The organism is Arthrobacter sp. SE2 (assembly GCF_058244265.1).
This window is the reverse complement of sequence record NZ_JBZAYA010000021.1, coordinates 1-56449: the sequence shown is the minus strand read 5'-3', so window position 1 is coordinate 56449 and position 56449 is coordinate 1. Positions and strand designations below refer to the sequence as shown.

Here is a 56449-nt window from a genome sequence, read left to right as displayed (position 1 = left end):
GAACATCGACGAGGTCTTGGAATGGGCGGCAGCGTCGAGGACCCGGCTTGACGAACTGCAGGATGACTCGAGCCGGATCGAAGCCCTTGACGCCGACGTAACCGCCGCGGAGTCGACGCTGCGAAAGCAAGCCGCGCGCATCTCGAAGTCGCGATCAAAGGCGGCCAAGGAGCTCTCCGCGCGCGTAAGTGCGGAGCTCACAGCGCTTGCGATGGCCGACGCAACCCTGGTGATCGAGGTGGACAGCCAAGGGCAGTTGGGGCCGCACGGCGTCGATGACATCTCCTTCCTCCTGCAACCGCACGCGGGCGCCCCTGCCCGTCCTCTCGGCAAGGGCGCGTCCGGTGGTGAATTGTCCCGCGTCATGCTTGCCATCGAAGTGGTCCTCGCCGCTGTGGACCCTGTGCCCACCTTTGTCTTTGACGAGGTAGATGCCGGAGTGGGCGGGCGTGCCGCCGTCGAGATCGGACGCCGGCTTGCCATGCTGGCCCGCCACGTCCAGGTGCTGGTGGTGACCCATCTGCCGCAGGTGGCCGCCTTCGCCGACCAACATATCCGCGTCACCAAGACCTCCGTCAGGGGAAGCGACGGCAAGACCGCCACGGGCTTCACGTCCAGCGACGTCCAACTCCTCGATGACGAGGAACGCGTGAAGGAGCTTGCCAGGATGCTGGCAGGACAGGAAGACTCCGAGTCTGCGCGTGCGCATGCCCAGGAATTGCTGGACGACGCGAAGCTTCTGCCCCAACAGGCGTAGCCGCCCGGCAGCCGTCTGGGACATCGGTCACATGAGCGCCTTCGCCTGTCCCTGAGGCTCCTTCTGCGGTACCTGAGGCCAAGTAGCGGATTCCCGGGCGGCTGAGCTGTTTTGCCGGTCCGGGTGGACTTTACTCTTGATCCTTGGCCCATGGCAGGGGACTATTGAGCATTTGGGAAAACGGCTAGCGGATCCTTTGGAGGCGCAATTGATGATAGGCTCGAATTCCGTGGTGCAGCGATCAAATTCCCGTGTAAATTCCCGGTTCCCGGGCTCGTCCAAGACGACCAAACACATCTTTGTCACTGGCGGTGTGGCGTCCTCGCTCGGTAAGGGACTGACGGCTTCGAGCCTCGGCCACCTGCTGCGGGCACGCGGTTTGTCTGTAACTATGCAGAAGCTCGATCCCTATCTCAACGTGGATCCGGGCACGATGAACCCCTTCCAGCACGGCGAAGTCTTCGTCACTGACGACGGCGCCGAAACCGACCTCGACATCGGACACTACGAGCGCTTCCTCGATGAGAACCTTGAGGGTTCGGCCAACGTCACAACCGGCCAGATCTACTCGACAGTCATCGCCAAGGAACGGCGTGGTGAGTACCTCGGCGACACCGTCCAGGTCATCCCGCACATCACGGATGAGATCAAGCGCCGCATGCGCCTCCCCGCTGAGGGCAAGAACGCTCCTGATGTCATCATCACCGAAATCGGCGGCACCGTTGGCGACATCGAGTCGCAGCCTTTCCTCGAGTCCGCACGCCAGGTCCGCCAGGACATCGGCCGGAACAACGTCTTTTTCCTGCACGTCTCCTTGGTGCCGTACATCGGCCCCTCGCAGGAACTGAAGACCAAACCAACACAGCACTCTGTTGCCGCGCTACGCTCCCTCGGCATCCAGCCGGAAGCGATTGTGATCCGCTCGGACCGCGAAGTGCCTGACGCTATGCGCGAAAAGATCGGCCGCATGTGCGACGTCGACATTGACGCAGTGATCAACGCCGCCGACGCTCCCAGCATCTACGACATCCCCAAGACGCTGCACTCCCAGGGCCTTGACTCCTACGTCGTCCGAGCCCTGGATCTCCCGTTCAAGGACGTCGACTGGACCAGCTGGGACAAGCTCCTCGAAGCTGTCCACAACCCCAAGCACCACGTAGAAGTTGCCTTGGTGGGCAAGTACATCGACCTCCCGGACGCTTACTTGTCCGTGACCGAGGCCTTGCGTGCCGGTGGTTTTGCGAACGAAACCAAGGTCATGATCCGCTGGGTCCCGTCCGACGAGTGTGAAACCCTCGAAGGCGCCACCAAGTCCTTGGCCGGCGTCGACGCCATTTGTGTTCCCGGGGGCTTCGGTATCCGTGGCCTGGAGGGCAAGCTCGGCGCACTCAAGTTCGCCCGCGAGACGAAGCTTCCGGTGCTGGGCCTGTGCCTCGGTCTTCAGTGCATGGTCATCGAGTACGCCCGCAATGTGGTCGGCCTCGAGGGCGCGTCCTCCAGCGAGTTCGAGCCTGACTCCAAGTACCCGGTCATCGCCACCATGGAAGAACAGCTCGACATCGTGGACGGCAAGGGCGACCTTGGCGGCACGATGCGCCTGGGCCTTTACGAAGCCAAGTTGAACGAAGGCTCCGTGGTCGCAGAGACGTATGGTGCAACAACTGTTAGCGAGCGTCACCGGCACCGCTACGAGGTCAACAACAAGTACCGCGAGCAGATCGCAGCCGAGGGACTCGTGTTCTCCGGAACGTCTCCCGATGGCAAGCTGGTTGAGTTCGTGGAACTGCCGCGCGAAGTACACCCGTACTACGTTGCAACTCAGGCCCACCCCGAGCTCAGCTCCCGCCCCACGCGCCCCCACCCGCTGTTTGCCGGCCTCGTGAAGGCTGCGCTTGAGCGTCAGTCAGGCGTGGATTCGCTAGCAAAGTCAGCCCGCAAGGTCGCTGCGAAGTAATCGCTCACACGAAATGAAGGACGGCGCGATGCCCGGTATTTCTGAAACCCCCAGCACTTTTCGGAGGGTTTCGGACATGCCGAGCCCGCGCCGTCTTTTGTCGTCCAACAAGGTCTATGAAGGCCGTATTTGGGACGTCGTCAGTGACGCCTTCGAGCTGGGCGAAGACACCGGCACTTTGGTCCGCGACTACATCGACCATCCTGGCGCTGTAGCGGTACTGCCGATGAATGTCGACGGCGAAATCCTGTTGCTCAAGCAATATCGCCACCCCGTAGGCATGGATCTGTGGGAGATTCCTGCCGGGCTTCTTGATGTGGCCGGCGAAGACTTCGTAGTCGGCGCAGCCCGGGAGCTCGCAGAAGAGGCAGATCTCACCGCAGCCACGTGGAATGTCCTCGCCGACTTCTTCAATTCACCGGGATCCTCGAGCGAGGCGATCCGAATCTATCTGGCGCGGGGACTGGGAGACGTGCCCGAGGCCGAACGCCACGTCCGCACGGAGGAGGAATCCGAAATCGAGCTGGTGTGGGTGCCTCTCGATGAAGCTGTTTTGGCAGTGCTGGAAGGCCGCCTGCACAACCCGTCCGCCGTCGTCGGGATCCTCGCCGTCGCAGCTGCCCGCGCCGACGGCTTCAGGAACCTGCGGCCGGCCAACGCTCCCTGGCCCGCCCACCCGAGCCAGCGCTGACCGTGCCCCAGCTCGCGGAGACCAGGGTCCAGACCGCCATTGACCGGGCCGTCACGGACTACCTGCAGCACCTCGGCGTGGAACGCGGCCTTGCAAGCAACACCTTGTCCGCCTACCGCAGGGATCTGTCCCGCTATTCGAACTTCCTGGCAGGGTCCGGTGTCGACAAGCCGGGAAATATCTCCCGCCACGATGTCACCGCCTTTGTCCAGGCCCTGGCCGACGGCTCAGACGGCGGCGCCGCACTCGGCGTCCGTTCGGCGGCACGCACCGTGGTTGCCGTCCGGGGCCTCCACAAGTTCTGGGCCCTGGAGGGAACGACGACGGCGGACCCCGCGAGCGATGTCCACCCGCCAATGCCCGGCAAGCGTCTGCCGAAGGCCATTAGCGTCGGCGAAGTGACCCGGATCCTCGAAGCCGCCGGTGCCGATACCGCCACCGGGTTGAGGGACCGGGCACTTTTGGAGTTCCTCTACTCCACGGGTGCCCGCATCAGCGAAGCGGTGGGGCTTGACGTCGACGATGTCTCCCTCGAGGCGGAGGCCGATTGGCCCGCGATCGTGCGGCTCTTCGGAAAGGGCTCCAAGGAGCGCTTGGTGCCGCTGGGGTCCTACGGTGCCCGCGCCGTCGGATCCTATGTGGTCCGCGGAAGGCCTGCGTTGGCCGCCAAAGGAAAAGGCACCCCGGCGCTGTTCCTGAATGCCCGCGGCGGCCGGATCAGCAGGCAAAGCGCCTGGACCATTCTCAAGACTGCGGCCGAGAAGGCCAACATCACCAAGGATGTCTCCCCGCACACCCTGAGGCATTCTTTCGCCACTCATCTGCTTGAGGGCGGCGCCGATGTCCGGGTGGTGCAGGAACTCCTGGGCCATGCCTCGGTGACCACCACACAGGTGTATACCTTGGTCACTGCCGACACATTGCGCGAGGTGTATGCGGCTGCGCATCCGCGGGCGCTCGGCTGACCCCTCGCGCTGCACGCTGGAGACTTACCGCGGTCCGGTTACGCCAAGACCTTGAAGGTCAGCTCCACCGCGTTCAAGAACAGCGCCAGAATGGACATCCCGAGGCCGGCCACGAGCAGAAGGCCCGGGTGCGCCAAGCCGACAACCACCCGCCTCAGATCAGGCCGGGAGCGCAGGAATTTCCTTGGCACCCGTGAGCTGGCGGGACTTTGGCTCCAGCCACGCAAACGTCGCAGGAACCACGCGCAGCGGACGATGAAAGCCATCCACAGGACCGAAATGACAAGCGGGACTGCTGCCACGAGCAAGTTGAAGCCGAGGGCCGTCACTTCGCGCTCGGAATTTCCCACTGCGGCCTGGACAGTCGTGGAGATCGAGGCGCTCATGACCACTGAGACGCCCCACACGAGGAATGCAGTCACCAAGGCAAGGAATCTCACGAAGAAGTGGCCAAGCACTGATTCGTTTTGTGGTTTCAAATGCCTGCGGGGAGTAGCGTTCAGCACCGCGAGTGTAGACAGAAGGGTCGGCAGCGCGGCCATGCCGACCAGCAGGTACCAGCTCCAGCCGGCCAGGTCCAGGAATTCATCGAGGATGATCAACACCGCCCAGAAACCGGTCCATGCCCACCCGGCGTAGAGCGGATGCCGGACCAGCCAGCCCGGCAGCCAGGCCTCGGAAGCGTCCGCTGCCTGGGCACTCGCCTCGCTCCCCGGGGCATCTGCTTCTCCCGGCGGGGCACTCGCCGTCGTGGGACCTTCACCCCCATCCACGCTCATGGGCCAACTGTAGCAAGGACACACTTGCGAAGCCCCGCAGAGTTAGGCTTGGTCAATGACTGCAGCCCACGTCACCCTGTGCTTCCTGCTCCGCGACGGCGACGCCGGACAGGAGGTGCTCCTGGGCCGGAAGAAGACCGGCTTCGGCACGGGGAAAATCGTGGGCGTCGGCGGACACGTGGAATCCGGAGAGACAGCCGCCGAGGCTGTATGCCGGGAAGTTCAGGAGGAGATCTTCGTCCACGTGGAAGAAGAGGATCTCATTCCTGCCGGGACAGTGGATTTCGTCTTCCCTGCCAAGCCCGAGTGGAACATGTTCACAACGGTGTACCTGAGCGGGAGATGGACCGGCGAACCCGCCGAAAGTGATGAAATAGCGCCGCACTGGTACCGGGTGAAAGGACTACCTGTCGAGCGGATGTGGGCCGACGCCGAACACTGGCTTCCCGCCATGATTTCCGGTCAACGCATCGCAGTTGAAGTCGTGCTTGCTGATGACAACGAAAGTGTCGCCGAAGTTCACACTGGCGAGTGGCTGGATTCGGGAGCAGCGCGCTAGCTGCGAGGAATCTTCAAGAAAGCTTGGTTGGAAATGTAACTTTGTCCGGCTTCTTGGAAATTACCCTCGTAGCCGGTAACCACAGGCTTAAAACTTCAAGGGGGGACCATGCTTTCGGAACGGGAGCTGGCGTTTATCACGCTTCACAAGGACTGTTACCCACGCGTTTTCGGCTTTGTTCGACGACGCGTTTCAGATGCGGAATTAGCGCAGGAGCTCGCGGCGGACGTGTTTCGCGTGGCATGGCAAAAATGGGATGAAGCAAGGGCGACTGAACCCGCGTGGTTGTTCGCCGTAGCTCGGAATCTGCTGGGGAACGCCTACCGTAGCCACGAACGTCAGCAGGCATTGCATTTGCGGCTTAGGGAATCCGCAGGTGCCACCGGTGCTACTGCCGAAAGCAACGAAGTTGTGGAACATGCCATGGCTGCTTTGAGGGAAAAGGACCGTGACGTCCTGCAACTCGCGTATTGGGATGAACTCTCGATCGCAGAAATCGCCGGCGTGCTGCAGTGTAGCGAATCGGCCGCCAAGGTGCGTCTACACCGAGCCCGCGAGGCATTCCGGAAGGCCATGCCGGTCCGGGCCGAAACCGCTTCACAGAAAATGGGGGCATGAAATGGATGCCATCAAGAATTTGATTTCCGCAACTGATCCGTTGAAAGCAGATCCAGCTGCGGTCCCCGACGCCGAGACGGTACTGCGGCAAATTGTCACGGACCGTTCCGAAGCCGTTGACAAGATGCCGCCGGACGTCCGGTCCTTGGCCGATGCCAAGCGGCAGCGCGCCATGCGCATTGCTGGATTGCTCACTATCGCTGCAGCTGCCGTAACGGCTGGTGTGCTGGTGGTGTCGAATCTGGGCGCGTTGACCGGGGCTCCTGCTCCGGCCAATTCCGGGCATGTGACTCCGGCTCCCTCCGCCACCCCGTCAACCTCCGCAACGCCCACTGCGACACCAACACCAACACCAACCCCAACTGTAAGCATGGCCCCCGCTGTCCGGTGGAAGACGTTTACAGACGCGACATCGCAGGCGACGTTCGAGCTGCCTGAGAGCTGGTTCGTAGTGGAGCGACCGACGATGATTGCCGGCGGATCGTACAACCAGGCTTCAATACGGGATGCAGAGAACAAGCAGGTGGCGGTGCTGAACTTGGTCTACGACGGGGCTATTGGTGGCTGTGCCAATCCCAAGCCGTACTCTCCAAAGCCGGTCACGGTCCTGGATTCGGTGGATCTGGATATCCCGCAGAAGGCAGACAAGGTCGCATGGTTTTCAGGAGCCAAGGGCTCCGCGCTTGGTCCCTCTCGTTTCACATTCACTGTGATCGAAGGCGATCGCGTCTACGGCACAGTCGCGCTCTCGGAGGAGCATGAGTTGCCCGGAACACCTGTGTGCCACCAAATCAATGGCATTACCGGACCGGACAACGTTCCCTTGGTCGAATTTGGTGACACTTGGGCGATGGCCGCAGACGGCTCGAACGCGCCTCTCGTCTTCGACACCATGGCGGAGGCACGGGCCTACATGCAGACGCAGGATTACCAGGATATGAAGCGGATGTTGAGCTCTTTGTCCCTGAAGCCCAGCAAAACTGTGGTCTCCTCTATTTACACAAGCCAAGCTGCGAAGGTCCAGTTCGATTTGCCAACGGGATGGACAGCGGCCGAGGTGCCCGCGGGGACGGCGGAATTCCCGGCCTTGGGGATTGACGTCACCAACGAGTCTGGCAAGAGGGTCGCCCAGCTGTACCGCGGCTCCGGAGGTGGCCTCGGTGGCGCCTGCGGTCCCAGTGAGCGCTACAAAGTGACGGAGCTCGATTCCTTCACCATGGGATATTCCTGGGCGGAAGCAGCAGGTGCCAGGTTCTCATACCGCGTGCTGGACCAAACCCCGGTGGGCAAAGGCTTGAGCTATGAAGTTGGTCTCGTCGACAAGTCCAGCGGGCAGCTGACGGACACGTGCCCGACCCTGATGTACGCAGTGGTCAGTGGGGCCCCCAAGGGCTCCCTGTCCTTTGCCGACAGGAGCATCCAAGGTCCCGGAGCTCCGGTCTTCGACACCATGCACGAAGCCATGGCCTACATGGGGACACCCGAGTACGCAAAGCTGAAGCTCATGATGACGAGCCTCGTACTCACCGATTAGCAAACCTGGCTACAGGACAATAACGACGGCGGGCCGGCCACGTCCCAGGCGGGTGACCGGCCCGGCGTCGTACTTGGTGAAATTACGGCAGGTGCCGTTCATCCACGCCGTTGTATTCGCTGAGCGGACGGATCAGGGAGTTCGATCCGAGCTGCTCCATGATGTGTGCGGTCCAGCCGGTGATGCGGCTCGCGACGAACAGCGGGGTGAAGGTGGGGGTGTCGAAGCCCATGAGGTGGTACGTGGGACCGGCGGGGTAGTCGAGGTTGGGTTTGATCGCCTTGGCCTCATCCATGGCCTGTTCCAGCCCGTTGTACAGGCCCAGGATCTCCGGCCGGCCGTAGTGGGCGATCATCTTGTCCAGCGCTGCCTTCATGGTGGGCACCCTGGAGTCCCCGTGCTTGTAGACGCGGTGCCCGAATCCCATGACCTTCTTCTTCTGCGCAAGGGCGTGCTCCATCCAGGTCTTCGCCCGGCCGGCGGCCTCATCGAGCGATTCCTCGGTGCGGATCCCGATTTCCTCGAAGGTGTGCATGACCGCCTCGTTGGCGCCACCGTGCAGCGGACCCTTGAGGGCACCGATCGCCGCGGTGACCGCGGAGTGCAGGTCCGAGAGCGTGGAGGTGACAACGCGGGCCGTGAAGGTGGACGCGTTGAAGGAGTGCTCGGCGTAAAGGATCATCGAGACGTTGAAGGCCTTCACGACCTCGTCCACCGGGTCCTCACCGAACGTCATCCACAGGAAATTCGCGGAATATCCGAGGTCGTCCCGCGGTGCCACGGGTTCGATGGACTGGCCCTCCGCGCGCCGGCGGCGCTGGTCGTAGGCGACCACTGCCGGCATGGCGGCGAACAGGTCAATTGCCTTGGTCATGTTGGCTTCGGGGGTGGATACCTCGGCCAGCGGGTGCCGTGCTCCCAGCACTGAAGCGGCCGTTCGGCAGACATCCATGGGGTGGGCAGTCGTCGGCAGAGTATCGATGACCTGCTTCACTACAGGGTCAAGGGCGCGGCCCGCGCGCTCGCGGGCTGTGAACTCTGCAAGTTCCTCCGGCGTGGGCAGTTCACCGTTCCACAGCAGGAAGGCAACTTCCTCGAAGCTGCACTTGGCGGCGAGTTCCTGCACGGGGTAGCCGCGGTAGAGCAGCGAGTTGGTGTCCGGGTTGACCTTGGAGATTGCGGTGTAGTCAACCACGACGCCGGCCAGGCCCTTCTTGATCTCAACAGCTACCATGCTGTTCTCCTTCGTTCATCGGCAAACACTCCGGAATAGCCCGGAGCGCCTGCATCCCTTGGTTGATCCAGTTACCGGCTGAGCCCAGGAACCTGGAAGTTGAAAACGCTCGTGTCGAATTGGTTGTAGGCCTCGTAGTCCACGAGGTCATAGAGGCGTGCACGGGTGAGCATGTTCTCCACCTGCGCCTCCTGCGTTCCTGTGGCCTTGATCGTTTCCAGCGTACGCTCTGCAGCCCCCATGGCAATGCGGAGCAAGGTGACCGGGTAGATCACCATGTTCACGCCGACGCCCTGGAGCTGTTCCACGGTGAATAGCTCGCTCTTGCCGAACTCGGTCATGTTGGCCAGGATCGGCACATCCACTGCATCACGGATGGCTTGGAACTCGCTGAGATCCTTCATGGCTTCCGGGAAGATCGCGTCCGCGCCGGCGTCGACCAGTGCCCGGGCACGTTCCTGCGCGGCCTCTATGCCCTCGACGGCGCGGATGTCGGTCCGGGCCATGATGAGGAAGTTCGGGTCGCGACGGGCATCGGCCGCCGCACGGATGCGCTTGGCGGCGGTGTCGACGTCGACCACGTTCTTGCCGTCCAGGTGCCCGCAGCGCTTGGGGTTGAACTGGTCCTCGATATGGCAACCGGCCAGCCCGGCGTTTTCCAGTTCCTGGATGGAGCGGGCCACGTTCATCGGCTCGCCGAATCCGGTGTCCGCGTCCACGAGGCACGGGAGTTCGGTCATGCGGGCGATCTGGCCTGCCCGTGTGGCCACTTCGGTGAGGGTGGTGAGACCGATGTCCGGAAGGCCGAGGTCGTTGGCGAGGACGGCGCCGGAGATGTAGACCCCGGGGAAGCCCTTCTCCTCGATCAGTCGTGCCGAGAGCGGGTTGAACGCTCCGGGGAACTGCTGGATGGTCCCGGAAGCGAGCATCCCGCGCAGGGCGAGGCGCTTCTGCTCCGGGGTGGTCTTGGAGTAGAGCATCTAGAAGAGTCCCTTCGGTGCGGCGGCAAGGTCGATGACGCCGGGTGCCGCGGTGATGTTCAGCTGGTCCAGTTCGCCCGGTCCCAGGTCCGGGAGGGCCTCGGCGGCGGCGAGGAACCTCTCGATCTCGGACGCCTCGACGAGGCCCGCGGCGAGTGTGCGGAACTTGTTCACGTACTGCTCGCGGGCAAAGGGCCGGGCGCCGAGCGGGTGGGCGTCGGCCACGGCGATCTCATCCGTGATCACCGTTCCATCCGTGAGTGTGATGACAACGGTGCCGCCGAAGGCCTTTTCCGCGATGTCCAGGGAGTGGTAGCGGCGGGTCCATTCGGGGTCTTCCACGGTGGTGACCTTGTGCCAGAGTTCCACGGTGTCGGGGCGGCCGGCGCGTTCGGGGCTGTAGGAGTGGACGTGGTGCCAGGTGCCGTCCTGCAGCGCGACGGTGAAGATGTACGGGATCGAGTGGTCCAGGGTTTCCCGGCTCGCGCTGGGCGAGTACTTCTGGGGGTCGTTGGCGCCGGAACCGATCACGTAGTGCGTGTGGTGGCTGGTCTTGATCAGAACGGACTTCACGTTGGCCGGATCCGTGGCTTCGGGGTGCTCGCCGTGCAGTTTCCGGGCGAGGTCGATCCAGGCCTGGGCCTGGTATTCGGCGGAGTGTTCCTTGGTGTAGGTGTCCAGGATGGCCCGCTTGGGCTCTCCGGCTTCGGGCAGCGGGACCTCGTAGGAGGCGTCCGGGCCGTCCAGCATCCAAGCGATGACGCCGTCTTCGCCTTCGTAGATGGGCACGGGGGAGGTCTGGCCGCGCATCGAGCGGTCAACGGCCTCGACTGCCATCTTGCCCGCGAACGCGGGGGCGTGGGCCTTCCAGGTGGAGATTTCGCCCTTGCGGGACTGCCGTGTGGCCGTGGTGGTGTGCAGGGCCTGGCCGACGGACTGGAAGATCGTCTCGACGTCCAGGCCCAGGAGGGTGCCGATGCCGGCGGCGGCGGACGGGCCGAGGTGCGCTACGTGGTCGATCTTGTGCTTGTGCAGGCAGATGGCCTTGACCAGGTTCACCTGGATTTCATAGCCGGTGGCAATGCCGCGGATCAGGTCCTTGCCGCTCGATCCGACATGCTGGGCCACGGCGAGGATCGGCGGGATGTTGTCCCCCGGGTGGGAGTAGTCCGCGGCCAGGAACGTGTCGTGGTAGTCGAGTTCGCGGACGGCGACGCCGTTTGCCCAGGCGGCCCACTCGGGGGAGACCTTGTCGCTGATTCCGAAGACCGACGAACCTTTGCCGTTGGTGGTCGGCGCGTGGGTCAGGGCCTGCGCCCGGGCAGCGATGATCGGGGCACGGTTCAATGACGCGACAGCAACCGAGGCATTGTCGATGATCCGGTTGATGATCATGTCCGTGACCTCGGGAGTCACCTCGACGGGGTCAGCGGCAACAGTGGCGAGCTTGTGCGCCAGCTGCTCCTCACGGGCAAGGTTCTCTTCGCTCTTGTAGACGCGGACGTGGTTGTTCTTCACCATGGTGCTCCTTCTAGTGAGGGGTGTGGGTGGCTTTGACGTGGGAAAGACTGCGGTGCAGATGGACTGTGGTGGCGGCTTCGGCGAGCCGGGGGTTGCCTGCCGCGATGGCTTCGGCGATCGCGGCGTGCTCGGCCGCGGCGGCATGGAGGCGTTCGTCGTCGTCGGCCGCGAGGCGGCGGACCCGCACGAGGTGGACGCGTAGACTGCGCATGGCCTGGGCGAGGTAGGAATTGGAGATGGCCTCGTCGATCGCTTCGTCGAGCCTTCCCACCAGGGCGTAATAGTCGTGCCGGGAGGGGTCGCTGTCGTTGAGCATCTCCGGTGCCCGGAGGAGCTTGGCGTGGAGTTGCTCGAACACCGGGCGTTCACCGCGTTCCGCGGCGAGGGCAGCGGCTTTGCCTTCCAGGGTTTCGCGCAGCTCGAACAGTTCGTCGATGTCGTCCAGCGAGATATCGGTGACGACGACGCCGCGGCCGCCTGCCGCCGTCGTCAGGCCTTCCGCGCTGAGCCGGCTCAGTGCCTCCCGGACCGGTGTGCGGGACACGCCCAGGCGTTCGGATTGTTCCACTTCTGCGAGGACCGTTCCGGGTGCCAAGCGCCACTCAATGATGTCTTCGCGCAGGGCCGCATAGGCTTTGTCGCTGGCACGCATGGACCCTCCTTCGCTGGGTGGACGTCCTCAGTGTATACACAAATGGTGATCAAGCCTAGCTTTTGACAAGGAAAAGGCGATATTTTTCGTCCCGTGTATACATGGCACCTGTGAATGGGTCTTCGTTGCGAGGCGGCCGAGTACCTCGGCTGGTGCGAGGTGGAGTTAGTGCTTGAACGGTTGGTGTTTGGCGGCGATGGGGTCGGCCGATCGCCCTACTGTGGCCCTTGTCCTGCGGGACGTTGACTTCGCCGATCTGGGAACTGGATCCCGATGAGCTCACCCATTGACTCCAAGGAACATTACATTACACACTAGGCTGTATCGACGAGGCCGTACATCGATACGGCTGAGGCGAATCATTACTCCACAAGGGCCAACTCCGGCCGCTAGAAGAATGGGGATGTCATGAAAGTTAAGCGTCTGCTGGCCGGGGGAGCCCTGGTCGGTGTGTTGACGATCGGCGCAGCAGCTCCCGCACTTGCAGGAACGATCACCAACGTCGGTGGCGGCCCTTGGAGTTACGGGACCTCGTTCCAAGCACCGTGGTTCAAGAACGTCTGGTCTCACTACGTTCATCCAACCGCGTACCACTCCGCTACGGCTATTGGCGGCACGAACAATGTCAAGATCTATGCCAATGCCAATAACTGGGCCAACGCTGATACCCAGTGCGGTGCCGGCGAGAATGCCGCCCAATATTGGGCTACCTACTGAGCAGCAGCCATCCCCGATGTGCAGATGCCGTCACAGCGGTTGTCGGTCGGCGGGTCCTCTTCGGGCCCGCCGACCCCTTTGTTTGTGGGCGGCGAACCGAAATGTCGAAGAGTTGAAGGTGTGGTACGCCGATGAAACATGTCCTGCTGGGACTGGTGATCGCAGTGTGCGCTGCAACATTTGGTGTGAGCTTCGTGAACGGAATCAATGAGGAACGCACGGCTATCGCGCGCGCGGCAGCCGATGCCGGACAGGCGTTTTCAGTCCCGAGCGACGCAGCAGATCCCGATGCTGTGCTGTCCGCGTTGAGAAGCGCAGCTGTAGCCACCAGCAGCAACGTTTTCAGGACGGTGGTCGGGGTGGATGAAAACGACCACGCGTTCGTGACTCAGTACGTGCTTTTGACCCAGCCGGATACTCGCGTCTTCGACGGTGCCGCCCTCTCATCTGGGAGATTCCTTACCGTCCTAGAGTCGCAGGAAGGCGTCGCTTCGGTCGCGTCATCGGACAACAACGCGAACACGGTTGGTGTCCTGCGTGTCCTGGGGGAGGGAGAGCGTTTCTCATTCCGTCCACTACGGACAGCGTTCGACACGATGCCTGCGCCGGGAACCTACTATGCCGAGTGTGGGCCAGCCGGGTGCGCGGCCTTTATGGACGCAGCAGCTGCCGCGCTCACCACTCACATTGCCGGACGGACCTTCGTGGCCTCGGATTTGAACGCACCGAATCAGCAATTGATTGTCCCGACAAACGTCCCACCGGTCTACTTGCAACTCGCGGTTCTCGCCGGGCTTCTCCTCACCGCGGTGCTTGCTGTCTACCGACAGTTATATGAGGCAAAGAGAGCTGGCGCGATGCGCTTGCTTGGCTATGGTGCGACCAGGGTGTGGTGGACGATAACGGGTCGCCCGGTAATTATTGTCGGCACTGCCTCCGGCGTCGCTCTCGGTTCCATCTCGGCCCTTCTGCCTGGCGCGGACAGAGGATTCGTTGCAGTTGTGGTCTTCGACCAGATAATTGCCGTGGGCTTGCTCGCTGCGGCCAGCTTGCTGACCATACCTTACGTGGCAAGGATGCGAGTCTCAGATGCGTTGAAGAACCGACGTGACACCAGAGCATTGTTTGGTGCAGGAATCGCACTGTCCGTTGTGACTTCGTCGGCCCTTGTAGTGGTAGCTGCGGGTGCCTGGTCGAACGTGGATGTAATCAACAATGAACGCGACTCGCTGCAACATTGGACCTCGACAACTGGGTACGGTGTTTTCGCTCCGGTGAGCAACGGCAACGATGCCGTGGACCTGCAGACCGGCCAGCCCGGTTCATCTATCGTTCAAGCGACAGACCTCTACGACGCACTCAGCACCCTGGGGGCCCTGTATGTCTACGCCGGCGCATACTCAAAGACGGCGCTCCAGCAAGATCAACAGGCCGGCCAATACCGATCGATGCAGGTAAATCCTGCCTACCTCCACACATACCCGATCCGTGACACAAACGGTCAGCCGATCACGGTCGATGAGAGTGAATCGTCGTGGATGTTGCTCGTGCCCGAGCAATTCCGCTCCCAGGAACAAGAGATCACTGCATATTTCCGGGCCCAACGCGATAGCGCACTCTTCGCCGAGAAGACGATCTTCCACCGCGACATAAGCGCGGCTGCGCAAGATCACCGCGTGCGGATCATCTGGACGGACAACGGTCAGCGAATTTTCACGTTAAACCCCGACGTCGCTGCCTCCTCCGGTGGCTCGGTGGAGGACCCCATCGTTGAAGTCATCACGCGGGCCAACAGTCTGGGCGTGGACCGGCTCAACGCCGTCACGGGTGACGCCAGCGCCGGACTGAAGGTTCCGTTGGTAGGAGGGAGCTCCCAGGCCACGATCACCGCCCTCCAGCCACTCCTCAAAAGGCTGGGCCTGGACGACAACCTGCGCCATCTGGTGACCATCAACGAATATCAGCTCGCCAGGATCGGCCACCTGCAGGAGAGCCCCGCAACACGACGATCGTGCTGGCCGCTCTGGTGGTATTGCTCATCATTGTCACCGCACAGACATTGACGATCGCTTTTGAGCGGTTCGCGCGCAAGATCGTCGTCCGTGGCCTGTTCGGCCTGTCAACATGGAGGCGCTACCGCGAGTTCATCAAGCTTGGAGCAATTGTGTGGGCCGTCCAGGCCGTGCTCGGTTCCGGGCTGGTGTTGGCCGGTTTCCGGCCGTTCTCCTATGCCGACACCGGGCCGCGCTCCACGCTCACCGCGGCTGTTGCCGTCAGCGCCGTTCAGGGCTTGGTCGCTGTAGGCGTCCTGTGGCTCACGGAACGGCGGCGCACTCCGAACATCCTGAAAGGGGAAATCTAATGTCCGACGTCGTATGCGAACTCCTGAAAGTCCACAAAGGCTTCCGCGGCCATGAAATCATCTCGGACCTGGGTCTGAAGGTCCACCCAGGCGAGATCGTCGCCATTACAGGTCCAAGCGGAAGTGGGAAGACAACCGTCCTTAACATGCTTGGCCTGCTTGATCACCCTGACAAGGGCGAGATCAAGTTATTCGGCCGCCGCGCCCCTCGTCCGGGTAGCCGCAGCGCTCGCTTACTCCTGAGGCTGCGCCTTGGATATCTCTTTCAGAACTACGCCCTGATCGACAACGCGACCCTGACTGAAAACCTCAAGATCGCACAAACCTACACCCCGGGCACGCGCAAGGAAAAAAGCCAATCCCGGGCAAACGCGATGGAACTGGTAGGCCTCGACCTTGACCCGGATCGCAAAGTCTATGAACTTTCAGGCGGAGAACAACAACGTCTCGCCATCGCCCGACTCATCCTCAAACCCTGCCAGATGATCCTCGCCGACGAACCAACAGGTTCCCTCGACAACCTCAACCGAGACCATGTCCTGGCCCTCACCAGAACCCTGGCCGAGGCCGGAAAAGCCGTCATCGTCGTGACACATGACGGCTCTGTATCCGGACGAAGCGATCGAGAGATCACCCTCGGCGCCGCAAGCCGCGTGTGAGTGTGTTCAACATCAGGCTGAACGCCTGCCTCCCAGAACGGTCCTACTTCGGTCCGGACGCAACCCCGCAGCGGTTGCCCTCGGCTGTTAGCTGGATTCCGTCATGTCCGCTGTGGTTGTCGATTGGAGGTAGCCCACTACAAATTGTGCGGTTTGGCGGGCGAGCCGGTCATCGGCGGACACCGCCACGGGCAGCAAGGTGCGGGCCAGGATAGGGCCAACAAGAAGGTCACACACCAAATCGACATCGACGTTCCGATCGGCCAGCTCCCCGCGTTCGTCTGCCGCAGCCATCACTCTGGCCACGTTCGCGCGCCGCGGGCCCACGAAATCGTCACGGTACCTGTCGCGCACCCTCGGGTCCGTGCGAACCGATTCTAGAAGTCCTGGCAGATTGTTTCGGACAAGCGGTGAAGCGAACATGGCGATATCCTCGCGCTGAAGCTTTAGGAGATCTCCGTAAAGTGAACCGGTATCGACCGGCATGCCCGTTCCGAAGCGGGCCTCAATGACCTCGAAGGCGAGATGGGCGATGCTGGGGTACCGGCGGTAGAACGTAGGCCTCGTCGTGCCCACCTCGGTGACGAGCCCGTCAATGGAGAGTCCTGAGAAACCATCGGTTACCATGATGCGCTCAGCGGCCCGGATCAGGGCTTCCGTAATGCCCGGGACGAAAGGCCGCCCTGTTTGATGATTCGTCACTACGTAACCCTATCAAGCGCCCTTGGCGCACAACCGGGAAAATGCTTCTAAAAATACAGATAGCTCTGTAACGTAGAAGCATGATTGGGGTTTTGATCGAGGAGGCTCTTGGCCCGGCGAACGGCCGCTACTTCGCTGCGGGTTACCGCCGGGTGTCCCACCTGGTGGGAGCCTCCGGCCGTAATAGACCAGGGCACCCACTCGAAGCCGTAGGTTCGGTTCTGTATCCGCGGGACTGGTCGACCAACCCCGACGGTAGTGCCCGCGTGGCACACCTGAGTTCGGTCGACGCGATCGTTCTTCCGTTGGTGCTCCTTGAACAATCGGACCCGGTCGACTTCCCAGGGGTGCTGGGAAACTGCTGGGTTCAGAGTGTTGATTTGAGACTGGTCGCCGCCCGCTGGCAGCACTGTATATGGCGGGCTCTATAGGAACACAGTTTCGCGAACACTCCTCACCGCCTACAAAGCAACCCACCAAACTCTTAGCGCAGAGCATGAGTTTTCCAGCCCGGCCTCAGACGCGCGGACACCGGGAGGGCTGGAGTCAGCCTTCTGGCCCGCACTGACGGCCGTCGATTACCTGGTGACCATGGGACAGCTCACTCAGGTTGCCATCTACGAGTCAGCGCAGACGAGCAGATCAGCCGCGGGCAATCTGTGGATGCGCACCATGCAGCTCAGACTCCCTTCTCCCCCGACACGGGTGCCCGCATCTCTTCATACATCCACGCGTCTCGTTCGAGACCGCCCCCTCGCCCGAACCGGCCGGCAACTCCACGATGTGCTGGTCGACGCAAAGGCACCATCCGGGGTAACGGCGAGGGCAGCGTTGGCCTACGAGGAAGGCCCTCAGCCGTGAGCAGATCGAATAGCGTGCCGGGTCAGCGCTCCGACGATTGTCCGGGCGGCGCCGGGGCCTTCGGGCGCGACGCATCATCGAGCGGCGTTGCTCTCCAGGCCGCCGCCGAGATGCTCGCCGCGGAACCGTACATCACCGTCACTCTTGAGCGGATCGCGTCGATCGTTCACGTGCAGGTCGGAGACATCAAGAAATGGTTCCCCACGATGCACACAGTGGGAGCAGCTGTCCTGGATTACGAACGTGAATGCATGCGACGAACTCAACGGGAAGCAGTCCGACGAACCAGCGATCCTATTGAACGGCTGCTTTTCGTCTTTCGTTCCATCGGCGATGACCTGGCCAACGATGTTGTCGTCAGGGCTGGAGTCCGGCTGGCGGGCGAGTCCCGGCAACACTTTCCGGAACGGCGACTCGATCCGTTCGCCGTCTGGCGCGACTTCGTGTTCAGACAACTCGATGAAGCCAAGAACAAAGGGCTGCTTCATGACAAAGTCAATCTCGCCGAGACCGTCTGGCTCATCGTCGCTGCGGGCATGGGAACGAAGGACCTCTTGGCGTCCCGCAACGCCTGGACCGAGGCACCGCGAGTACCTGTCCACCTTCGCCGTGCTCGGCGGAATCAGTGACCCCGAGACCGTTGCCGAAGCCGTCGCATTCCTGCTCTCCGCTCGCGCATCTCGGACCACGGGCGCCACCCTTGACGTCAGCGGGGGAAGCACATTGGGAGCCCGCCCGGCGCCACCTCTCAGCCTGCGTGCAATGGCTGTAACCGGGAACATAGACCAACCAGGAATGGGCGGGAACCAGGGCGCTGAACGATCGGATGAAGGCGGCATCGTGTGCGAATAGGACGCGGGCTCTGCGCTCTCTAGGGGACTTGGGTCGCAGAGCGGGCCTCGCAACGCGAACGACCGCGGGGGGCTAACTCCGGTTCCAGCGGTACTCGTTCTCCGGCCGTCCCGGGGTACCGTAGCGGGCATTCCTCGTGGCCATTCCGGCGTCGGCCAGATACTCGAGATAGCGGCGCACGGTGACCCGGGACATCCCAAGGGCGACAGTTGCCTCGCTTGCCGACACGGCCCGGCCAAGGCTGGCCAGGAGGTCTTTGACGGACTCCAGGCTATGGGCCGAAAGGCCCTTGGGCAGTGGGACTTCGGTGGGCGCGCGGAGACTGGCAAACGCCTGGTCAACATCGCTTTGCGAGGCTCCACTCGCCCGAGCGCCCGACGCCGGTGCGGCGAGTTGCTCGCGGAAGGTGCGGTAGCTGGCGAGTTTGTCTGCGAACGTTGCGAACGTGAAGGGCTTGATGAGGTACTGCACCACGCCGATCGACACCGCGCTGCGGACAATGTTCACTTCCCTGACGGCGGTGATGGCGATGATGTCCGCAAGGAGTCCCGAAGCGCGCATTCGGCGGGCAACATCCAGTCCGTGCAGATCCGGCAGGTTCATGTCCAGCAGGACGAGGTCCACCGGCTGTCCCGCAACGGCGAATTCGTTGAGTAGCCGCAGGGCCGACTGTCCGTCCGGGGCCGTTCCCGCAACAGTGAAGCCGTCGATTCGGCCGACGTAGACGCCATGGGCATCGGCGGCGATAGGTTCGTCCTCGACAACGAGGACGCGGATTTCGGTCATTCGGCTTCCTTCCTGGAGTCCGGCGCGGGGAGCGCCACGCGGAAGAACGCACCGCCCAAGGCGCTCGTGGATTCGCTGATGGACAGCGTACCGCCAAGCCGCTGAACTGCTTGCCGGACCAAGGCCAAGCCCACTCCGCGGGAAGCAGCTCCGGGTTGACCCGCCTGGCCGATGCCGGCGGCCTTGGTGCTGAATCCGTATTGCCAGACGTCGTCCACGATGCCGGGATCGATGCCGTGGCCGGAATCGGCCACCGTGAATGTGGTTCCTCCAGGTCCGGATTCGATGCCCAGTTCCACTTTGCGCGGCGGGGGAGCGGCAGTGGCGGCGTCGAGTGCGTTGTCCAGCAGGTTTCCCAAAATGGTCACGAGGTCCTGGACGGCGAGTCCCTGGAGGCCGTCCCCGCCGGTCACCGTGACAGTCAGTTCCGCCCCGCGTTCGTGCGCCTCGGCGGACTTCCCCATGATGAGCGCACTCAGGACAGGCTCGTCCACTGATGCCACGAGGTGGTCGGTCAGCTGCTGGCTCAGTTCAAGGTCCTTGGTAGCAAAGTCCAAGGCGTCAGTGGTCCGCCCGAGCTCCATGAGCGACACGATGGTGTGCAGCCGGTTGGCGTGTTCGTGGGTCTGGGCCCGCAAGGCGTCGGACAGGGTCTTCATTGTTTCGAGTTCACTGCCGAGGGACTCGATTTCCGTCCTGTCCCGGAGCGTGGCCACGGTCCCGAACACGGCAGGCCGCTGCCGGCCCCTCATTCCGGGCGGCCCCACTGCCGGCGCCTGGTTCACCACCAGGATCCGGGACCCCGTGAGGTGGATTTCGTCGTGCGCCGTCCGGCCGGACTCGAAGAGGCGGTGGAGGCTGGGATCGAGGGGCAGATCAGAAAGGCGCGGGGCGGCTTCTGCGGCGGGATCGACGTCGGACCGTTCCAGTCCCAGCAGTTCCGCAGCCTGGTCGTTGTACATGACCACCCTGCCGCCGGTGTCGATCAACACTACTCCTTCGCGGACCGAATGGAGGACGGACTCGTAGTACGCGAACAATTGTGCCAATTGTTCAGGTCCCCAGCCCCGGGTCACCGAGCGCAGATACCGGCCCAATAGCCACGAGGCGAGGGAGCCGCCTGCGAGCATGGCCAGGGAGATGCCGATGATCGCCGTGAGTCGCGCTGACACGGCGACGTCCACCGTCCGCACGGTGACACCCGCCGCCACGAGGGCCCGGACTTTGCCCGAGGAATCCTCCACGGGAACGATGGTTCTGACGGATGGGCCCAAGGTACCGGCGGTGACTTCGGTGAAGGTCTGACCGCGGAGGGCAGGATCGATGGTGCCGATGTAGGGTTTGCCGATTTCGTCGGGGTTCGGATGGGTCCAGCGGGTCCGGTCCGGAGCCATGATGGTGATGAAATCGGCATGGGCATTGGCCGTCACCACCTGGGCATATGGCTGCAGGGTAGCGGACGGGTTCGGCGTAGCGGCTGCTTGAAGCACGAGCGGATTGGCTGCGATCGCGGCGGCCACCGCCTGCATGCGCTGGCCGGCGTCGTTGTAGGCCCGGTCCCTCGCGTCCAGGAAGGCTGCCGTGCCCACGATGGCGGTGAGCGCCAGCACGAACAGTAGATTCGCCACAAAGAGTCTGCGGGCGATGCTCCAGCGTCGGATCACGTGCTCCTTTCTGCGGGCCATCCTGTGACCAATATGAACGCAACAGTGATACATGTCACGCCACGCCTAATGATGGGTATCACAGCAGAGCGACGCAGGGACATTTTGCAGGGACCACGGCGCTTTCCAGAGTATCTATAAGGAGCAAAGCCATGACCTCTCAAAGAGGAGAGATTGCACCCGCGAAGGCCGGGCGCAAGGGGCTGGACAAGTCGCATTACCTCTACATCGCCGTGATCGCCGCAGTTGTGCTGGGCGCCGTCGTCGGCTTGCTTTTCCCGGAAGTGGGTAAATCCCTCAAGCCTTTGGGTGACGGCTTCATCAAGCTCATCAAAATGATGATCGCCCCGGTCATTTTCTGCACCATCGTCCTGGGCATCGGATCGATCGCCAAGGCAGCCACTGTTGGCAAGGTCGGCGGCCTCGCACTCATCTACTTCCTGGTGATGTCAACGTTCGCGCTCGCCATCGGTTTGGTAGTTGGCAACATCATCCACCCGGGTGAAGGCCTGAAGCTGATCCCGTACAACCCGAACGCGCCTGCTTCCGCGAACAGTACCGCTGACTTCCTGCTGGGCATCATCCCGGGAGACATTCCCGTGCTGCCCACGCTCTTGGTAGCCATCCTGGTGGGCTTCGCGCTGCAGCGCATGGGCTCGCAGGGCCAGCCGGTACTCAAGGCCATCCAGCACGGGCAGGCACTCGTCTTCCGCATCCTCATCATGATCATGTGGCTGGCTCCCGTCGGTGCTTTCGGCGCCATCGCCGCAGTGGTCGGTGCCACCGGTGTGAAGGCCATCTTCGGCATGCTCACCCTGATGGTTGCGTTCTACATCACCTGCGCGCTGTTCATCGTCGTGGTGCTCGGAACCTTGCTGCGGGTGGTTGCGGGCGTCAGCATCTTCCAGCTGATGAAGTACCTGGCCCGCGAGTACCTGCTCATCTTCTCCACCTCATCCTCCGAAGCGGCGCTGCCGAGGCTCATCGCCAAGATGGAGCACCTCGGCGTTTCCAAGCCGGTTGTCGGTGTCACGGTGCCTACTGGCTACTCCTTCAACCTGGATGGAACTGCCATCTACCTGACCATGGCCTCGCTGTTCGTCGCCAACGCCATGGGTATCCCGCTGGACCTGGGTGCCCAGGTATCGCTGCTGGTGTTCATGATCATTGCGTCCAAGGGAGCGGCCGGCGTTTCCGGTGCAGGCCTTGCTACCCTGGCCGCAGGCCTGCAGGCACACCGGCCCGAATTGCTGGGCGGCGTCGGCATGATCGTTGGCATCGACCGTTTCATGTCGGAAGCCCGCGCCCTGACCAACTTCACGGGCAACGCCGTCGCAACGGTGTTGATCGGTACCTGGGTCAAGGAAATCGACCGCAACCAGGTCACCAACGTCCTCTCCGGTGCAACGCCGTTCGACGAGCTGACCATGATCAGCCACCACGCTGAACCCGAAGTGAAAGAGGCCGTGGCCGCTTAGTCCGGCACACTGTTTCGAAGCATCCACGCTGGCAAGGCAGGAACCCGTCATGGGGACCTGCCTTGCCTGCATTTTATTGGCACCGTGGACCAACCTTCTACCTCAGCTAGAAGGTAAAGGCTCAAACTGCGGGCAATGTCAAGTTCCGCAGAATGCCGTGTCGGGCGCTGTAGCCTAGGTGGGGAGCAGTGCTGGTGCTGGAGACAGCCGCAGGAAATGACCGTCGTGGAGAGAGTGGATAGATACGTGAGCAGCGAACGGGGAACGACTACGCTGGAGGGCACGGATTTCGATCTGGAAGACGCCGTCATGGGGCCCACGGGCCGCCCGCACCGCGACTTCCCCGAGCCCGCGCCGCTGGCCTCCCATGGCCCGGCCCGCGTCATCGCCATGGTCAACCAGAAGGGCGGCGTCGGCAAGACCACGTCAACCATCAACCTCGCCGCTGCGCTCGCAGAATACGGCCGGCGCGTCCTGCTTGTTGACTTCGATCCCCAAGGGGCCCTTTCCGCGGGGCTGGGAACGAACCCGCACGAGCTCGACCTCACCGTGTACAACGTTCTGATGGACCGCAAAGTGGACATCCGCGACGCCATCCAGAAGACCGGCGTCGAAGGCATCGACCTCCTGCCGGCGAACATCGACCTCTCCGCCGCGGAGGTCCAGCTGGTCAACGAGGTAGCCCGCGAGCAAGTGTTGGACCGCGCGCTCAAGAGCGTCGAGGACGACTACGACGTGGTGCTCATCGACTGCCAGCCGTCCCTTGGCCTCCTGACGGTCAATGCCTTGACGGCTGCGCACGGCGTCATCATCCCGCTGATCTGCGAGTTCTTCGCCCTCCGCGCGGTGGCACTGCTCGTCGAAACGATCGAAAAGGTCCAGGACCGGTTGAACCCGCGCCTGCAGGTGGACGGCGTGCTCGCCACGATGTACGACGCCCGCACCCTGCACAGCCGCGAAGTCATTTCGAGGCTCGTGGAGGCGTTCGGGGACAAAGTCTTCGAGACCGTCATCAAGCGTTCCATCAAGTTCGCCGACGCCACGGTTGCCGCGGAGCCCATCACCAGCTACGCCGGAAACCACATCGGTGCCGACGCATACCGCCGCCTGGCCAAGGAACTGATTTCGCGCGGCGGCGCACCCTAGCCCGCGTGGCAGAGCCACTCACCGCTGGAGGCGCGCCCGCGGGACGGAAGGCCGGCTTTGAGGTCAGGCTGGCGAACTTCACCGGACCGTTCGATCTCCTGCTCGGTCTGATCTCCAAACATAAGCTGGACATCACGGAAGTTGCGCTTGCTACCGTGACGGATGAGTTCATCAAGTACATCCGGCGCCTGCAGGAACTGGGCGAGGACTGGGCTCTGGACGAAGCCAGCGAATTCCTGGTCATCGCGGCAACGCTCCTGGACCTCAAAGCCGCAAGGCTCCTGCCGGCCGGCGAAGTCGAAGATGCCGAGGACATTGCCTTGCTGGAAGCCCGGGATCTCCTCTTCGCCCGGCTCCTGCAGTACAAGGCTTTCAAGCAAGTGGCCGCGATCATGTCCGGCACCCTGGAGTCCGAAGCCCGGCGCTTCCCGCGGCAAGTCGCGTTGGAGGGGCATTTCGCGGCAATGCTGCCCGAACTGATTTGGCGCCACACCCCGGAGCAATTCGCCGCGCTTGCGGCCAAGACCCTGGCGCCGAAGGACAACACGCCCGAGGAAGTCGGGGTCGACCACCTTCACGGATCACCCGTCAGCGTCAAGGAACAAGCCGAGATCATCGGGTACCGCCTGCAGCGCGGCCAGCCACAATCCTTCAGGGCCCTTATTGCCGACGCCGAGTCCACGCTTGTCGTCGTAGCCCGGTTCCTGGCACTACTCGAGTTGTTCCGCGACCGGGTGGTGGCGTTTGAGCAGCAGGGTCCGCTCGCCGAACTGACCGTCCGCTGGACAGGGCGCCCAGAAGGCTGGAGCAGCGACAGCTTGAGCGATGAGTATGAGCAGATCGACAAGGGAGAGGAACCGCTGTGAGCGAGCAGGAAACGGACGGGGACGGCCTCGCCGAGCTTGAAGCCCTACCCGGTGGCGCCCGCGCGGCACTGGAAGCCGTCCTGATGGTGATCGACCAACCGGCCACCGCGGAAGAGCTCGCTGCCGGGCTCAACGTGACGGTCGCCGTCGTCGAGGATTTGCTGGAGGGACTGCGGCAGGAGTATAGCGGCTATACTGTTAAAGCCCCGGGCAGGGACGCTGATGACTTGCACACTGATGCAAGTGCCAGCGCTGCACCCCGGGGTTTTGAGTTGCGGAACGTTGCCGGAGGGTGGCGGATCTATTCACGCGCGGATTTTGCCGACGTCGTGGGCAGGTTCGTTCTCGAAGGCCAGACCGCGCGGCTGACGCAGGCAGCCCTTGAAACAATGGCGGTCATCGCGTACCGGCAGCCGGTTTCCAGGGCCAGGGTGTCGGCCATCCGCGGCGTCAATGTCGATTCAGTCGTTCGGACCCTTGTCCAACGCGGGCTGATCGAGGACTCGGGTACCGATCCTGAATCGGGGGCGATCCTTTACCGGACCACCTCGTACTTCCTCGAACGGATGGGCATTGGCTCGGTGGCGGAACTGCCTCAATTGTCCCCCCACCTTCCGGGGCTGGAGGGCATCGAGGAGTTCTTCGACGCCGAACGCATGTAGTCGCGGGAAACCCGGCGCAGGCAAGCTAAACAACTCAATATTGCAAGGATCTACAAACGCCCGGCTAGTAGCGGGCAGACACACAGGACAGATATTCTCTGTCCGGCTGGCTTACGTTGAGAAAGAACAAGCCAGCCACCATAACAAAAGGACGGGTCATGACACAGGCGGGACGCCAGGGTTCACCACGTAATAGTTCGGGACGAAACAATTCCGGACGCAACGAGTCGCAAGACTCAGGCCGCAACAACGCAGGCCGCAGCAATGCCGGCCGCGCAGGAGGCAGCAGCTTTGGTGCCGGCCGGGGTGGCGCAAGCCGTGCCGGTGGCGCCTCTGGAGGCAGCAAGCGCAGCTTCTCCCCGGGCGGAGAACGCCCCTTCAAGCCCACGCGTCCGCGTGAAGAACGCCCCTTCGATCCGGACAACCCCACCTCGGCCGGAGGCTACGAGCGCCGTGAAGAGGCGAGGCCGGCCAAGGCCCCCCGCAAGCCAGGCTCCAACAAGCCCGGCTTCGGCAAGGCGCCGGGTACGCCGGGCGCATTGAAGCCCAAGACAAGCACCAAGAAACAGTACGCTTCCCGCGCCTTCGGCAGCGAGCGCTTCGGCCAGAACCTTGGACCGATCCGCAAGCCCCGCGGCCGCCGCGGCGAGGTGGCCCAGTCCGAGCAGCACGACGCCGATGGCGTCCGCCTTCAGAAGGTCATGGCCCAGGCCGGCGTGGCTTCCCGCCGCGTGTGCGAGGAAATGATCGAGGAAGGCCGCGTCGAGGTCAACGGCCAGCTCACCACCGAGCTCGGCATGCGCGTCGACCCCGCCAGCGCCGTGATCCACGTCGACGGCATTCGCATCCAGCTCGATGACACCATGCTCTACATGGTGTTCAACAAGCCCAAGGGTGTCGTTTCCACGATGGAAGACCCCGAGGGCCGTCCCTGCATCAGCGATTTCCTCAAGTCCGCCAAGAACAAGGGCGAGCGTCTCTTCCACGTCGGCCGTCTTGACGTCGCCACCGAGGGCCTGCTGCTCCTGACCAACGACGGCGAACTCGCCAACCGTTTGACGCACCCTTCCTATGAGGTGCCCAAGACGTATCTGGTACAAGTCCGTGGTCCGTTCCCGCAGGGCGTCGGTGCCCAGCTGAAGGCCGGCATCGAGCTCGAAGACGGCATCGCGTCCGTCGACTCCTTCAAGCTCGTGGATTCCACTCCGGGCCACGTGCTGATCGAGGTTGTGCTGCACTCCGGCAAGAACCGTATTGTCCGCCGCTTGTTCGAAGCCGTGGGTTTCCCCGTGCTTCGCCTCGTGCGCGTCAAGATCGGTCCCATCGGCCTGGGCGACCAGCGCCAGGGCAGCATCCGCAACCTCGGCAAGCAGGAAGTCGGACACCTCCTGGCCTCCGTAGGACTGTAAGGCATGTCGGCATTCCACTCGCACGGCCGGGGCCACCTTGACGGCCCGGTGGTCGTTTTCGGCACCGGCCTGCTCGGAGCCAGCATCGGTCTCGGCCTGCGTGGCCGGGGTGTCTCCGTGTTCCTGTCGGACCCTTCGCCGACCAACCAGGCCGTGGCCGTGGATATCGGTGCGGGCCGGCCACTGTCCGAGCTTGGGAACCCACCCCAGCTGGTTGTTGTCGCGGCGCCACCGGATGTGACGGCCGACGTCGTCGAGCGTGCCCTGGGTGAATACCCGGAGGCCGTTGTGGTGGACATTGCCAGCGTCAAGCTGGCAATCCAGGCCGAGCTCCGGGGCCGTGGAGTGGACATGTCCCGCTACGTCGGGACGCACCCGATGGCGGGGCGCGAGAAATCCGGGCCCGTCGCGGCCCGCGGCGAGCTCTTCACGTCCATGCCTTGGGTCCTTTGTCCGTCCGACGAGACCAGCGCCGACGCGCTTCAGACCGCGCGTTCCCTTGCCGGGGACCTGGGGGCAATAGTCTCCCAGTTCACGGCGGAGGAACACGATGAAGCCGTTGCTTTGGTGTCGCATTTGCCCCAGGTGATGTCTTCGCTTCTCGCCAGCCGCTTGCAGGGAACACCGCTTCACGCGCTGTCCCTGGCCGGCAACGGGCTGCGGGACACCACGAGGATTGCTGCCAGCGATCCCACCCTTTGGGTGCAGATCCTTGGGAACAACGCGGCCAAGGTGGTGGATATCCTCCATGGTGTCCGTGAAGACCTCAACCGTTTGATCGGTACCCTGGAGGATCCCACGGCTCCCGGCGCCCGCCTGGACCTTGCCCAGCTCATCAGTGAGGGCAACGCCGGGCAGGCCAGGATCCCAGGAAAGCATGGTGGACCTCCGCAGGCATATTCATGGCTTACAGTTCTGGTAGACGACCGGCCCGGGCAGATCGCCAGGCTGTTGACGGAGATCGGTGAGATCGGCGTCAACGTTGAAGACCTCCGCCTGGATCACTCGTCCGGGCAGAACGTTGGCATGGTGGAACTTTCCGTTATGCCCAACAAGCACGACCTCCTTGTTGAAGCCTTGACCGACCGTGGATGGCGGGTACTCCAGTAATGAAACGTGAACTTTTCGGCCCGGAGACCGTCGTACGTCCGGGAAAGCCGCTCGTTGTCGCCATCGACGGCCCGTCCGGCTCAGGCAAGTCCAGTGTCAGCAAGGAAGTTGCCCGGCGCTTGAAGCTCGCCTATCTGGACACGGGTGCGATGTACCGTGCGTTGACCTGGTACTGCCTCAAGACCGGCATCGACCTCGCCGACGGTGCCGCCGTCGAGCAGGCCTCAAAGGATCTGCCGCTGGAACTCAGCACGAGCGCCAACGCCGAATATGTCAGTGTTGCCGGAGTGGACATCACGGAGGAAATCCGTGAGCCGAGGATCTCCTCGTCGGTCAGCGCGGTGGCAACCACCCTGGGTGCCCGCAACGAATTGATTCGTCGCCAGCGCCAGCTGATCGAACAGCACCACCGCCGCATGGTGGTGGAAGGACGGGATATTACTACCGTCGTCGCGCCCAATGCGGAGGTCCGCATGTTGCTGACCGCCAGCGAGGAAGCCCGGCTGCGGCGCCGCGGCATCCAGTTGGGCGGAACGCAGAGCCAGGAGCAGCTCGCCGCCCAAGTGATCCACCGCGACGCCAAGGACTCCACTGTGGTGAACTTCACTCAAGCGGCCGACGGCGTCGTGACCCTGGATTCCTCGGACCTGGACTTCGAAGAAACGGTCGAAACGGCGCTGAGCATTGTGGGTAAGGTCATCTACGGTGACTGAAGCCCGGCTCCCGGCACGCTGGACCATGATGTGGAGCCGGCCTGTTGGCTGGCTGTTGGATCATGCCTTGTACCGGACCGCGATCACGGGGCGCTCCAATGTTCCCAAGTCCGGCCCGGTCATTTTCGCGGGCAACCACATCAGCTTCCTGGATGGGCCGGTGATGTTCGGCGCGGCTCCACGGCCCATGCACATCCTGGTCAAGAAAGAGATGTTCAAGGGTTTCCTGGGAAAAATTCTTCGTGCCTCGGGGCAGATTTCCATCGACCGTTCGGGCGATCGCGCGGCGCTCCAGCTCGGAAAGCAAGTGCTCGACGCCGGCCGATGCATGGGGATTCTCCCCGAAGGAACGAGGGGGAGCGGCACCGCCGGCAACATCAGCAATGGCGTCGCATGGCTCGCGTTGATGTCCGGGGCCACAGTGATTCCCGTGGCCATCCTCGGAACGCGGATCGGAGACGAACATCGCGATTCCATTCCGAGGCTGCGCCGCCGCCTGCACGTCAGTTTCGGAGCCCCCTTGAATGTGACCCGCAGAAATGGCGAGTCGGGGCGTGTTTCAATGGACAGGGCGGCTGCGGAGATCCGCGCTGCGCTGGCTGGACACGTCCAGGATGCCGTCAAGACCACCGGTCAGTCCCTTCCGGGGGACTAAATGAACCGGCCCACAGCCAATGCAGCACCGCCAAGAAGAAGTAGCCGGGACGCCGGCAGATCACCACTAAGGAAAGTGCAATGAGCGATACGACTCACAAATCCGGCAATATCGGAGCCGGCGACGACGAATACACGCCCACCGGCACCGACCAGGTGGCTGAAAACCTCGCCGCCCTGGACGACGACGAAGCCGAACTCCGCGCAGCCTCCCTCCGGGCAGGCCTGGAAGACTATGACCTCGATGAGGACGACGCCGCCCTGCTGAGCGGACTCTACGACGATGAAGGCGAAGACGGTCCCCTCAAGCTGGACCCGGTCCTGGCCATCATTGGCCGCCCCAACGTCGGCAAGTCCACGCTGGTGAACCGTATCCTCGGCCGCCGCGAGGCCGTCGTCGAGGACACCCCGGGCGTTACGCGTGACCGTGTTATGTACTCGGCACACTGGAACGGCCGCAACTTCACGCTCGTGGACACCGGTGGCTGGGAGCACGACGCGAGGGGCATCCACGCCCGTGTCGCCGAGCAGGCCGAGATGGCCGTGGAACTGGCTGACGCCGTGCTCTTCGTGGTGGACTCAGCCGTTGGCGCCACTGCCACGGACGAAGGTGTCATGAAGATGCTGCGCAAGTCCAAGAAGCCGGTCATCATGGTGGCCAACAAGGTTGACGACTTTGCGCAGGAAGCCGACTCGGCAACGCTTTGGGGCCTTGGCTTCGGCGAGCCGTACCCGGTGTCCGCTCTCCATGGCCGCGGCGTTGCCGACCTCCTGGACCACGTCATGGACACCCTGCCCGAGTTCTCCACGGTGGAAGGCGTTGAGCGCTCCGGCGGTCCCCGCCGCATCGCCCTCATCGGCCGTCCGAACGTCGGCAAGTCCTCGTTGCTGAACAAGCTTGCCGGCTCCGAGCGCGTGGTCGTTGATCCCCTCGCCGGGACCACCCGCGACCCCGTGGACGAATTCATCGAACTTGGTGACCGCACCTGGCGCTTCGTGGACACCGCCGGTATCCGCCGTCGCCAGCACATGGCCCAGGGCGCCGACTTCTACGCCTCCCTGCGTACGCAGGCCGCGCTCGAAAAGGCGGAGGTCGCCGTCGTGCTCCTGGCGGTTGACGAGGTGCTCAGCGAACAGGACGTCCGCATCCTGCAGCTCGCCATCGAGTCGGGCCGCGCGCTCGTCCTCGCGTTCAACAAGTGGGACCTGCTCGACGACGAACGTCGCCGCTACCTTGAGCGTGAAATCGAGCAGGACCTGGCACACGTTGAATGGGCTCCGCGCGTCAACATCTCCGCCAAGACCGGCTGGCACAAGGACCGTCTGGTGCCCGCTCTGGACCTTGCGTTGGAGAGCTGGGACAAGCGTATCCCCACGGGACGCCTCAACGCGTTCCTGGGCGAGCTCGTGGCTGCCCACCCGCACCCTGTCCGCGGCGGCAAGCAGCCCCGCATCCTGTTCGGCACCCAGGCGTCCAGCCGTCCGCCGAAGTTCGTGCTCTTCACCACTGGCTTCCTGGACCCCGGATACCGCCGGTTCATCACTCGCCGGCTGCGCGAAACCTTCGGCTTCGACGGCACGCCGATCGAGGTCAACATGCGCGTCCGCGAAAAGCGCGGCAAGAAGCGCTAATTGAGACGCGCATCACAGATGACACCCGCCAAGGTGTCATTGAGAACCTCGAACATCGTGTAAGCTTTTTGAGGTGGTTCGGCCGGACTGCTTAGATGAAAATCTAGGCGGAGAACGGCAGGACTGACGGGCTGTAGCGCAGCTTGGTAGCGCACTTGACTGGGGGTCAAGGGGTCGCAGGTTCAAATCCTGTCAGCCCGACCAAAGGAAGTCCTGGTGAGATTCATTCTCGCCAGGACTTTGTCGTTTACGGACTATTTTTCGGAGGCCCAAGGGACCAGCCTGCTGGACGGTGCTTTCGAGGGGCGGGGACCTCTTCGAGGCCCATGAGCAGGCCCGTTCTGTGCCCGCCCGCTCCGTGCCATCAGTTCACCAAACCGACCGCCGTGGACGCGACCGTGATCGTGGTGGCCCCACCTAGCACTGGGCGCCTGACCATGTACGTGCGCCGAGTGAGGTGTCTTTCTTGACACTGCGCCATGCGGCGAGCTGGACGTAGCCCACACCGGGGGCCTCGGCTGCTTCGCGCGCCGTCAGTACTTCCTCGCTCACGAGTCTGCCGTGTCGGGCTCACGGGCCAATATGACTACGTGGGCCTCTGTTACGGCGTCAGCCTCTGCGGTCGGTCCAGCCAAGGAATGAGAGCGGCGGGGAATCCGGCTCTCGCGAATAAGCTGTTGAAGCACTTCGACGGCGCGCTCGACGGGGATTCGTTCCTGCTCGATGCGCAGGACCGGTGCGTCACCGCTGATGAGCAGGTCATACAACTCCCGCTCGCCATGGTCCGGCAGTGAGACTTCCCGTACTGTGTTGATCTCCAGCGGCTTCCCGTTCTGGTCAAAGTTGGTTCCGTATCGTTGGTAGGTGTGGTAGCTATCGATATTCATTAACATCGACACAGCAGGTACGCCGGTCTGGCGGAATTCGTCGAGGATCTCGAGGCCGTCGATGTCCATGTCACCCCAGTACACAACCAACGGGGCCGTCCTGACCCAGGTAATCGCGGCAACGGTCCCGCCTCCTGAACCGTTTCCTGCTGCTGTCTTGGTTCGTGTCCGTGGCACAGCGGACTGGATCTTAGTGCTGCCGCAAGCTAGACTGAATCATCATAGAAAAAGTGATTCAGGAGGTGACTGTGATGACATCAAACATGAGCGCGGCGATCGAGAGTGCGCGCAAGGCCGCAGGTTTGTCGCAGCGTGCCCTTGAAGACCGCACCGGCATCTCGCAAGCTACGCTGAGCCGCATCCTTTCGGGCAGCAGGCCTGCAAAGATGACCGAGATCATCTTGATCGCAGATGCGACTGGCTGCACTGTCGCCCAGCTGGCTGGTAGTGCCGTGGCTGACCGAGTGCAGTGCGCGGCCCGTGCTACGAACGGTTCAAGCATGGAAGTCATGCGCCAGCGGCTGCTGCACTTCATCGAACTTGACGCCTATCTCCACGATCAGGCTATTCCCGGCGTGCGATGATCTCGACCCCGAACGCGGAACAGCAAGCCAAGGGCGCGGCGGAGGATTTTCGCCGCGTCCATCGGCTCGGAGTTCAGCCACTGGGCGATCTCGTTGCGTTGATCGAGCAGACCACCGGCTACGATGTCGCGATCCTTGATGCTGCGGCTGATGAGCATGGGCTGACGATGTGTGACCCTGCCCGCGACGTCGTCTTCGTAGGTATTGCGCGCAGTCGTAATCCGATGCGGCAGCGCAGCACACTCGCACATGAACTCGGACACCTTGTTTTCGAGGACTGGGGTGAGACTGCCGAGTTCAGTGCGCGGTCGCCTGAAGAGATCCGGGCGGACGCGTTCGCGCGACACCTATTGGCGCCCATCGAAGGCGTCAAGGAGTTTCTTGGAGATCAAGTCGCGGCGTCCGAGGCCGACCTCTCGGCAGTGGTGCAACGCTTCCTCGTCTCTCCGGCGATCGCCGCAATCGCGCTGCGGGACAGCGGATACGTAAGCTCCGCGACTGCGAAAGAATGGATAAAGTTCAGCACACCCCACCTTGCGACGCGCTACGGATGGAAAGATCACTATTCGGCGCTCCAGGACGATGCTTACCGCTTACGGCCACCGCAGTTACTGCTAACGCGTGCCATAGCAGGTTATGCCGAAGGCGTCGTCAGTGCTCAAACCATCGCTACGCTCCGCGGTGTCAGCCTTGAGGCCGTCATCTCCGAACTCAAGGAAGCCGGGATTGTCCCCATCCTGCGCGACGTGCCCGACATCGACGTCGAGGACTTGCCCACGGTGGAGATCGACCTCAGCGATTTGGAGGACGAGGACTCATCCTCATGAGTCAGCGTCCCATCATGGATGCTGGACCCGGCATCAACTTCTTCTCTCTCAACAAGGAGCGCCTGCTGTTCAGTGTTTCTCATGACGAGTGTTGCATGGTCTGGCCCGCGGAGAGGAGCGGATGCCAGGCATGATCAGGGATTTTGGGCACCTGGGGTCAAGGGGTCGCAGGTTCAAATCCTGTCAGCCCGACCAAAAAGCCGTGGGAACTCTAGGGTTCCCACGGCTTTTGCATTTAAGCGTTGGTGTTGCCAGCGAGCGCGCGTTGGACTCTACCGTTCGGATGGGATCGTCAGTGCTCGGAGGTTGGATTCTGCTCAATCACTCGAATGGATAGAATCCGGATCCGCGGAATCACGGGTCCGGCAATGTCGGCAAAGAGAGTGATCCAGCAGAATCGACGTCGCTCCCGTGATTCTCTCCGGACCTGACCTCGCCGTCCGGACCTTGTTTGAAGGGCCAGAGCTTTGAAATGACATGACTCGCCGTGTCGTAAGCGATTTCCCAAACCAAAGAAGGTCAGGATGGCGCCCGCACGCCTTCTTTTCGAAAGCGTCGGTTCCAAAAAGCCGGCAGCCTCAGCCGCGCCCCATCATGCGCCGAATACCTACGAAAAGGATCAGCGTCAAGTAGATCCAGATAGAAGAGAAGACGCTCAACCCGGTCTGTTGGCTTGCCGTCAAATGCAAGGGTTCCGCGAACAGCGTCGACATTGCGCGGGCCGCCAGCCCCGGCACGGCACACACTGTCATCAGTGCGAAGAGCCTGGGCGAGCGAAGATATATGCCGACGACCAGCCATCCCAGGGCGAGGCCCCATATCGGCAATTGCACGGTTCATGCACCACCTTTCGGATTCCTGGACAGCTGCAATCTATGGCCGACATGTAGCGTCTCAGTGGTCAATCGCAAGAATTAAGTGGTCAGCAGTTCCCATCTACGTGTTCAATTCCGCGAGATCTCAGGGTTCTTGCCGGGCGTCTAGGTGTGCCCAGGTCGCGGTCTACGTGTTGGACCGCACCCGTCTATCATTGGACGGTGAGCGAAACACTTCCCCCTTGCCCCGAATGCGCCAGCGAATACACCTACGAGATGGGTGCCCTGCTGGTCTGCCCCGAGTGCGCCCACGAATGGTCGCCCACCGCGTCTGATGAAGCGGAATCTGAGTCAGCAGAGATCAAGGACGCCGTCGGCAATGTGCTCGCAGACGGGGACACCGTCACGGTGATCAAGGACCTCAAGGTCAAGGGGAGCGCCACGGCCATCAAGGTTGGAACCAAGGTCCGCAACATCCGCCTTGTGAACGGCGTGGGGGATCACGACATCGACTGCAAGGTGGACGGCTTCGGCCCCATGCAGCTCAAATCAAGCGTGGTCAAAAAGGTCTAACGCTCCGACGCACGCGGCCCACGGCACGCCCAACCAACGCTGCGCGCCCCACGAAACAAGGCGCGTCAGGCCCGCTGCAACGCCCCCAGCGCCTTGACTAGCGGTTCAAGCTCCGGTACCGATTCTGCGGCCGTCAGGGACTCCGCGAGGGTTTCGTCGTGCACGGGCCTGGCCGCCAGCAACAACTTCTGGCCGGCCTCGGTGAGTTCCGTATAGATCCCGCGCCGGTCGTCGGCGCACAGGATCCTGGTCAGCAGCCCACGGTCCTCGAGCCGGTTCACCAAGCGCGTCGTGGCGCTGCTGGAAAGTGCTGTTGCCCTGGCGAGCTGCTGCATCCGCATGTGCCAGCCGTCCTGGCGGCTCAGCGCGTCTAGCACCGTGTACTCGACCACCGAAAGATCCGCGGCCGACTGCAACGCCTTTTCCAGTGCTGCCTCGATGTTGCCGTGCAGTGCCGCGAGAGTCCGCCACCCCTGCGCTCGCACCTCAACGGCGTCGTCCTTGATGCCCATGTCTCCTGTAACTCCTGCCGATTGATGAAGAAATCAGACGCCCGCAAAGTAGTTGCTTGCGCAATTACATGGCGCGTGCAACTATATATGGAGCGTCTGCAACTAATTCTACGGTTCTCGGCGGCGCACTTCCAGTCTTACGGGAATCCATCCCCACAAAGGAGCAACAACATGCCCGCAGGGTTGATCGCCCTTGCCCTCGGCGGATTCGGCATTGGCTTGACCGAATTCGTCATCATGGGCCTCTTGCCAGAAATTGCCACCGACTTCGGAGTCAGCGAAGCGGCCGCCGGCTGGTTCATCACCGGCTATGCGCTCAGCGTCGTGGTCGGCGCCCTCCTGGTTACAGCGGCCGTCACCCGCTTGCCCCGCAAGCCTGTCCTGATCGGGCTCCTCGTCCTGTTCATCGCGGGCAACTTCCTCTCTGCCATCGCGGACAGTTACCAGGCAATGCTGATCGGGCGCATTGTGGCCGCCCTCTGTCACGGAGCCTTCTTCGGTATCGGCTCTGTCGTTGCAGCCGGCCTGGTCCCGGCCCACAAAAAGGCCGGGGCCATTGCCATCATGTTCACGGGCCTCACCGCCGCCAACGTGCTGGGCGTGCCCTTCGGAACCTTCCTCGGCCAGAACCTCGGCTGGCGGTCCACCTTCTGGGCCATCACCATCATCGGCGTTTTCGCCCTCATCGGCATTGCCCTCATGGTCCCGAGGATCAAGGAAGGCGCTGCCGCCAGCAGCCTCCGCAGTGAGCTTGGGGCTTTCAAGTCCGGGCAGGTGTGGCTGTCGATTATCGTCACAATTCTCGGCTTTGGCGGTATGTTCGGCGCCTTCACCTACATCGCCTTCACGCTGACCCAAGTCTCCGGATTCGATCCCCACGCCGTCCCTTGGCTCCTCGTCCTGTTTGGCGCCGGACTGTTCGTCGGCAATATCGCCGGCGGCAAAGCGGCCGACAAGTCCATCGACAAAACCCTCGTGGTCATCCTCGCGGGCCTGGTGCTGGTACTCGTGTTCTTCGCACTCACCGCCGCGAGCCCGGTGGCCACCCTGTTCTCACTGGCACTCATGGGCGGCTTCGGCTTCGCTACCGTCCCGGGCCTGCAGATGCGCGTCATGCACTTTGCCGCCACTGCGCCCACCCTTGCCTCCGGCGCGAATATCGGCGCCTTTAACTTGGGCAACGCCCTCGGCGCCTGGTTGGGCGGGATCACCATCACCATGGGCCTGGGGTACACCTCGCCGATCTGGGCCGGCGCCGCCATCACTGTAGCGGCCCTGCTCGTCATGATCGCCGCCGCGGCAGCCGCCCTGCGCGGGGGAGCGGCGCAGTCAGCTTCCGCGCAGCAAGCAGCCCCCGACGTCGTACGCGAACCTGAGGAGGCGCCGGTCGCCTAGGCGACGGGCGGTTTCTTCGAATCAGGCGTCGTCGCTCGAACCGCGTTTGGCCAGGATCTCGCCGTTGGTCTGGCACGTGGGGCAGTACTGCAGGGAAGTCCCCACGAAGGCAACCTCCCGCACGGTGTCCCCGCAGACCGGGCAAGGCTCGCCGGTCCTGCCGTGCACGCGCATCGAGGCCTTCTTAGCAGGCTTCAGCTCGCCCGGTTTCTTGCCCGAGAACTCATTGATGGCACCACTGAGAATGTCCTGCATCGTTGTGAAGAGACGCTCCACCGTGTCCGGTCCCAACGAAGAAGCAACGGCGACGGGAGACAGCTTCGCCGCGTGGAGGATTTCGTCGCTGTAGGCGTTCCCGATACCGGCCATGAGCTTCTGGTTCTTCAGGATTCCCTTGATCTGCTGCCGGTGCGTGAAAAGCCGGCTGAACTCGTCCAGGCCGAAGGCGGGGCCAAGGGGATCCGGCCCAAGCTCCGCAATGCCATGGACTTCCCCCGGCTGGCGAACGAGGAAGATGGCCAATCCCTTCCACGTTCCGGTGTCGGTAAGGGTGATGTCGAAATCGCTGCCATTGTGCGAAAAGCCCAATTGCGCGGCGAAGTATCCGCCCGCTGCGGTCGCTTCGTTGCCGGGGTGTTTATCCGAGAACGTGAGCCAGCCGGACTTGGCGAAATTGACGATCATGTACAGAGGCTCTGCTGAGTCGCCGCCATCCGGTGCAGCAGGGGCGATCTTGAAAACGAGGAACTTTCCCCGTCGGCCGACGGATTCAACGGTCTGCCCGATGAGCGATTCATGGGGAACATCCGCAACTTTCAGGGCGAATGCCGATGGCAGCAGTAACTGCGTGAGCTGTGCCCCGGATAGCTGTTCGTCCAGAAAGTCGCTCAGGGCAGTGATTTCGGGCAGCTCCGGCATGATTGTGCTCCTTCGGCGGCGTTGCAGGACTATGCGGCTCGAGTCTGCTTCCAATCATTCCAGACACCTGTGGGGAGGAGGCAGCGATGTGCTTATACTTTCAGCGGTGGCCGGATGACCGGGCCGCCGTCGTGGTCCGAAATGTCCCGATGAAAGGCGACTCATGAGCAACATTCCTGCCGATCTTTCCTACACCGCCGAACATGAATGGGTCAGCGCCCCGAATGCAGACGGCGTCGTGCGCGTCGGCATCACGGACTTCGCCCAGGATGCACTCGGCGATGTCGTCTACGCCCAGCTGCCCGAGCCTGGCACCACGGTGAAGGGCAACGACGTCGTGGGTGAAGTCGAGTCGACGAAGAGCGTAAGCGACATCTACGCCCCGGTGAGCGGCGAAATTGTTTCCCGGAACGAGGCTCTCGACACCGACTCTGCCCTGATCAACTCGGATCCCTACGGTGACGGCTGGCTGTTCGAAGTAAAGCTTTCGGAAGCTGACGCCATCGAGACCCTTCTCAGTGCATCAGAGTACGAACAACAGGTAGGCTAAATGGTATCTGGCCCGCCAAGTCGGTTCTCCCCGGAACACCGGGAGCGACGGCGGCGGGCCAGCGACCTGTTTGGCCCGGGGAACCGGGCAGTTGCGTAACCGGCAGTTTTGTCAACTGCCGGCGGATGAGGAGGATTTCCATGGTTGGCGGCAAGCGGAACCACGCCCGGGACGAGCACGGTGCTGTAGAACAGCCAACCTCGGAGACCACCTCAATCCAGCTCACGCCCGTGCGCCACCACGAGCCGGATGCCCGGCCGCCGCTGGCCGCCGAGGAGCGCGCTGCGGTCCAGGCATTGCCTCCTGGATCTGCTTTGCTGATTGCGCACACCGGACCGAATGCGGGTGCACGCTTCCTTCTGGACTCCGACACCACCACCGCCGGCCGCCACCCGGATGCGGACATCTTCCTGGATGACGTGACGGTTTCGCGCAAGCACGTGGAATTCGTACGCACCCCCGAAGGCTTCGAAGTAGTGGACACCGGAAGCCTCAACGGCACCTACGTCAACCAGGACCGGGTGGACAACGTCCTGCTCAAGAACGGCAGCGAGGTCCAGATCGGGAAGTTCCGCCTCACCTACTACCTGAGCCCTGCCCGCGCAGCAGGCCAAGACTGATTCCGGGTACGCCTGTGGCACTGCCCCAGCCGGAACGGCGAGGACCGCAGGTCCTCAACATCGGGGAGGTCCTCGCCCAACTCAGCGACGACTTTCCCACCATGACGGCGTCCAAGATCCGTTTTCTTGAGGAAAAGGGACTGATCAATCCGAAGCGCACGCCTGCCGGGTACCGGCAGTACGCCGAAAGCGACGTCGAGCGGCTGCGTTTCGTGCTGGCCCTCCAGCGTGACCAGTACCTGCCCCTGAAGGTCATCAAGGATTACCTGGACGCGATCGACCGTGGCGAACGTCCCGAAAACCTCCCGCCGGGGGTGTCGGTTTCTCCGCGGATTGTCTCGGACGAACTTGCGGCTGAGCTGCAGGGCCACGCACGCGCCTTGAGCGAGGAGCAGCTGCGGACGGAATCCGGGGCCAGCGTCCCGCTATTGCAGTCCCTCCTCAGTTATGGGCTCATCAGCCACGTCAACGGCAAATTCGACGAACACGCCCTTCAAGTGGCGCGCGCATGTGTCCAACTTGAAAGCCATGGACTCGAGCCGCGGCACCTCCGTCCTTTCCAGGCCGCAGCCGAGCGTGAATTCGGTTTGGTGGAGCGTGTCGTCGCTCCTCTGACGTCCCGCAAGGATGCGGCATCGCAATCCCGGGCAGCGGAAGCCGCCCGGGAAATCAGCGAACTCTGCCTCAGCCTGCATCGAGCCTTGGTGCAGGACCGTATCTCCCGTATGGACGCATGATGATTGAGGTCGAGATCGTTGGAGTGCGGATTGAACTGCCTTCAAACCAGCCTTTGGTCCTCCTGCGCGAGATGCATGGGGAACGCCATGTCCCCATCTGGATCGGCACGCCCGAAGCCAGTGCCATCGCCTTGGCCCAGCAAGGCGTCGTGCCGCCCCGGCCCATGACCCACGATTTGATGATCGACGTCGTTGAAGCACTCGGCCACACCATCATCAGCGTGAACATCGTGGCGGTCGAAGACAATATCTTCTATGGCCAGCTCCAGTTCGACGACGGCACTGTGGTGAGTTCCCGCGCTTCCGACGCGTTGGCGCTTGCGTTGCGGGCGAAATGCCGCATCTGGTGTGCGGACGCCGTGATGGATGAAGCCGGCGTCCGGATCACCGAACACGACGAGGGCGAAGACACCGAGCCGGGTCCCGAAGTTGACGAAGAACGGGAATTGCGCCGATTCCGGGAGTTCCTGGACGACGTTGAGCCAGAGGATTTCGAAGGCTGAAGGTGGCCTAAGGTTAAAGTTGAGGGTGAAAGTTTCGACACGATCTGAAAATGCCCCGGACGTCTTTGACCTGAGGCTCCCGCACGCCTAACGTCGAAGATATCAAGTTCCCGTTGCGTACAGGACCCGCGCAAGTCACACTGAAAGGTGCGGCCGCGTTGAAATTACACGAGTGCATTTTCCCGTTTCGTGTTAGCCGCCGTATGCACCATCCCCAAGGGAACTTCTGACAAGGAGGGTCACGTGAGTCCCAAAGGCGAAGCAGGCGAGCTAAAGCAGGCGTCGACAGGCGTTGCTGTACCCGCAAGCGGTGCCCAGGGTCTGCTCTTCACAGAGGACCTTCCGGTCCTGGATGAAGATGCCGGCTACCGTGGTCCCACCGCGTGCAAGGCGGCAGGGATCACCTACCGCCAGCTGGACTACTGGGCACGTACAGGACTCGTTGAACCCGCTGTGCGTGGCGCCGCCGGTTCCGGATCGCAGCGGCTCTATGGCTTCCGGGACATCCTGGTTCTCAAAGTCGTCAAGCGCCTCCTGGACACAGGTGTATCCCTCCAGCAGATCCGCACGGCCGTTGAACATTTGCGTGAACGCGGAGTGGAAGACCTGGCGCAAATCACGCTCATGAGCGATGGCGCGAGTGTCTATGAATGTACTTCCGCGGACGAAGTCATTGACCTGGTGCAGGGTGGCCAGGGCGTGTTCGGCATCGCGGTCGGCCGCGTGTGGCGCGAAGTCGAGGGGAGCCTTGCTGCGCTGCCGAGCGAGCACGTTGTAGAACAGTCCTTTCCGGACGACGAACTCAGCAAGCGCCGTTCCGCGCGCCGCACCGGCTGAACCGCCGTCGGGATCGCCACGAGCGGCCACTGAAGACCAATGAAGCCGCCTTCCAATAGGAAGGCGGCTTCGTCGCTTCTCTCGAGGAACGCATTTCTCCAGGCAGCTTCTGCCTCGCAGGTTCCCGTCAGCGCTTGCGGCGTTCCCGCGTGCCGTTGTTTGAGGACAGCATGTTCTCCAGAAGCGAGTCAAACAGCTTGGCGGTGTTCTTGGCGGAGTCGCCAGGCCAGTGATGGACGGCGTGGGCGGCCCCCTGGATTTGCTGCCAGTTCGCCTGCTCCGGAATATGCGGTCTCAGCAAAAGCTCGCCGAACATCGATTCCATCTCGGCGAGCCGGAACGTGTGCTCGGATGAGGCAGGCCGGACCCGGTTGGCAACGATCCCTGCAGGAGCCAGCTGCGGAGCGAACTCCTGGCGGAACAGCTGGATGGCGCGCATGGTGCGTTCCGTGCCGGCTACCGAGAAGAGCCCTGGTTCGGCGACAAGGACCACGCGGTCGCTCGCGCTCCAGGCCATGCGGGTGAGGCCGTTGAGGGACGGCGGACAGTCAACGAGTACCAGCTCGTACTTTTCGGCCGCGGCCAGGACCGTAGTCAGGCGGCGGAGATCGCGGCGCCCAAGATCCGGCCGGTCGTAGATTCCGGTGTAGGCGGATCCGACGGCGACATCAAGGGCCGTGCCACCGCCATTGCCGCGGGGGTGGTCAACCCAGCCGCTGCTGACCACGTTGTCCAAGAGCCTGGCCTTGCGGGGGTTCTTCAGCATGCGGCCAATGTCGAGCTGGTCACCAGCCTGGACGCCGAGGGCCGTGGTGGCGTCGGCGTGGGGATCCAGGTCCACAACAAGGGTCGGGATCCCTGCGGCCAGTGCGGCCGAGGCCAGCCCAGTGGTTACGGATGTCTTGCCCACGCCGCCTTTGAGGCTGCTGATGCTGACTACTTGCACTTGAAAACCCAAAACCTAACGCCGGTTGCCGTGTCGCGGTGCTTGTGTTCCGGCCTTGCCGGAACCGGGGCTCTGCCGCTGCCCTTCAACATCATATGTTGAGTGGCCACCGATTCCTGCCTTATCGGCCCGGAACGGCTTGGGCCGCCTGTTACTCGATCGGCTTTTAGCACGTGAAACTGCATCGTGCGCGAAGGTACACTGCTCGTGACGAATCCCCGTGTGACTGTCACCACAAAGATTTGTGTTTGGGTATGGAGGTCTTACACACTGTGACCACCGACCGTTACACCCGCAATGATGCAGGAGAAGCATGTTTTCCAAGATTCTGGTGGCTAATCGCGGCGAAATCGCGATCAGGGCCTTCCGCGCTAGCTATGAACTGGGCGCCAAGACCGTAGCGGTCTTCCCGTATGAGGATCGCAACTCGATCCACCGGCAGAAGGCCGATGAGGCCTACCTGATCGGCCAGGAAGGCCATCCGGTCCGCGCTTACCTGGACGTAGACGAAATCGTCCGCGTCGCGAAAGAATCGGGTGCGGACGCAATCTACCCGGGCTACGGATTCCTGTCCGAAAACCCGGACCTCGCCCGGGCGGCCCAAGAGGCGGGCATCACGTTTATCGGCCCGCCGGCGGAGGTGCTGGAGCTCGCCGGCAACAAGGTCGCCGCACTCGAAGCCGCCCGCAAGGCAGGTGTACCCGTCCTGAAGTCGAGCGCGCCGTCCCGCGACATCGACGAACTCATCGCCGCAGCGGACGAGGTCGGATTCCCGATCTTCGCCAAGGCCGTCGCTGGCGGCGGTGGCCGCGGCATGCGCCGGGTGGAGACCCGCGAGGACCTTCCAGAAGCCCTCCAGGCGGCCATGCGCGAGGCGGACGCCGCGTTCGGCGATCCCACCATGTTCCTGGAGCAGGCAGTGTTGCGTCCCCGCCACATCGAGGTCCAGATCCTGGCCGATGGCGAGGGCAATGTCATGCACCTCTTCGAGCGCGACTGCTCCCTGCAGCGCCGCCACCAGAAAGTCGTGGAAATCGCTCCGGCCCCCAACCTGGACGAGTCCATCCGCCAGGCCCTTTACCGGGATGCCGTCGCTTTCGCGAAGGCCCTGAACTACGTCAACGCCGGAACGGTCGAGTTCCTGGTGGACACCGAGGGCGAACGGGCCGGCCAGCACGTCTTCATCGAGATGAACCCGCGCATCCAGGTCGAGCACACGGTCACCGAGGAAATCACTGACGTGGACCTCGTCCAGGCGCAGATGCGCATCGCCTCGGGCGAGACCCTCGCAGACCTCGGCTTGAGCCAGGAGTCGGTATCCATCAAGGGCGCCGCACTGCAGTGCCGCATCACCACGGAAGATCCCGCCAACGGCTTCCGGCCCGACGTCGGAAAGATCACCGGCTACCGTTCCGCGGGTGGCGCGGGTGTCCGCCTCGACGGCGGCACGGTCTACTCGGGTGCCGAGATCAGCCCCCACTTCGACTCCATGCTGGTCAAACTGACCTGCCGTGGACGCGATTACCCTGCCGCGGTGGCCCGTGCCCGGCGCGGCCTGGCCGAGTTCCGGATCCGTGGCGTGTCCACCAACATCCCCTTCCTCCAGGCCGTCCTGGCCGACCCGGACTTCATTGCGGGCAACGTGGCGACCGATTTCATCGACAAGCGCCCCGAACTGCTGAAGTCCCACGTCTCCGCGGACCGCGGGACCAAACTGCTGACCTGGTTGGCCGATGTGACGGTCAACAAGCCCAACGGCGAACTCAAGGTCCACTCGGACCCCGCAGCCAAGCTCCCGTCGATTGCCGGGATCGTTGCACCGGCCGGCTCGCGCCAGAAGCTGCACGAGTTGGGTCCCGAAGGCTTTGCGAAGGCCCTGCGCGAGCAGCAGGCCGTGGCCGTCACGGACACCACGTTCCGCGACGCCCACCAGTCGCTCCTCGCAACCCGTGTCCGTACCCGCGACCTGGTCGCGGCCGGTCCCGCGGTTTCTGCCCTGCTGCCCGAACTGCTGTCGGTCGAAGCCTGGGGCGGTGCCACCTACGACGTCGCCCTGCGCTTCCTCGGCGAGGATCCTTGGGACCGGTTGGCCGCCCTGCGCAAGGCCCTTCCCAATGTCTGCCTGCAGATGCTGCTCCGTGGCCGTAACACAGTCGGCTACACTCCCTACCCGGAGGAAGTCACCGAGGCATTCGTCAACGAGGCCGCGGCAACGGGCATCGACATCTTCCGCATCTTCGACGCCCTCAACGACGTCAACCAGATGGCTCCGGCCATCCGCGCAGTGCGGGCCACCGGCACCGCGGTAGCGGAGGTTGCACTCTGCTACACCGGCGATCTCCTCGACCCTAACGAGAACCTGTACACCCTCGACTACTACCTGGACCTCGCCCAGAAGATCGTCGACGCCGGTGCGCACATCCTCGCCATCAAGGACATGGCCGGCCTGCTCCGCCCCGCGGCCGCAGCCAAGCTTGTCAGCGCCTTGCGTGAACGCTTCGACCTTCCGGTCCACCTGCACACGCACGACACCGCAGGCGGCCAGCTGGCCACCCTGCTGGCGGCCGTGGACGCGGGCGTGGACGCTGTCGACGTCGCATCAGCGTCCCTGGCCGGTACGACAAGCCAGCCGTCGGCGTCGGCCCTTGTGGCCGCCTTGGCACATACCCCGCGCGACACCGGGCTCAGCCTGGCCAGCGTCAGCTCCCTGGAGCCCTACTGGGAAGCGGTCCGCCGGGTCTACGCGCCGTTCGAGTCCGGGCTTCCCGGTCCCACAGGCCGGGTCTACCAGCACGAAATTCCGGGCGGCCAGCTGTCCAACCTGCGCCAGCAGGCCATCGCGCTGGGCCTTGGCGAGCGTTTCGAGGCCATTGAGGACATGTACACCGCCGCGGACCGTATCCTGGGCCGCTTGGTCAAGGTGACGCCGTCGTCCAAGGTGGTGGGCGATCTCGCGCTGCACCTCGTGGGAATCCATGCAGATCCCGCGGACTTCAACGAGAACCCGCAGAACTACGACATCCCGGACTCCGTCATCGGCTTCCTGTCGGGTGAATTGGGAGATCCCCCCGGAGGATGGCCGGAGCCGTTCCGCACCAAGGCGCTCCAAGGCCGCAGCATCAAGGTCCGCGACGTCGAACTGAGCGCCGAAGACAGTGCTGCGCTCAAGGGCGATTCCAAGTCCCGTCAGAGGACCCTGAACCGGCTTCTGTTCGAGGGCCCCACCAAGGACTACCTCAAGAGCGTGGACACCTACGGCAACCTGTCGGTGCTCGATACCCGTGACTACCTGTACGGTCTCCAGCTCGGTGCCGAACACGTCATGGAGCTCGAGAAGGGCGTGCGCCTGATCGCTTCCCTGGAGGCAGTTTCGGAGCCCGACGAAAAGGGCATGCGCACGGTCATGTGCAAGCTCAACGGCCAGTCCCGCCCCGTGGTGGTTCGTGACAAGTCGGTTGTCAGCAACGTGAAGGCCGCGGAGAAGGCGGATGCGTCCCAGCCCGGCCAGGTGGCCGCGCCGTTCGCCGGCGCCGTGACCCTGACCGTCAAAGCAGGCGACGCCGTCAAGGCCGGCGACACCGTCGCCACCATCGAGGCGATGAAGATGGAAGCATCCATCACGACGCCGGTGGCCGGCACGGTCTCGCGCCTCGCCATCAACAACGTGGAGCAAGTCCAGGGCGGCGATCTGTTGATCGTGGTCGAATAGCGGCCCGCTCCTCCGCGGAGCACGCAAGAAGAAAGGTCCCGGGCTGTTAGCCCGGGACCTTCCTTCATCGGTTTCCTAAAGCAACGGGGTGCGGTGCGTCAGGACGCTTTGGGCGCCGAATACATTTCCTCGATCACGGCGTCGAAGTCCTTCATGACCTGGGCGCGCTTGACCTTCAACGACGGCGTGAGGTGACCGGAGGCCTCGGTGAAGTCGGACGGCACAATCCGGAACGACTTGATCGCCTCCGCGTGGGAGACGGACTGGTTGGCGTGGCTGATCAGTTCCTGGACGGCAGCCCGGACGAGGGCGTTGTCCGCGGCAGCCGTCGTCGTCGTGGACGCGGGAAGGCCGTGGCGCTCGAGCCAGCCGGGCAGGGCTTCCTCGTCGAGGGTGACCAGCGCGCCGATGAAGGGCCGGTTGTCGCCGATCACGAGGACCTGGGACACCAGGGCGTCCGCACGGATTTGGTCCTCCAGCAGGGCAGGCACGACGTTCTTGCCGCTCGCCGTGACGATGATTTCCTTCTTGCGGCCGGTGATCTTCAGGAAACCCTGTTCGTCCAGTTCGCCGATGTCACCTGTGCGGAACCACCCGTCCACGAACGTTTCCGCGGCGAGGTCATCCCGCTTGAAGTAGCCCCTCATGACGCAGACGCCCTTGGCGAGGATTTCGCCGTCGTCGGCGATCCTGACCGCATTTCCGGGAAGCGGGGCCCCCACCGTGCCGATCTTGATCAGGGACGGGGTGTTGACTGAAATGGGTGCCGTGGTCTCTGTCAGGCCGTAACCTTCGAGGATCTGCAGGCCGATACCGTGGAAGAAATGACCGAGCCGTTCGCCGAGGGGACCGCCACCGGAGACTGCGTGGCTGACGTGGCCGCCCATGGCGGCGCGAAGCTTCCCGTACACCAAACGGTCGAATACGGCGTGCTTGAGCCTCAGCACCAAGCCAAGGGATCCCTCCTGCTGCGCCTTGGAGTAGGCGATCGCCGTGTCCACCGCCTTGTGGAAGATTGCACCTTTGCCACCGTCCTCCGCCTTGGTGAGCGCCGAGTTGAAGACCTTCTCGAAGACACGTGGAACAGCCAGGATGAAGGACGGCTGAAAGCTTTGCAGGTCTGCCAAAAGGTTCTTGATATCCGGCGTGTGTGCCACTTGGGCGCCGGCTGCGACGGCCAGGACCGAGATGAAACGGGCGAAGACGTGGGCCAGAGGGAGGAACATGATGGTCTTGGCGGTCTCGTTGACGACGTCGCCAAGGGAAGCCAAAGCGTTCTCCGAGAGCTCCACGAAGTTTCCGTGCGTGAGTTCGCAACCCTTGGGACGCCCCGTGGTGCCGGAGGTGTAGATGATCGTGGCGACGTCGGCGAGTTCCGCGCTGCTGCGGCGCGCCTCGAGTTCCTGGTCGCTGACACCGCTTCCCGCGCTGCGAAGCGCGTCAAGGCCGCCGCCTTCAAGCTGCCAGACATGGGCCACTGAGCCGAGGCCTTCGGCGGTGACGGCCTGGCGGATGACGTCTTCGTGGTGTGCCGACTCGGCGAATGCCGCGACTGCGCCGGAGTCGCCGAGGTTCCAGGCCACTTGTGACGGCGATGACGTTTCATAGATCGGCACGGAAATGCCGCCTGCAAACCAGACGGCGAAGTCCACGAGGGACCATTCGTAGCGGGTCCTGGACATGATGCCCACGCGGTCGCCCACACCGACGCCATTGGCGATCAGGCCTTTGGCCAGGGCCGACACGTCCTGGAGGAAGTCCTTTGCCCGGATGTCCTGCCATTGACCGGCGCTGTCGAGCTTCGCAAACAGTGCCGGGTTGGATGGCTTGGCGGCCTGGCGAACCACAAGGTCCGTGATGTTGGTTTCGGGGGCAACATTCACCAGGGGCGGAACACTGAATTCACGCACGATAGCTCCTTCGATATCAACAGACCATTGCGGGGCTGCTCTAACTCTATACGGCCAAGTAATGGGTGTGTCGCAATTCAACTTACTCAAGTTACTGATGAGTAACTTTACGTGAAGCCTGGGATTCCGCCAACGCAGGCGTGCGGGCTCTCCGTCTAAAGGTGCAACATGTCAGTACATATGCGGCGCTCGGAATAGGATGGCGACATGCCTCTGAATTCATCCAACGACCAGAACCCGGCAAGCGTTCGGAAGATTTCCTGGTCCGGTTCGGCCTCAACCGGCCGGCGCCCCGGCTCCACGCACGGAGGCCTGCGCTGGGAGTCCGTGCCGTGGGCCGCGCGCCGTTCCCATCTCGGCCGCAGGGGGCTCGCGATCGGGATCGACATCGGCGGCACGAAGGTGGCAGCGGGAGTCGTGGATCCTTCGGGCCGTGTGGTCGAGGAGGCGCGGCGCTCCACTCCGGGCAATGACGCCCGGGCCGTGGAGCAAGTGATCGTCGAGCTTGTCCAGGAGTTGGGCAGAAGCCACCGGATCGCCTCTGTAGGGATCGGCGCCGCCGGTTGGATGGATCTCGACGGCGGCACGGTGCTTTTCAGCCCGCATCTCGCCTGGCGTAATGAGCCGCTGCGCGAAAACCTCCAGAGCCTGCTGAGGCGCCCGGTACTCGTCACCAACGACGCCGATGCTGCTGCCTGGGCTGAATGGCGCTTCGGCGCCGGTCTTGGTGAGAGCCGCCTCGTCTGCATTACGCTCGGCACCGGCATCGGTGGTGCCATGGTCATGGACGGACGAGTGGAGCGTGGGCGGTTCGGCGTAGCGGGGGAGTTCGGCCACCAGATCGTCGTGCCCGGCGGGCACCGCTGCGAATGCGGCAACCGCGGCTGCTGGGAGCAATATGCCTCCGGTAACGCGCTCGGCAGGGAAGCCCGGGAGCTGGCCCTCCGGAATTCACCTGTTGCCTACGAATTGCTCAAGGCTGCCGGAGGCTCTGCTGAGAACATCACGGGCGTTACCGTGACGGAGCGGGCCAAAGCCGGAGATTCCGCTTCGAGGGAGCTCTTGGAAGAAGTGGGGCACTGGCTCGGGCTTGGTCTGGCGAACCTGGCTGCTGCGCTCGACCCAGGGACATTCGTCATCGGCGGTGGGCTGTGCGATGCCGGTGAGCTTCTCGTGGGCCCTGCGCGGACAGCATTCACCCGGAACCTCACCGGCCGTGGTTTCCGTCCCGCGGCCGCCATCAAGCTCGCCGCGCTGGGACCGCGGGCGGGGATGATCGGCGCTGCCGACCTGTCCCGGGTCAGCGGCAGGGCGCGCGGGTAGTACGGGCTCAGCCGCGAGGGATGCGCAGTGCGGCAGTCCGCTTAGACGCGGGCGCCGTCGTCGTTCTCGTCTTTTTCCTGGGGCAGCTTCATGATGAGGTACACCACTGAGGCCAGAAAGGTCGCCAGGATGCCCATCACTGCCAGGAGCGGCGCCGAGCGCCAGAACATGGCGGTGAACAGCAGGGCAAGCGGGCCGCCCACGGCTCCGATCCAGGCGAGCATGGTCAGGGGTTCGGTACCGGCCAGGCTCGGCGGGTCCTCCGGGACGAAGCCGTTCTCATCCTCGACGTCGTAGTCGCGTGGACCGGGCTCCCCGCTGCCCGTGGGTTCTTCTGCGGCGCCCCGTTTAGACAGTCCAAGAGGGTCGAAGTCTTGGAAGGAACGTGACGATGAGCGCCCCGGAACGTCGTCCGGACCTGGACCCGGCCCTGTTCCGGAATCGTTGCCGGCCTCCGCCGGCGTCGGCGCCTCGTCGAGGGCCGATGAAGGCATCGACTCAAGCCGGGCCACCAAATCGAGCCAGACAGCGTCGTCGTCTTTGTTGGCGCTCTGGTCGGGGGAGTCAGGCCCTGGCCTATTCATGGGGTGAATCCCGGAGCTCGGTGCCGGACTGGCTGGCGGGGGCGGAACTGCTTGTCAGTCCTGCCATTGTTTTCCTGATGAACTCGGCCGAGCCCCGGAAAATCTCCAGGGCATCGTTGTCCAGCGTGGCCACGTGGTAGCTGTTCTCCAAGGTGCTGAACTCCATCGAAGCCGTGACCTGTTCCTTCAACCGCGTGATGCTTCGATCCGAAACCACGTGGTCCACGGAGGAGCGGAAAACGCGCACCGGTGCGGAAATCCGGGGGAGCAGGGTGACGGTGTCCTTGTACATCTTTTTCAACTCATGGGCGGCGGCAACCGGTGTCCTGGGGTACGCTCCCTCGTCCATGCCGGGTTTGAGGATGTCGTTGGCGATGGCCGGGGTGGATTTCATGACGTGCTTGAGGATGCCGACCACGGCGGCGCGGGGATCGTCGATCACCAGTCCCGGATTGACGACGACGGTACCGGCCACGGGCCGGGTGGCCGCGATACGCAGAGCCAACGTCCCTCCCATCGACAAGCCGGCGGCGAAGACGAAGTCGCACTCGGCCTGGAGCTCCAGATACGCCGCATCCACTGCATGGTGCCACTCCTGCCAGTGCCGCGTGGCCATGTCCTGCCACGTGGTCCCATGGCCTGGAAGCAGAGGGAGGCGGACAGCGTAGCCTTCGGCCGCCAAGTACTCGGCCCAGGGGCGCATGCTGTGCGGACTGCCCGTGAAGCCGTGGCTCATCACGACGCCGATGCTGGGTCCACTACCGGTGAAGTCGCTGGTGTACGGCGAGGGATCGGGGAGAGTGTTCATGATGACTCCGAGGCTACTCTGTTGGCGGCACTGCTTTCCGTGATGAGTCCATCGTGTCACTGTTCGGGACAATTCTCACTGGAGTATGGTGGCTTCTGAGTGCGGGCCGGGACCGTCCGGATGCCTTGCAGACGCCGCCCCGGAGAGGAACCAAAGTGTTCTATTGGGTCATGAAACGGATCTTTTTGGGTCCGCTTCTCAAATTGCTGTTCCGCCCGTGGGTCAAGGGCCTCGACAATGTTCCCCAGGATGGCGCCGCGATTCTCGCTTCCAACCATTTGTCCTTTTCCGACTCGATCTTCATGCCGGTGATGGTGCCCCGGCGCGTCAGTTTCCTTGCCAAGTCCGAGTACTTCACGGGTACCGGGCTCAAAGGCAGGCTTACGGCCATGTTCTTCCGGCTCACCAACCAGTTGCCGATGGACCGTTCGGGCGGGGCTGCGTCCGAGTTGTCCCTGCAGGCCGGCAGGGACGTCCTGGCCGCCGGCGGCCTGCTGGGCATTTACCCTGAAGGCACCCGCAGCCCCGACGCCAGGCTCTACAGGGGCAAAGTGGGGGTCGCCAAACTTGCGCTCCAAACCCGGGTCCCCGTTGTTCCCGTTGCGATGATCGGCACCGAGAAAGTCCAGCCCATCGGGAAGCGTTTGCCCAACATCCGCAGGATCGGGATCATTTTCGGGCAACCTTTGGACTTCAGCCGGTACTACGGCCAAGAAGAAGACCATGCCGTGCAACGCGCCGTGACCGACGAAATCATGTACGAACTCATGCGGCTCTCGGGGCAGGAATACGTGGACGAATACGCCGCCGTCGTCAAGCAGCGGCTGGCCGGGCAGCCTCCGGAGCCGGTGAGCGGAAGCGAAGCGAATACAGCCGACGACGGCCACGAGGGCAGGCGCCCGCCCGGCAACAGTTCAGGCCCGGACGGCGACGGCGCAGTGGCCGGGAAAGTGTGACGGCCTGCCAATAAGGGTTACGGAAGCCATGCCCCGAACAGCGGGCAAGGCAACTAGTCTTGGAGAGTGACTGAGCTATCCGCGAACCCCGCACCGTCCATGACCGGCCCCGTGACCAGTTCCCTGGGCAGCCCCCTGACCAGCACCGCCCAAAGCGGCGCGGCAAACTATCCCGGCTTGGACGATTGGCGCCAACTGCCCATCTCGCAGCAACCCACCTGGACCGATAGGGGCGTCTTCGATGCCTCCGTCAAAGAACTGTCCGTGCTTCCGCCGCTGGTCTTCGCGGGCGAGGTTGACATATTGCGCGAGCGTCTGGCCGCTGCAGCCCAGGGCAAGGCATTCCTGCTTCAGGGCGGCGACTGCGCCGAGACCTTCGAGGACGCGACAGCTGACAAGATCAGCGCCCGGGTCCGCACCATCCTGCAGATGGCCGTTGTCCTTACCTATGGTGCGGCCATGCCCGTCATCAAAATGGGCCGCATGGCCGGCCAGTTCGCCAAGCCCCGGTCCTCGAACGAGGAAACCCGCGACGGCGTGACCTTGCCCGCGTACCGCGGCGACATTGTCAACGGCTACGATTTCACCCCGGAGTCCCGGGCCCACGACGCCAGCCGCATGCTGAAGGCGTACCACACCTCGGCTTCCACGCTGAACCTTATTCGCGCCTTCACGCAGGGCGGCTTCGCCGATCTCCGCCTGGTGCACCTCTGGAACAAGGGCTTCACCGAAAACCCCGCCCATGCCCGCTACGAGTCCTTGGCGAGGGACATCGACCGTGCCATCAAGTTCATGGCGTCCTGCGGTGCCGATTTCGAAGCCCTCAAGCGCGTGGAGTTCTTCGCGAGCCACGAGGCACTCCTGCTCGACTACGAGCGGGCCCTGACGCGCATCGACTCCCGCACGGGACTTCCTTACGACACTTCCGGGCACTTCCTCTGGATCGGTGAGCGCACCCGTGAGCTCGACCATGCGCATGTGGACTTCCTGTCCCGGGTGCGCAATCCGATCGGCGTCAAGCTCGGTCCCGGGACTTCCGGAGACGACGCATTGCGGCTCATTGACAAGCTCGACCCGAACCGCGAGCCCGGCCGCCTTACCTTCATCACCCGTATGGGGTCCAAGAACATCCGCGAGAAGCTGCCCGCCGTCGTCGAGAAGGTCACTGCGTCGGGCGCCCAGGTTCTCTGGGTCACGGACCCCATGCACGGGAACACGGTCACCTCGCCCAACGGGTACAAGACCCGCAACTTCGATGACGTCGTGGACGAAGTCCGCGGGTTCTTCGAAGTCCACCACGCCCTCGGGACGGTACCCGGTGGCCTGCACATGGAAATGACCGGCGACGACGTCGCGGAATGCCTTGGCGGCGCCGATCCCATTGACCAGGATGCCTTCCTGGACCGCTACGAGTCTGTGTGCGATCCCCGCCTGAACCACATGCAGTCCCTCGAGATGGCGTTCCTCGTGGCTGGAGCCCTCACCAAGCGGTAGTCCCCACGAAGCGGACGTCCAGCAGCAGGCCCGAATACAGGAAAGGCGATCCGGAACATTCCGGATCGCCTTTCCTGTATGGGTGCGTCCTACACAACGGTCAGGGTGACCACGGAGCCCTCCGGGGCATCGCTGTCCACGGGGTTCTGGTCGCGGACGGTGCCGAAGAAGCCACCCAGGATGTTGTTGATCTTGACCTCGAATCCGAGCGACTCCAGGGCCTTGCGGGCGGCGTCCGCCTGTTTGCCGATGAAGTTGGGGACATGCACCATTTTCGGACCCTTCGAGAGCGTCAACGTGACGGCGTCGCCGCGGATCAAGGTGCCGTTTGCAGGGATCTGGCTGACTACGGCTCCCGCAGGGACCTTTTTGTCGTTGACGGGTTCCGGCGATATTTTTGCGGTCAATCCGGCGTCGCTGATCGCTTTGACGGCGGCTTGCTGGCTCATGCCGCGGACGTCCGGTACGGGGAGGGGCTGCGGTCCCTTGGAGACCACCAGCGCCACCGGGGTGCCGTGGCGGACCTCGGTGTCCTGGGCCGGAGACTGGGAGATGACCGTCCCTGAAGGCACTTTGTCGTCATATTGCTCGGTGACTTTGCCGAGCGCCATCCCCGCTACACCAAGGGCATTCTTTGCCTGGTCGAGTGTCAGGCCGGTCATCGCGGCAAGCGGAAACAATTGCGGACCCTTCGAGACGAAGAGCGACACCCCTTGGAACTTCCGGACTACTTGGCCGGAAGCGGGTTCCGTTCCAACAGCCAAACCCGCCGTGACGTCGTCGTCGAACACGTCTTTTGGCTCGGATTGGAAGCCGGCGGTTCTCAGCAGCTGCTGTGCCTCGGCGACCGTCTTGTTCTTGGTGTCCGGTATGGTTCCGGGCGAACCGGGCCCCATGCCGAAGAACCAGCCGGCCGCAGTGGCAAGGATCGCCAGGACAATCACGACGATCGTCCAGATCACGGCCCGGCGGCGCGGGTTGCCTTCCCGCAAAGAGCGCGACGGCGTGGCCGCGGCCCGGGCTCGGTCCTTTTCTTCCTGGCGCTCCATCCGCTTGATGTCGCGTTTGCTCGGCGGGGCATCGGCCGGATCCAGGGGTTCGCGGTCCTGTGGCACCTGGACGTCGAAAGCCGCGGCACCGGGGGAGAATCCCGACGGCGGAAGCACTGTGGTTGGATTGCGCTGGCTTGAGATGATCTCCGTCGGGCGGCCTATCCGTTCCAGGGGCTCCGTACGTTCGGCGTGGAAAGGGGCGACTACCGCGGTTGCCCCGGCCGCTTCTTGTTGCACTTCGGGCGTCGCCGCCTTGGCGGCCGGCGGGTTGATATCCAGTTGCGCGTCGCTCAAGGTGGTGCGGATGTGCCGCAGTTCCGACAAGAGCGCGGAGCCGTCCACCGGACGCTCTTCGGGTTCCTTTGCGTTGCACCACTGGACCAGTTCGTCCACATCGGCGGCAAGGCCGGGCACCGCGAGCGACGGCGCAGCGACGGCCGCGTTGACGTGCTGGTAGGCAACCTGGATGGGAACGTCGCCCGCATACGGTTGCTCGCCGGTAAGCATTTCGTAGAGCATGATGCCGGTGGAGTAGATGTCGCTCCGGGCGTCCGCGGCTTTGCCGAGGACCAGTTCGGGAGCCAGATATGCGACTGTGCCGATGAGGGCGCCGGTGCTGGTTGTCGCTGTGACCGCCCGGGCCAGGCCGAAGTCGCCCACCTTGATGCGACCGTCGTCGGCGATGAGGACGTTTTCCGGTTTCACGTCGCGGTGGATGAGTCCTGCCGCGTGGGCGGCCGCGAGCCCTTCGATGACGGGGTCGATCAGGGCAAAGGCCAGCCGGGGCGGGAGGGCTGCCTTCTCGTTGAGGACGTCGCGCAGGGTGTGGCCCTTGATGTACTCCATGACGATGTACGCAATGTGGCCGTCCTGTCCCTGGTCGAGGACACCTACGACGTGCGGGTGGGAAAGGCTCGCCGCGGCCCGGGCCTCGCGCTGCAAGCGGTCGAGGAAATTCTGGTCATTGGCCAGGTGGGGATGCAGCACTTTGAGCGCCACGTCGCGGTCGAGCCGCTCGTCGGTGGCGAGATAGACGGTTGACATTCCGCCGTTCGCGAGGCGCGATCGCACCAGGTAGCGCCCGTCCACGAGGGATCCGAGGAGTTGGTCCGAAACTTGTTCCTGCACCCTACGATCCTAGTTGAGCAAAACACGGGCCCGAATCGCCGTGCGATCCGGGCCCGTGTTCAGCGGCCTGATTTAGCTGAAGTTCTTCTTGAGGGACAGGATCGAGGCGACGTAGGCCTTGGTGTCGTCGTACATCCCGTGCTTGCTCACCGAGTACTGGCCCTGGTAGTAGCCTGCGATGGCCGTGTTCAGATCCTTGCTGGTGTTGACGAGGGCCCGGATGATGGCGACGCCGGCGGTCACGTTGTCATACGGGTCCAGGATGTTGAGCTTGCGTCCCACCAGTTGGGAAGCCCATTCTCCGGAGGAGGGAATCACCTGCATCGTGCCGATGGCGTTGGCGGGAGAGACGGCACGCTGGTTGAAGCCGGATTCCTGGTAGGCAAACGCCATGGCCAAAGACGGGTCCACCCCCATCCGGCGCGCGGTATCGGCTACGATCCCCTTCATCTGGGCGGTGCTGGGTACCGGGGACGCATTGAGCAGGGCCTTGTTCGCGTTGGCTGAACTGACCACCGCCTCCGGGTAGGTGTAGCCCAGGAACGTGCTGGGAACCAAGGGGGTGCTGACCGGAGCCGGGGCCGGAGCCGAGGCTGCAGGAGCACCCGGGATGGCGAGCTTCTGCCCCGGATAAATGATGGTGCTCATGGACAGCTTGTTGGCCGAGAGCAGCGATGACAAGGACACGCCAAGGCGGGACGCAATGCCGCCCAGAGTGTCACCCGACTTGATGGTGTACGAGCCGGTGTTGACAAGTGCCGGCGCTGCCGGGGCAGCCGGAGCGGAAGCAGGGGCCAATGCCGCTGGAGCCGGGGCAGCCGGAGCTGGTGCGTTCGTGCCCGGGCCAACCTTGATCTTCTGTCCCGGGTAGATGATGGACCGGCCGTTGAGGCCGTTCCAGCTGAAGACGTCCGAGAGCGCCACTCCGTGGCGGGCGGCGATGCCGCTCAGGGTATCCCCGGACACGACTGTGTAGCTGGCAGCCGACGACGACGCCGGGCTGGGTGCCGGGCTGGGCGCGGGTGCCGGGGCGCTTGGAGCAGCCGCGGAACCGGACAACTTGATCTGCTGTCCCGGGTAGATGATGGTGTTGCCAGAGAGCCCGTTGAGCTGCAGGACGGTGTTGGTGTTCAGCCCGTAGCGGGCCGCGATGCCGCTGATGGTATCGCCCCGGACGATCGTGTACGTGGCCGGAGCCGTCGGTGCCATGGGCTGCATGGCAGTCGGGAGGCTCGCGGCAACCGCGGAGGCGGGAATGACGTTTGCGGATACGGCCGCGGCCTGGGCCTGCATGGCCGCGGTCAGCGATGCGGGGATCTTCTGGCTTTGTACCGCTGGAAGCGCTGTTGCCGGTTGGGCGAGCGCCAACGAAGAGAGCATGACGGCGGGCAGCGCCGCTGTGGTGGCCGCAATTATGGGCATGCTCGTTGTCTTCTTGGGCGAGCGGGGCGTCGTCATGGGAGCAATCCTCATCTCAGCAGCGGATGTTGGGAATGCCGCTGTTGCCAGTGTTACTAAAGTTAGTAGTGATGCAAATGTGATCAATGTGAATCTCTCACATTTTTCGATTCCGCACAAGAAATCCCGGCGCATTCGATTCTTGGGCAATTCGGGGACGCAAATTCCGCCCGTGCCGTCCGTCCGGCTAGGCGCAAAGCGCGCGGGCGTGGCAATCTTGATCCGTGAGTAATGTAGAAAGCCTCGTTTCCGAATGGCTGCCGCTGCCCGATGTGGCAGAGCTGCTGAACGTTTCAATCACCAAGGTCCACGGTCTTCTGGATGAGCGTGCAGTGGTGGCTGTGAGAGTGGGCGAACGCAATATCCGTTCGATTCCTGCCCTCTTTATCCAGGATGGTCATGTGGTGGATAGCCTGAAGGGCACCATCGCAGTGCTTGGCGATGCCGGGTACACGGATGAGGAGCTCATCGCGTGGCTTTTCACTCCGGATGAGTCGCTGCGTGGCCGCCCTGTCGACGCGCTCCGAGAAGGGCGCAAAACTGAAATCCGACGCAGGGCCCAATCGCTTGCCTGGTAAGGGACTCCTGCCTTAAATACAGTGGTGGGGGGGGGGGGGGGGGGGGGGCCCCCCCGGGGGGGGGGGGGGGGTTTGTGGTCGGTAACGGGGTGTGTGGAGGGGTTGGCGGCGGGCGGGGGGGGGGGGGGGGGGGGCCCGGCCGGAGCGGCGACCACGCTCCCGGGAGGGGCGTCAGGGGCGTCGGCGTGGCGGCGGTGGGGCGGGTGGGCCGCGAGGAGTTGGCTCTCC

Annotated in this window: 54 protein-coding genes, 1 tRNA gene and 2 pseudogenes (1 of these 57 cut by a window edge); 38 read left to right on the top strand and 19 right to left on the bottom strand. The window is 63.4% G+C overall.

The features are described from left to right. The 4 genes from recN to xerD form a co-directional block, all read left to right on the top strand. Positions 1-757: the end of a DNA repair protein RecN gene (gene recN / locus AC4CS3_RS20875; protein WP_490785040.1), read on the top strand. Its footprint begins 983 nt before the window's first position; only the last 757 of its 1740 coding nucleotides appear in the window; the start codon falls outside the window, past its left edge; it ends in the stop codon at positions 755-757. 211 nt (positions 758-968) lie between these two features. Beyond that, the gene (gene pyrG / locus AC4CS3_RS20870; protein WP_490785039.1) at positions 969-2711 is read left to right on the top strand and encodes a CTP synthase; all 1743 of its coding nucleotides are present in this window, start codon (positions 969-971) and stop codon (positions 2709-2711) included. 28 nt (positions 2712-2739) lie between these two features. Further along, on the top strand, positions 2740-3402 hold the full coding sequence (locus AC4CS3_RS20865; RefSeq protein ID WP_441414762.1) for an NUDIX domain-containing protein: 663 nt from the start codon (positions 2740-2742) through the stop codon (positions 3400-3402). After that, the gene (gene xerD / locus AC4CS3_RS20860) at positions 3375-4367 is read left to right on the top strand and encodes a site-specific tyrosine recombinase XerD (RefSeq protein ID WP_490785048.1); all 993 of its coding nucleotides are present in this window, start codon (positions 3375-3377) and stop codon (positions 4365-4367) included. Before AC4CS3_RS20865 ends, xerD begins: the two co-directional genes overlap by 28 nt. A 38-nt stretch (positions 4368-4405) precedes the next feature. Here the strand turns inward: xerD and AC4CS3_RS20855 are convergent, their stop codons facing one another. Then, entirely contained in the window at positions 4406-5146 is a 741-nt protein-coding gene (locus AC4CS3_RS20855; RefSeq protein WP_441414764.1) for a hypothetical protein, read from the bottom strand. A 55-nt stretch (positions 5147-5201) separates the two neighbouring features. Here AC4CS3_RS20855 and AC4CS3_RS20850 point away from each other — a divergent pair, with 55 nt between their 5' ends. The 3 genes from AC4CS3_RS20850 (at position 5202) to AC4CS3_RS20840 (ending at position 7857) form a co-directional block, all read left to right on the top strand. After that, positions 5202-5705: an 8-oxo-dGTP diphosphatase gene (locus AC4CS3_RS20850; protein ID WP_490785038.1), complete on the top strand. Its 504-nt coding sequence runs from the start codon at positions 5202-5204 to the stop codon at positions 5703-5705. Between the two features lie 108 nt (positions 5706-5813). Beyond that, positions 5814-6323: an RNA polymerase sigma factor gene (locus tag AC4CS3_RS20845; RefSeq protein WP_490785037.1), complete on the top strand. Its 510-nt coding sequence runs from the start codon at positions 5814-5816 to the stop codon at positions 6321-6323. A 40-nt stretch (positions 6324-6363) separates the two neighbouring features. Next, a complete protein-coding gene (locus tag AC4CS3_RS20840; RefSeq protein ID WP_490785036.1) occupies positions 6364-7857 on the top strand; it encodes a hypothetical protein in 1494 nt (497 codons plus the stop codon). Between the two features lie 82 nt (positions 7858-7939). Here AC4CS3_RS20840 and AC4CS3_RS20835 read toward each other — a convergent pair whose 3' ends face one another. From AC4CS3_RS20835 to AC4CS3_RS20820, 4 genes are all read right to left on the bottom strand, one after another. Further along, on the bottom strand, positions 7940-9091 hold the full coding sequence (locus AC4CS3_RS20835) for a bifunctional 2-methylcitrate synthase/citrate synthase (RefSeq protein ID WP_490785035.1): 1152 nt from the start codon (positions 9089-9091) through the stop codon (positions 7940-7942). Positions 9092-9162: 71 nt separating this feature from the next. Next, positions 9163-10071 (bottom strand): methylisocitrate lyase, encoded by a 909-nt coding sequence (prpB, locus tag AC4CS3_RS20830; protein WP_490785034.1) that lies wholly within the window; start codon positions 10069-10071, stop codon positions 9163-9165. Beyond that, positions 10072-11592 carry an MmgE/PrpD family protein gene (locus AC4CS3_RS20825; RefSeq protein ID WP_490785033.1) on the bottom strand — a complete coding sequence of 507 codons (1521 nt, stop codon included), beginning with the start codon at positions 11590-11592 and terminating at the stop codon, positions 10072-10074. A 10-nt stretch (positions 11593-11602) separates the two neighbouring features. Continuing rightward, positions 11603-12244 (bottom strand): GntR family transcriptional regulator, encoded by a 642-nt coding sequence (locus tag AC4CS3_RS20820; protein ID WP_490785032.1) that lies wholly within the window; start codon positions 12242-12244, stop codon positions 11603-11605. Between the two features lie 408 nt (positions 12245-12652). Between AC4CS3_RS20820 and AC4CS3_RS20815 the strand changes: the two genes are divergently transcribed. The 4 genes from AC4CS3_RS20815 to AC4CS3_RS20800 all read left to right on the top strand — a co-directional run bounded on the left by AC4CS3_RS20815 (position 12653) and on the right by AC4CS3_RS20800 (position 15982). Further along, positions 12653-12961, top strand: coding sequence for a lactococcin 972 family bacteriocin (locus tag AC4CS3_RS20815; protein ID WP_490785031.1), 309 nt, complete (start codon positions 12653-12655; stop codon positions 12959-12961). A gap of 131 nt (positions 12962-13092) precedes the next feature. After that, entirely contained in the window at positions 13093-15024 is a 1932-nt protein-coding gene (locus tag AC4CS3_RS20810; RefSeq protein WP_490785030.1) for a hypothetical protein, read from the top strand. Continuing rightward, the gene (locus AC4CS3_RS20805) at positions 14973-15323 is read left to right on the top strand and encodes a DUF1430 domain-containing protein (RefSeq protein WP_490785029.1); all 351 of its coding nucleotides are present in this window, start codon (positions 14973-14975) and stop codon (positions 15321-15323) included. Before AC4CS3_RS20810 ends, AC4CS3_RS20805 begins: the two co-directional genes overlap by 52 nt. Beyond that, the gene (locus AC4CS3_RS20800) at positions 15323-15982 is read left to right on the top strand and encodes an ATP-binding cassette domain-containing protein (RefSeq protein ID WP_490785028.1); all 660 of its coding nucleotides are present in this window, start codon (positions 15323-15325) and stop codon (positions 15980-15982) included. The genes AC4CS3_RS20805 and AC4CS3_RS20800 overlap by 1 nt, the downstream gene beginning before the upstream one ends. An 87-nt stretch (positions 15983-16069) precedes the next feature. On the opposite strand, the gene AC4CS3_RS20795 is transcribed toward AC4CS3_RS20800, so the two are convergent. Continuing rightward, entirely contained in the window at positions 16070-16684 is a 615-nt protein-coding gene (locus AC4CS3_RS20795; RefSeq protein WP_490785027.1) for a TetR-like C-terminal domain-containing protein, read from the bottom strand. Positions 16685-16764: 80 nt separating this feature from the next. Here AC4CS3_RS20795 and AC4CS3_RS20790 point away from each other — a divergent pair, with 80 nt between their 5' ends. The 3 genes and pseudogenes from AC4CS3_RS20790 to AC4CS3_RS20780 all read left to right on the top strand — a co-directional run bounded on the left by AC4CS3_RS20790 (position 16765) and on the right by AC4CS3_RS20780 (position 18174). Then, the gene (locus AC4CS3_RS20790; RefSeq protein WP_490785026.1) at positions 16765-17115 is read left to right on the top strand and encodes an AvrD family protein; all 351 of its coding nucleotides are present in this window, start codon (positions 16765-16767) and stop codon (positions 17113-17115) included. Between the two features lie 49 nt (positions 17116-17164). Further along, positions 17165-17545 (top strand): annotated as a pseudogene (locus AC4CS3_RS20785) (AvrD family protein); the annotation flags it as partial. Next, entirely contained in the window at positions 17542-18174 is a 633-nt protein-coding gene (locus tag AC4CS3_RS20780; protein ID WP_490785025.1) for a hypothetical protein, read from the top strand. The pseudogene AC4CS3_RS20785 and the gene AC4CS3_RS20780, both read left to right, overlap by 4 nt. Positions 18175-18469: 295 nt before the next feature. Here AC4CS3_RS20780 and AC4CS3_RS20775 read toward each other — a convergent pair whose 3' ends face one another. Together AC4CS3_RS20775 and AC4CS3_RS20770 are read right to left on the bottom strand one after the other, a co-directional pair. Continuing rightward, complete coding sequence (locus AC4CS3_RS20775; RefSeq protein ID WP_490785024.1) at positions 18470-19183, bottom strand: response regulator; 714 nt, start codon at positions 19181-19183, stop codon at positions 18470-18472. Beyond that, a complete protein-coding gene (locus AC4CS3_RS20770) occupies positions 19180-20847 on the bottom strand; it encodes a sensor histidine kinase (RefSeq protein WP_490785047.1) in 1668 nt (555 codons plus the stop codon). Before AC4CS3_RS20770 ends, AC4CS3_RS20775 begins: the two co-directional genes overlap by 4 nt. A 152-nt stretch (positions 20848-20999) precedes the next feature. Here AC4CS3_RS20770 and AC4CS3_RS20765 point away from each other — a divergent pair, with 152 nt between their 5' ends. From AC4CS3_RS20765 to AC4CS3_RS20720, 10 genes and pseudogenes are all read left to right on the top strand, one after another. Beyond that, positions 21000-22325 (top strand): cation:dicarboxylate symporter family transporter, encoded by a 1326-nt coding sequence (locus AC4CS3_RS20765; protein ID WP_441414772.1) that lies wholly within the window; start codon positions 21000-21002, stop codon positions 22323-22325. Between the two features lie 246 nt (positions 22326-22571). Further along, the gene (locus tag AC4CS3_RS20760; protein ID WP_345446988.1) at positions 22572-23471 is read left to right on the top strand and encodes a ParA family protein; all 900 of its coding nucleotides are present in this window, start codon (positions 22572-22574) and stop codon (positions 23469-23471) included. A 5-nt stretch (positions 23472-23476) separates the two neighbouring features. Then, the gene (locus tag AC4CS3_RS20755) at positions 23477-24337 is read left to right on the top strand and encodes a segregation and condensation protein A (protein WP_490785023.1); all 861 of its coding nucleotides are present in this window, start codon (positions 23477-23479) and stop codon (positions 24335-24337) included. Further along, positions 24334-24999 (top strand): SMC-Scp complex subunit ScpB, encoded by a 666-nt coding sequence (gene scpB / locus AC4CS3_RS20750; protein ID WP_490785022.1) that lies wholly within the window; start codon positions 24334-24336, stop codon positions 24997-24999. Before AC4CS3_RS20755 ends, scpB begins: the two co-directional genes overlap by 4 nt. 158 nt (positions 25000-25157) lie before the next feature. Continuing rightward, positions 25158-26408: a pseudouridine synthase gene (locus tag AC4CS3_RS20745; RefSeq protein WP_490785021.1), complete on the top strand. Its 1251-nt coding sequence runs from the start codon at positions 25158-25160 to the stop codon at positions 26406-26408. Positions 26409-26411: 3 nt separating this feature from the next. Then, positions 26412-27518 (top strand): prephenate dehydrogenase, encoded by a 1107-nt coding sequence (locus tag AC4CS3_RS20740; RefSeq protein WP_490785020.1) that lies wholly within the window; start codon positions 26412-26414, stop codon positions 27516-27518. Beyond that, positions 27518-28231 carry a (d)CMP kinase gene (gene cmk, locus AC4CS3_RS20735; protein ID WP_490785019.1) on the top strand — a complete coding sequence of 238 codons (714 nt, stop codon included), beginning with the start codon at positions 27518-27520 and terminating at the stop codon, positions 28229-28231. Before AC4CS3_RS20740 ends, cmk begins: the two co-directional genes overlap by 1 nt. Before the next feature lie 28 nt (positions 28232-28259). Continuing rightward, positions 28260-28956: pseudogene (locus AC4CS3_RS20730) on the top strand (lysophospholipid acyltransferase family protein). 10 nt (positions 28957-28966) lie between these two features. After that, the gene (gene der, locus AC4CS3_RS20725) at positions 28967-30517 is read left to right on the top strand and encodes a ribosome biogenesis GTPase Der (protein WP_441414778.1); all 1551 of its coding nucleotides are present in this window, start codon (positions 28967-28969) and stop codon (positions 30515-30517) included. Positions 30518-30644: 127 nt separating this feature from the next. Next, a tRNA-Pro gene (locus tag AC4CS3_RS20720) sits at positions 30645-30721 on the top strand. Positions 30722-30934: 213 nt separating this feature from the next. Here the strand turns inward: AC4CS3_RS20720 and AC4CS3_RS20715 are convergent. Both AC4CS3_RS20715 and AC4CS3_RS20710 read right to left on the bottom strand, forming a co-directional pair. Continuing rightward, positions 30935-31069, bottom strand: a complete 135-nt coding sequence (locus tag AC4CS3_RS20715) for a hypothetical protein (RefSeq protein WP_490785018.1) — start codon at positions 31067-31069, stop codon at positions 30935-30937. After that, entirely contained in the window at positions 31066-31581 is a 516-nt protein-coding gene (locus tag AC4CS3_RS20710) for a Wadjet anti-phage system protein JetD domain-containing protein (RefSeq protein ID WP_490785017.1), read from the bottom strand. The genes AC4CS3_RS20715 and AC4CS3_RS20710 overlap by 4 nt, the downstream gene beginning before the upstream one ends. A gap of 53 nt (positions 31582-31634) precedes the next feature. Between AC4CS3_RS20710 and AC4CS3_RS20705 the strand changes: the two genes are divergently transcribed. Further along, on the top strand, positions 31635-31988 hold the full coding sequence (locus AC4CS3_RS20705) for a helix-turn-helix domain-containing protein (RefSeq protein ID WP_490785016.1): 354 nt from the start codon (positions 31635-31637) through the stop codon (positions 31986-31988). Further along, positions 31985-32815: an ImmA/IrrE family metallo-endopeptidase gene (locus tag AC4CS3_RS20700; RefSeq protein ID WP_490785015.1), complete on the top strand. Its 831-nt coding sequence runs from the start codon at positions 31985-31987 to the stop codon at positions 32813-32815. Before AC4CS3_RS20705 ends, AC4CS3_RS20700 begins: the two co-directional genes overlap by 4 nt. A 578-nt stretch (positions 32816-33393) precedes the next feature. Here AC4CS3_RS20700 and AC4CS3_RS20695 read toward each other — a convergent pair. Continuing rightward, positions 33394-33648 (bottom strand): hypothetical protein, encoded by a 255-nt coding sequence (locus tag AC4CS3_RS20695; RefSeq protein ID WP_490785014.1) that lies wholly within the window; start codon positions 33646-33648, stop codon positions 33394-33396. Positions 33649-33852: 204 nt separating this feature from the next. Here AC4CS3_RS20695 and AC4CS3_RS20690 point away from each other — a divergent pair, with 204 nt between their 5' ends. Continuing rightward, positions 33853-34203 carry a zinc ribbon domain-containing protein YjdM gene (locus AC4CS3_RS20690; protein WP_490785013.1) on the top strand — a complete coding sequence of 117 codons (351 nt, stop codon included), beginning with the start codon at positions 33853-33855 and terminating at the stop codon, positions 34201-34203. Between the two features lie 65 nt (positions 34204-34268). On the opposite strand, the gene AC4CS3_RS20685 is transcribed toward AC4CS3_RS20690, so the two are convergent. Then, on the bottom strand, positions 34269-34715 hold the full coding sequence (locus AC4CS3_RS20685; protein WP_490785012.1) for a MarR family winged helix-turn-helix transcriptional regulator: 447 nt from the start codon (positions 34713-34715) through the stop codon (positions 34269-34271). Between the two features lie 171 nt (positions 34716-34886). Between AC4CS3_RS20685 and AC4CS3_RS20680 the strand changes: the two genes are divergently transcribed. Further along, positions 34887-36110 (top strand): MFS transporter, encoded by a 1224-nt coding sequence (locus tag AC4CS3_RS20680; RefSeq protein ID WP_490785011.1) that lies wholly within the window; start codon positions 34887-34889, stop codon positions 36108-36110. A 21-nt stretch (positions 36111-36131) separates the two neighbouring features. On the opposite strand, the gene AC4CS3_RS20675 is transcribed toward AC4CS3_RS20680, so the two are convergent. Beyond that, on the bottom strand, positions 36132-37028 hold the full coding sequence (locus tag AC4CS3_RS20675) for a DNA-formamidopyrimidine glycosylase family protein (protein WP_490785010.1): 897 nt from the start codon (positions 37026-37028) through the stop codon (positions 36132-36134). A 163-nt stretch (positions 37029-37191) separates the two neighbouring features. Here AC4CS3_RS20675 and gcvH point away from each other — a divergent pair, with 163 nt between their 5' ends. The 5 genes from gcvH to AC4CS3_RS20650 all read left to right on the top strand — a co-directional run bounded on the left by gcvH (position 37192) and on the right by AC4CS3_RS20650 (position 40275). Then, positions 37192-37578, top strand: coding sequence for a glycine cleavage system protein GcvH (gene gcvH / locus AC4CS3_RS20670; protein WP_078105597.1), 387 nt, complete (start codon positions 37192-37194; stop codon positions 37576-37578). A 140-nt stretch (positions 37579-37718) separates the two neighbouring features. Next, positions 37719-38198, top strand: a complete 480-nt coding sequence (locus AC4CS3_RS20665) for an FHA domain-containing protein (RefSeq protein WP_234753790.1) — start codon at positions 37719-37721, stop codon at positions 38196-38198. 20 nt (positions 38199-38218) lie between these two features. Then, complete coding sequence (gene ftsR / locus AC4CS3_RS20660) at positions 38219-38935, top strand: transcriptional regulator FtsR (RefSeq protein WP_490785046.1); 717 nt, start codon at positions 38219-38221, stop codon at positions 38933-38935. Continuing rightward, positions 38935-39438, top strand: coding sequence for a bifunctional nuclease family protein (locus tag AC4CS3_RS20655; RefSeq protein ID WP_234753890.1), 504 nt, complete (start codon positions 38935-38937; stop codon positions 39436-39438). Before ftsR ends, AC4CS3_RS20655 begins: the two co-directional genes overlap by 1 nt. 243 nt (positions 39439-39681) lie before the next feature. After that, complete coding sequence (locus AC4CS3_RS20650) at positions 39682-40275, top strand: MerR family transcriptional regulator (RefSeq protein WP_236816845.1); 594 nt, start codon at positions 39682-39684, stop codon at positions 40273-40275. Positions 40276-40402: 127 nt separating this feature from the next. Here the strand turns inward: AC4CS3_RS20650 and AC4CS3_RS20645 are convergent, their stop codons facing one another. After that, a complete protein-coding gene (locus AC4CS3_RS20645; protein ID WP_490785009.1) occupies positions 40403-41221 on the bottom strand; it encodes a ParA family protein in 819 nt (272 codons plus the stop codon). 313 nt (positions 41222-41534) lie between these two features. Between AC4CS3_RS20645 and AC4CS3_RS20640 the strand changes: the two genes are divergently transcribed. Then, entirely contained in the window at positions 41535-44930 is a 3396-nt protein-coding gene (locus AC4CS3_RS20640; RefSeq protein ID WP_490785008.1) for a pyruvate carboxylase, read from the top strand. A gap of 98 nt (positions 44931-45028) precedes the next feature. On the opposite strand, the gene AC4CS3_RS20635 is transcribed toward AC4CS3_RS20640, so the two are convergent. After that, on the bottom strand, positions 45029-46840 hold the full coding sequence (locus AC4CS3_RS20635) for an AMP-dependent synthetase/ligase (protein WP_490785007.1): 1812 nt from the start codon (positions 46838-46840) through the stop codon (positions 45029-45031). A 207-nt stretch (positions 46841-47047) separates the two neighbouring features. On the opposite strand from AC4CS3_RS20635, the gene AC4CS3_RS20630 reads away from it, so the two are divergent. Continuing rightward, positions 47048-48163 carry an ROK family glucokinase gene (locus AC4CS3_RS20630; protein ID WP_490785006.1) on the top strand — a complete coding sequence of 372 codons (1116 nt, stop codon included), beginning with the start codon at positions 47048-47050 and terminating at the stop codon, positions 48161-48163. A gap of 41 nt (positions 48164-48204) precedes the next feature. Here AC4CS3_RS20630 and AC4CS3_RS20625 read toward each other — a convergent pair whose 3' ends face one another. Both AC4CS3_RS20625 and AC4CS3_RS20620 read right to left on the bottom strand, forming a co-directional pair. Further along, entirely contained in the window at positions 48205-48747 is a 543-nt protein-coding gene (locus AC4CS3_RS20625) for a hypothetical protein (RefSeq protein WP_490785005.1), read from the bottom strand. Next, complete coding sequence (locus AC4CS3_RS20620; RefSeq protein ID WP_490785004.1) at positions 48740-49555, bottom strand: alpha/beta hydrolase; 816 nt, start codon at positions 49553-49555, stop codon at positions 48740-48742. Before AC4CS3_RS20620 ends, AC4CS3_RS20625 begins: the two co-directional genes overlap by 8 nt. Before the next feature lie 155 nt (positions 49556-49710). Here AC4CS3_RS20620 and AC4CS3_RS20615 point away from each other — a divergent pair, with 155 nt between their 5' ends. Both AC4CS3_RS20615 and AC4CS3_RS20610 read left to right on the top strand, forming a co-directional pair. Then, positions 49711-50511, top strand: a complete 801-nt coding sequence (locus AC4CS3_RS20615) for a lysophospholipid acyltransferase family protein (RefSeq protein ID WP_490785003.1) — start codon at positions 49711-49713, stop codon at positions 50509-50511. 66 nt (positions 50512-50577) lie between these two features. Then, positions 50578-52005, top strand: a complete 1428-nt coding sequence (locus AC4CS3_RS20610) for a class II 3-deoxy-7-phosphoheptulonate synthase (RefSeq protein WP_425550454.1) — start codon at positions 50578-50580, stop codon at positions 52003-52005. Positions 52006-52094: 89 nt separating this feature from the next. On the opposite strand, the gene pknB is transcribed toward AC4CS3_RS20610, so the two are convergent. Next, complete coding sequence (gene pknB / locus AC4CS3_RS20605; RefSeq protein WP_490785002.1) at positions 52095-54185, bottom strand: Stk1 family PASTA domain-containing Ser/Thr kinase; 2091 nt, start codon at positions 54183-54185, stop codon at positions 52095-52097. A gap of 72 nt (positions 54186-54257) precedes the next feature. Then, a complete protein-coding gene (locus tag AC4CS3_RS20600; RefSeq protein ID WP_490785001.1) occupies positions 54258-55643 on the bottom strand; it encodes a lytic transglycosylase domain-containing protein in 1386 nt (461 codons plus the stop codon). 224 nt (positions 55644-55867) lie between these two features. On the opposite strand from AC4CS3_RS20600, the gene AC4CS3_RS20595 reads away from it, so the two are divergent. After that, positions 55868-56221: an Rv2175c family DNA-binding protein gene (locus tag AC4CS3_RS20595; protein ID WP_236816870.1), complete on the top strand. Its 354-nt coding sequence runs from the start codon at positions 55868-55870 to the stop codon at positions 56219-56221. The last annotated feature ends 228 nt before the right edge of the window (positions 56222-56449 follow it).

Excerpts from the sequence above, each read along its gene's own strand:
- AC4CS3_RS20825 (WP_490785033.1), bottom strand. The coding sequence starts at position 11,592 with ATGGTGAAGAACAACCACGTCCGCGTCTACAAGAGCGAAGAGAACCTT.
- cmk (WP_490785019.1), top strand. The coding sequence starts at position 27,518 with ATGAAACGTGAACTTTTCGGCCCGGAGACCGTCGTACGTCCGGGAAAG.
- AC4CS3_RS20745 (WP_490785021.1), top strand. The coding sequence starts at position 25,158 with ATGACACAGGCGGGACGCCAGGGTTCACCACGTAATAGTTCGGGACGA.
- AC4CS3_RS20855 (WP_441414764.1), bottom strand. The coding sequence starts at position 5,146 with ATGAGCGTGGATGGGGGTGAAGGTCCCACGACGGCGAGTGCCCCGCCG.
- der (WP_441414778.1), top strand. The coding sequence starts at position 28,967 with ATGAGCGATACGACTCACAAATCCGGCAATATCGGAGCCGGCGACGAC.
- AC4CS3_RS20810 (WP_490785030.1), top strand. The coding sequence starts at position 13,093 with ATGAAACATGTCCTGCTGGGACTGGTGATCGCAGTGTGCGCTGCAACA.
- prpB (WP_490785034.1), bottom strand. The coding sequence starts at position 10,071 with ATGCTCTACTCCAAGACCACCCCGGAGCAGAAGCGCCTCGCCCTGCGC.
- AC4CS3_RS20685 (WP_490785012.1), bottom strand. The coding sequence starts at position 34,715 with ATGGGCATCAAGGACGACGCCGTTGAGGTGCGAGCGCAGGGGTGGCGG.
- AC4CS3_RS20600 (WP_490785001.1), bottom strand. The coding sequence starts at position 55,643 with ATGACGACGCCCCGCTCGCCCAAGAAGACAACGAGCATGCCCATAATT.
- AC4CS3_RS20845 (WP_490785037.1), top strand. The coding sequence starts at position 5,814 with ATGCTTTCGGAACGGGAGCTGGCGTTTATCACGCTTCACAAGGACTGT.
- AC4CS3_RS20815 (WP_490785031.1), top strand. The coding sequence starts at position 12,653 with ATGAAAGTTAAGCGTCTGCTGGCCGGGGGAGCCCTGGTCGGTGTGTTG.
- AC4CS3_RS20865 (WP_441414762.1), top strand. The coding sequence starts at position 2,740 with ATGCCCGGTATTTCTGAAACCCCCAGCACTTTTCGGAGGGTTTCGGAC.
- AC4CS3_RS20655 (WP_234753890.1), top strand. The coding sequence starts at position 38,935 with ATGATTGAGGTCGAGATCGTTGGAGTGCGGATTGAACTGCCTTCAAAC.
- gcvH (WP_078105597.1), top strand. The coding sequence starts at position 37,192 with ATGAGCAACATTCCTGCCGATCTTTCCTACACCGCCGAACATGAATGG.
- AC4CS3_RS20765 (WP_441414772.1), top strand. The coding sequence starts at position 21,000 with ATGACCTCTCAAAGAGGAGAGATTGCACCCGCGAAGGCCGGGCGCAAG.
- AC4CS3_RS20800 (WP_490785028.1), top strand. The coding sequence starts at position 15,323 with ATGTCCGACGTCGTATGCGAACTCCTGAAAGTCCACAAAGGCTTCCGC.
- AC4CS3_RS20625 (WP_490785005.1), bottom strand. The coding sequence starts at position 48,747 with ATGAATAGGCCAGGGCCTGACTCCCCCGACCAGAGCGCCAACAAAGAC.
- AC4CS3_RS20680 (WP_490785011.1), top strand. The coding sequence starts at position 34,887 with ATGCCCGCAGGGTTGATCGCCCTTGCCCTCGGCGGATTCGGCATTGGC.
- AC4CS3_RS20630 (WP_490785006.1), top strand. The coding sequence starts at position 47,048 with ATGCCTCTGAATTCATCCAACGACCAGAACCCGGCAAGCGTTCGGAAG.
- AC4CS3_RS20835 (WP_490785035.1), bottom strand. The coding sequence starts at position 9,091 with ATGGTAGCTGTTGAGATCAAGAAGGGCCTGGCCGGCGTCGTGGTTGAC.
- AC4CS3_RS20640 (WP_490785008.1), top strand. The coding sequence starts at position 41,535 with ATGTTTTCCAAGATTCTGGTGGCTAATCGCGGCGAAATCGCGATCAGG.
- AC4CS3_RS20665 (WP_234753790.1), top strand. The coding sequence starts at position 37,719 with ATGGTTGGCGGCAAGCGGAACCACGCCCGGGACGAGCACGGTGCTGTA.
- AC4CS3_RS20790 (WP_490785026.1), top strand. The coding sequence starts at position 16,765 with ATGATTGGGGTTTTGATCGAGGAGGCTCTTGGCCCGGCGAACGGCCGC.
- AC4CS3_RS20675 (WP_490785010.1), bottom strand. The coding sequence starts at position 37,028 with ATGCCGGAGCTGCCCGAAATCACTGCCCTGAGCGACTTTCTGGACGAA.
- pyrG (WP_490785039.1), top strand. The coding sequence starts at position 969 with ATGATAGGCTCGAATTCCGTGGTGCAGCGATCAAATTCCCGTGTAAAT.
- AC4CS3_RS20820 (WP_490785032.1), bottom strand. The coding sequence starts at position 12,244 with ATGCGTGCCAGCGACAAAGCCTATGCGGCCCTGCGCGAAGACATCATT.
- AC4CS3_RS20775 (WP_490785024.1), bottom strand. The coding sequence starts at position 19,183 with ATGACCGAAATCCGCGTCCTCGTTGTCGAGGACGAACCTATCGCCGCC.
- AC4CS3_RS20850 (WP_490785038.1), top strand. The coding sequence starts at position 5,202 with ATGACTGCAGCCCACGTCACCCTGTGCTTCCTGCTCCGCGACGGCGAC.
- AC4CS3_RS20620 (WP_490785004.1), bottom strand. The coding sequence starts at position 49,555 with ATGAACACTCTCCCCGATCCCTCGCCGTACACCAGCGACTTCACCGGT.
- AC4CS3_RS20740 (WP_490785020.1), top strand. The coding sequence starts at position 26,412 with ATGTCGGCATTCCACTCGCACGGCCGGGGCCACCTTGACGGCCCGGTG.
- AC4CS3_RS20700 (WP_490785015.1), top strand. The coding sequence starts at position 31,985 with ATGATCTCGACCCCGAACGCGGAACAGCAAGCCAAGGGCGCGGCGGAG.